Here is a 55365-nt window from a genome sequence, read left to right on the forward strand (position 1 = left end):
GCTGGGCCGGCTCCACCTCTACAAGCGCCGCCGCCATGACGTCGCCGCCAACTGGAAGCTGATCATGGACGCCTTCCTGGAGGCTTATCATGTCGCCCGCCTGCATCAGGCGACCATTGGCCCCTTCTTCGCCGACGGGGTGACGGTGTCGGACCGCATCGGCCCGCACTTCCGCAACGCCGTCGGCCGGATCGACTTCGTCCGCTCCGCCGACTTCGATGACTTCGCGGCACTGCGCCAGGTGGTCACCTACGCCTACAGCCTGCTGCCGGCGGCGGTGCTGATCGCCAGCCCCGACTACATCAACCTGATGGTGCTGATGCCCCAGGCGGTGGACCGCACGCTGGTGGAGGATTTCATGCTGATCCCCGAGCCGCCGGCCGATGCCGGGGCCGAGGATCACTGGCGGCGCTCCTTCGAGCTGCTCGATGGCGGGGTGTTCGCGGCGGAGGATTTCCGCGCCGCCACCTTGTGCCAGCAGGGCCTGTCGGCGGGTTCGCTGCGGCATGTGGTGCTGGGCGGCATGGAACAGGGCATCGCGGACTTTCACGCCACCGTGAACCGCTATCTGGAGGATTGACCGCCCCCCCGGCGGGTCCGGGGGTCGCCCAAATGTCACTTGCGCCGGCGCGGCAATCATGAGCTAAGGTCGCCGCCATCATTCGTGGAGGCTCCCATGCAGGTTGGCAAGGACTGGATCGTGACGCTGGACTACCGGGTCAGCGACGAGGAAGGCGCGGTGGTGGACGATGGTGCCCAGCCGCTGGTCTATCTCCATGGCGCCGAGGACGGGCTGTTCCCCAGGCTGCAGGCCGCCCTTGAGGGCAAGGCCGTCGGTGACGCCGTGCAGGTGGTGCTGGCGCCGGAGGATGCCTTCGGCCCCTATGACCAGGGTCTGGTGAAAGTGGAACGGCGCGGCGTGTTCGACGCCGATCTGGAACTCGGCGCCATGTTCGAGGCGACATCGGAAAGCGCGCCGGGGGTGTCGGTGGTCTATGCCGTGGTCGACATCGACGACGAGCGGGTGGTGCTGGATGCAAACCATCCGCTGGCCGGCCTGACGCTGACCTTCGACGCCACGGTGCGGGGCCTGCGCCCGGCCACCGCCGAGGAAATCGCTGGCGGTGACGCCCAGGCGGACTGACCGCCCGCGACCACCGAACACCGGTAACGGCCGCCGGCCCTGGCGCCGTCAGTTGACGGCGTCGCGCGGGCGGTAGCTCAGCGCCTCGGCGACATGCACCCGCCCCACCGTCTCGGCGCCGGCGAGGTCGGCCAGCGTGCGCGCCACCCGCAGCACCCGATGATAGCCGCGCGCCGACAGCCGCATCCGGCCGGCCGCCTCGGTGAGTAGCGCCCGCCCGGCGGCGTCCGGCGTCGCCACCGCCTCCAGCACCGCGCCATCGGCCTCGGCGTTGGTGCGCGCGTCGGTGCCGACGTAGCGCTCCCGCTGCAGCGCCCGCACGGCGCCGACGCGGGCGGCCACCTCGGCCGAGCCTTCCGCCGGTGGCGGCAGACTGAGGTCGGCGGCGCTGACCGCCGGCACCTCCACATGCAGGTCGATGCGGTCGAGCAGCGGGCCGGAGACCCGCGCCTGATAGTCGGCGGCACAGCGCGGCGCGCGTGAACAGGCCCGGCCGGGGTCGCCCAGGTGGCCGCAGCGGCACGGGTTCATGGCGGCGACCAGCTGGACCCGGGCCGGATAGCTGACATGGGCGTTGGCGCGGGCGACGACGATGCGCCCGGTCTCCAGCGGCTGGCGCAGCGAATCCAGCACAGGGCGCTGGAATTCCGGCAGCTCGTCGAGGAACAGCACGCCCAGATGCGCCAGGCTGACCTCGCCGGGGCGCGCCTTGAGCCCGCCGCCGGTCAGCGCCGCCATCGACGCCGAATGGTGCGGCGCCCGGAACGGCCGCGCGCGGATGATCCGGCCATCGGTGAGTTCGCCGGCGACCGAGGCCACCATCGACACCTCCAGCGCTTCCTCCGGCGCCAGTTCGGGCAGGATACCGGGCAGGCAGGCCGCCAGCAGCGACTTGCCGGAGCCCGGCGGGCCGCTCATCAGCAGGTTGTGGCCACCGGCGGCCGCCACCTCCAGCGCCCGCTTGGCGGTCTCCTGCCCCTTGACCTCGCGCAGGTCGGGCCCGGTGCGCACCGGCGCTGCTTCCGCCGGTACCGGAGCGGTCAGTTGCTGCTGACCCTTGAAGTGGTTGATCAGCGTCAGCAGGTCGGGTGCCGCCAGCACCTCGATGCGCCCGGCCCACGCCGCCTCGCTGCCCTGGGCGGCTGGGCAGACCAGCCCGAGGTCGTGCGCCGAGGCGGCCAGCGCCGCCAGCAGCACGCCGGGCACCGGCGCCACCCGGCCATCGAGCCCCAGCTCGCCCACCACCAGATAGCCGGCCAGCTGCTCGGCATCGACGATGCCCATGGCGGCGAGCAGCCCGAGCGCGATGGCGAGGTCGTAGTGCGAGCCTTCCTTGGGCAGGTCGGCCGGCGACAGGTTGACGATGATCCGCTTGGGCGGCAACGCCAGCCCGATCGCCGACAGCGCGGCGCGTACCCGCTCGCGGCTTTCGTTGACCGCCTTGTCCGGCAGGCCGACGACGGCGAAGGAGACGATGCCGGGCGCGATCTGCACCTGCACGTCCACCGGCCGGGCGTCCAGCCCGAGGAACGCCACCGTCGTGACATGTGCCACCATGCGCGCCTTGTCCCCCCAGCCGCCGCGTCGAGCGTTCGCGCCAGCATCGTTGAATGGGCGAACCGATACAATCTAGGGAAGAATGACGCGATACAGAAGGGGGGAATGGCGTGCGGGTGGCTTATTCCTTCTCGAACACCAGCCGGTAGGCCAGGCCCGCGACCAGCGCGCCGGCCAGCGGTGCCACCCAGAACAGCCAGAGCTGATCCAGCGCCCAGTCGCCGACCAGCACGGCAGGTCCGGTGCTGCGGGCCGGATTGACCGAGGTGTTGGTGACCGGGATCGAGATCAGGTGGATCAGCGTCAGCGCCAGCCCAATGGGGATCGGCGCGAAACCCGCCGGCGCCCGCCGGTCGGTGGCGCCCAGAATGACGATGAGGAACATGAAGGTCATCACCAGCTCGCTCACCAGGCCGGCTTGCAGCGAATAGCCGCCGGGCGAATGGTCGCCGTAACCGTTGGCGGCCAGCCCGTCGGCCAGCGAGAAGCCGGCCTTGCCGGAGGCGATGAGATAGAGGATGGCGGCGCCGGCGATGCCGCCGGCCACCTGGGCGACGATATAGGGGATGACCGAGGTCGCCGGGAACCGCCCGCCACTCCACAGGCCGACGGTGACCGCCGGGTTGAGGTGACACCCCGAGATCGGTCCGATGGCATAGGCCATGGTCAGAACCGTCAGGCCGAACGCCAGCGAGACGCCCAGCAGACCGATGCCGACGCCGGGAAACGCTGCCGCCAGCACGGCGCTGCCGCAGCCGCCCAGCACCAGCCAGAAAGTACCGATGAACTCAGCCGCCAGTGGTTTAGCCAGCATGTCGTGCTCCTTTCGCGCCGCATGAGACGACCGAGCATGGCATCATCTGACCGGAGCGCAACCCTGAAGCGGCCGGGCGTTTCCGCTTCCCATTCATGTTGCAGTTGCTAACATCGGGGTCTGTCCGGCAGCCGGGGGGCTCAATGTCCATTCTTACCGCGCTTCACCACGTCACCCGCTATCTCTACGACCGACCGGTGGCGCTGGGGCCTCAGCTGATCCGGCTGCGGCCGGCGCCGCACTGCCGCACCCGGGTGCCGAGTTACGCGCTGAAGGTGGTGCCGGAAAACCATTTCGTGAACTGGCAGCAGGACCCGCACGGCAACTGGCTGGCCCGCTTCGTGTTTCCGGAAAAGACCACCGAGTTCAGCATCGAGGTCGACCTGCTGGCCGACATGGCGGTGGTCAACCCGTTCGACTTTTTCATCGAGGAGTATGCCGAGGCCTTCCCCTTCGACTATGCGCCGGAGCTGAAGGCCGATCTTGCCCCCTATCTCGAACCGGCGACACCGCTGACGCCGAAACTGGAAGCCTATCTCGCCAGCCTGGAGCGCGCGGCGCCCAGCACCGTCAACTTCCTGGTCGCGCTGAACCAGCGGCTGCAGCAGGACATCCGCTACGTCATCCGCATGGAGCATGGCGTGCAGGCGCCGGAGGAGACGCTGAGCCTGGCTTCCGGCTCGTGCCGCGATTCCGCCTGGCTGCTGGTGGAGCTGCTGCGCCGGCTGGGGCTCGCCGCCCGCTTCGTCTCCGGCTACCTGATCCAGCTGAAGCCCGATCTCAAGGCGCTCGACGGCCCGGCCGGCACCGACCACGACTTCACCGACCTGCACGCCTGGACCGAGGTCTATCTGCCCGGCGCCGGCTGGATCGGGCTCGATCCCACCTCCGGCCTGATGTGCGGCGAGGGCCATCTGCCGCTGGCGGCGACGCCGCACTACCGTTCCGCCGCGCCGATCAGCGGCATGGTCGACAGTGCCCAGGTGGATTTCCATTTCGAGATGCGGGTCGCCCGCATCGCCGAGAAGCCGCGCGTCACCGCGCCGTTCTCCGACGAGGCGTGGGCGGCGCTCGACGCGCTGGGCCGTCAGGTCGACGCCGATCTGGTCCGTCATGACGTCAGACTGACCATGGGCGGCGAGCCGACGTTCGTCTCCATCGACGACTATCAGGCGCCGGAGTGGAATACCGCTGCCGTCGGCCCGACCAAGCGGGCGCTGGCGGACGATCTGATCCGCCGCCTGCGCGCCCGTTTCGCGCCGGGCGGCTTCCTGCATTACGGCCAGGGCAAGTGGTACCCGGGCGAATCCCTGCCACGCTGGACCTTCTCGCTGTACTGGCGGCGCGACGGCAAGCCGGTCTGGCGCAACCCCGAACTGGTGGCCCGCGAGGTGCCGGCGGCGCCCGCCGACGCGGCGGCGGCCGAGGCCTTCACCGCCGAGCTCGCCGACCGGCTGGGCGTCGGCGCCGGCCATGTGCTGCCGGCCTATGAAGACCCGGCCCACTGGATCCTCAAGGAAGGCGGGCTGCCGGAGAATGTCTCGCCCGACGATTCCCGCCTCGCCGACCCGGAGGAGCGGGCGCGGATGGCGCGGGTGTTCGGGCGCGGGCTGAGCACCCCGGCCGGTTTCGTGCTGCCGATCCAGCGGTGGAACGCGCAGGGCCGGGGGCGCTGGGTGAGCGAGAAATGGTCGTTCCGCCGTGGTCCGCTGCTGCTGGTGCCCAGCGACTCGCCGGTGGGCTACCGCTTGCCGTTGGGCGCGCTGCCGTGGCTGTCGCCCACCGCCTATCCCTATGTGGTCCCCGCCGACCCCAGCGAGACGCGGCCCGACCTGCCGGACCCCGATGCGCTCGCCCAGGCCTACCGCCGCACCCGCGCGGCCGGCGCCACCGGCCCGGCGGGCGCCGAGGCCGCCACCATCGTCGAGCAGCAGCTCGGCGGCGGGGCGGTGCGCACCGCCCTGGCGGTGGAGCCGCGCGACGGCAAGCTGTGCGTGTTCATGCCGCCGGTCGAGCGGCTGGAGGATTATCTCGACCTGCTGGCCGCGGTCGAGGAGACGGCCGCCGCGCTGGGCCTGCCGGTGCATATCGAGGGCTACCAGCCGCCGCACGACCCGCGCCTCAACGTCATCCGGGTGGCGCCGGACCCCGGCGTCATCGAGGTCAACATCCACCCGGCCCACAGCTGGGACGAGTGCGTCGCCATCACCACCTGGCTCTACGAGGAGGCCCGCCTGACCCGGCTGGGCACCGACAAGTTCATGATCGACGGCCGCCATTGCGGCACCGGCGGTGGCAATCATGTGGTGGTGGGCGGCGCCAGCCCGAACGACAGCCCGTTCCTGCGCCGGCCCGACCTGCTGAAGAGCCTGGTGCTCTACTGGCAGCGCCATCCCGCCCTGTCCTACCTGTTTTCCGGCCTGTTCATCGGCCCCACCAGCCAGGCGCCGCGCATCGACGAGGCCCGCCACGACAGCCTCTACGAGCTGGAGATCGCGCTGGCCCGCGTGCCGGCACCGGGCGAGGGCGCGCCGCCGCGCCCGTGGCTGGTCGACCGGCTGCTGCGCAACCTGCTGGTGGATGTCTCCGGCAACACCCACCGGGCGGAAATCTGCATCGACAAGCTGTTCTCGCCCGACGGGCCGACCGGCCGGCTGGGGCTGGTGGAGTTCCGCGGCTTCGAGATGCCGCCCGACGCCCGGATGAGTCTGGCCCAGCAGCTGCTGGTGCGCGCACTGATCGCCTGGTTCTGGCGGGAGCCGCGCAAGGGCGGCTTCACCCGTTGGGGCACCGCGCTCGCCGACCGCTTCATGCTGCCGCATTTCGTCTGGGAAGACCTGCTGGGCGTACTCGCCGACCTCGCCGGGGCCGGCTACCCGCTCGATCCCGAATGGTTCCGCGCCCAGTGGGAGTTCCGCTTCCCCTTCTATGGCCGGGTCGAGCACGGCGGCGTGGCGCTGGAGCTGCGCCAGGCGCTGGAGCCGTGGCATGTGCTGGGGGAGGAAGGCGCCATCGGCGGCACCGTGCGCTATGTCGACTCCTCGGTCGAGCGGTTGCAGGTCAAGGTCGCCGGCTTCAACCCGGATCGTCACCTCCTCACCTGCAACGGCCGGCGGGTGCCGCTCACCGCCACCGGGCGGACGGGCGACTATGTGGCGGGCGTGCGCTTCAAGGCCTGGCAGCCGGCCAGCGGCCTGCATCCGACCATCCCGGTGCATGCACCGCTGACGTGCGACATTGTCGATGGCTGGAGCCGCCGGTCGCTGGGCGGCTGCGTCTACCACGTCGCCCATCCCGGTGGCCGCAACTACGAGACCTTCCCGGTCAACGCCTATGAAGCCGAGGCACGCCGGCTCGCCCGCTTCCAGGACCACGGCCACACGCCGGGCTTCATCACCCTGCCGCCGGAGGAGCGCGTTAACGAATTTCCGTTAACCTTGGACCTCCGGCGACCAGTCGAGTAAGCAAAGTGTCATGAACGGGCCCATGGCGACGCGGCGGGACACGCGCAAGGTTAAGCAGCCGGGCGGCGAACAGCCGGATCTGGCGCCGCTGCTGGCGGCCTATCGCCCGCTGCCTGGTGTCGCCGACGAGATGATGGACGCGCAAGGCGCCATCCGCCCGCACTGGCGGCCGCTGCTGGAAGCGCTGGCGGCCATGGGTGGCGTCCAGGTGGCCGCCCGCTTCGAGCGCGCTGATCGCTACCTCAAGGAGTCCGGCGTCTATTACCGCGTCTATGACGAGGCGGGCGGTGGCGAGCGGCTGTGGCCGCTGAGCCATGTGCCGCTGGTCATCGAGCCCGGCGAGTGGGCGGCGCTGGAGCGCGGGCTGATCCAGCGCGCCGCGCTGCTGGAAACCGTGCTCGCCGACATCTACGGCGAGGGCCGGCTGGTGCGCGAGGGCGCGCTGCCGGCGGCGGTGGTGGCGGGCAGCCCTGAATATCTGCGGCCGCTGGTCGGCGTGCCGCCGCGCGGCGACGCCCACCTGTGGCTCTACGCCGCCGACATCGGTCGCGGGCCGGACGGCCGCTTCTGGGTGCTGTCGGACCGCACCCAGGCGCCGTCGGGCGCCGGCTACGTGCTGGAGAACCGGCTGGCGCTGGCGCGTGCGCTGCCGGATGTGGTGCGGGATTTCTCGGTCACCCGGCTGGCGCCGTTTTTCGATGCCATGCGCGGCGCGCTGACCGCCTTCAATCGCCGCGAGGATACCCGCGTCGGCCTGCTGACGCCGGGACCGCTCAACGAAACCTACTTCGAGCACGCCTACCTTGCCCGCTATCTCGGTTTCCTGCTGGTGGAGGCGGAGGATCTGGTGGTGCGCGACGACGAGGTGTTCGTGCGCACCGTCTCCGGCCTCAAGCGGGTGGACGTGCTGCTGCGCCGGCTGGATGCCGACTATGCCGACCCGCTGGAACTCAACGCCGCCTCGCGCATCGGCGTGCCGGGGCTGGTGCGGGCGGTGCGTGCCGGGCGCGTCGCCATCGCCAACGCGCTGGGCTCCGGCGTGCTGGAATCGCGGGCGATGCTGAGCTTCCTGCCGGCGTTGGCGCGCCGGGTGCTGGGCGATGAGCTGCTGCTGCCCAACGTCGCCACCTGGTGGTGTGGTCAGCCGCGCGAGCGGGCGCTGGTCGAGGAGCGCCTCGACGACATGGTGATCGCGTCGGCCTTCGGCACCCCGGTGCCGGGGCTGATCGACCGCGCCGCCATTCTCGGCCGCGATCTCGACGCCACCGCCCGGCGGCGGCTGGCCGCGGTGCTGGACCGTCGCGGCGTCGATCTGGTCGGTCAGGAATCGGCGGAACTCACCACCACGCCGGCGTGGATCAACGGCCGGCTGGAGCCGCGGCCGTTCATCCTGCGCTGCTTTGTCGCCCGCACGGCCGACGGCTGGAAGGTGATGCCCGGCGCCTTCTGCCGGGTCTCCGACCAGGCGGACGCCCACGCGGTCAGCATGCAGCACGGCGGCCGCTCGGCCGACGTCTGGGTGACCGCGCAGGCCCCGGCCCAGCCCGCGACGCTGCTGCCATCGCCCGACCAGGTGCCGATCCGCCGCAATGTCGGCATGCTGACCAGTCGGGCGGCGGACAATTTCTTCTGGCTTGGCCGCTATCTCGAACGCGCCGAGGCAACACTGCGGCTGGTGCGGGCACTGGCGGGCCGACTGACCGAAGAAGGCCGCCGCGACGGCGTGGTGATCGACCGGCTGGCCGACCTGCTGCGGGTGTGGGGCGCGGCCCCGCCGCCGGTCGCCGCCACCCCCGGCGAGGCGCCGGCGGGGCCGGCCGACTCGGCCATCGGCGCACTGACATCGGACGCCTGCGACAGCAGCGTGCCGGCCATCGTCGCCCAGGCGCTGCGCACCGCCTCGGTGATCCGCGACCGTCTGTTCCCCGACGCCTGGCGGGCGCTTGACGATCTGAAGGATCTGATGACCCGCTGGGCGGTGGTCACCAACGAGGTCGATGCCTATGAGGTGGCGACCCGGGCGCTGCGTATCCTGGCGGCGCTGTCCGGCTTCGCGCAGGAAAACATGAACCGCCTCAATACCTGGCGGTTCCTGGAGATCGGCCGCCGGCTGGAACGCGCGCTGGCGATCTGCCGCTTCACCCGCCGCTTCGCGCTCGACGACACCCGCGCCGATACGCTGGAGGCGCTGCTGGAGCTGATGGACTGTCAGACCACCTACCGCAGCCGCTATGTGCTGGGCGTCACGCTGGCGCCGGTGCTCGATCTGGCGCTGATCGACGAGACCAACCCGCGCTCGGTCGCCTTCCAGCTCGCCCGCATCGCCGAGCACCTCGCCGCCCTGCCGGGCGCCGCGCCCGGCGAGCCGATGGACCCCACCGCGCGCATCGCCCAACGGCTGCTCACCGACCTGCGCACCCTGGAGCCCTGCGATTTCGCCCTGCCGCAGGTGCTGGCCATCGAGCAGCAGCTGATGCGTCTGTCGGACGCGCTGTCGCGGCTCTATTTCACCCCGCGCCACATGGTCGCCGACCTCAGCGAGCAGCTGGCATGAAGTACGATCTCAAGCAGCGCACGCTTTATGACTATGGCGCCGGTGTCGCGCTGTCGCAGCACGTGCTGCGGCTACTGCCGGTGGATCGGCCGGGCCAGGTGGTGGAAGCCGCCAGCCTGCGCATCGCGCCGCCACCCGGTGAGCAGGCGGAAAGCCGCGACTTCTTCGGCAATGCGGTGCATGCCATCGGCTTCGATGCCCCGCATGACCGGCTCGATGTCGTCACCACCGCGCGCGTCGAGGTAACGCGGGCCGATCCGCCGATCGCCGACCTGACGCCGGCGTGGGAAGTGGTGCGGGCGTCCGCCGCCGCCTCGGCCGATCTCGGCCCTATGTCGCCGGTGCATGGGCTCTACCCCAGCCGCGCGGTGCCGCTGGTGCCGGCGATCACCGATTATGCGGCGACGAGCTTTCCACCGGGCCGGCCGGTGCTCGCCGGTGCCGTCGAACTGGCCCGGCGCATCAAGGCCGATTTCACCTACGAGCCAGGCGCCACCGACGTCAGCACGCCGCCGGCCGAGGCGTTCTCGCTGCGGCGTGGCGTCTGTCAGGACTTCGCCCATATTGTCATCGCCGGCCTGCGCGGGCTCGGCCTGCCGGTGCTCTACGTCAGCGGCTATCTGCGCACCCTGCCGCCGCCGGGCCGGCAGCGGCTGGAAGGCGCCGACGCCACCCACGCCTGGGTGTCGGTCTGGTGCGGGCCGGAGGTCGGCTGGATCGGCATCGATCCCACCAACGCGATTCCCGCCGGCACCGACCATGTCGAGCTGGCGATCGGCCGGGACTATGTCGATGTGGCGCCGATGCAGGGCGTCATCCTGGCCGCCGGCGCCCACCGGCTGACGGTCGCGGTGGACGTGGTGCCGGTGGCTGGCGCCGCCTGAACTGCCGTCCGGTCCGTCCCGGCGCGCAGATGACGTTCTTGAACGGCGGTCAGGCGCTCATCAAGGTCTAGAAATACCACTGCAGCTTCAGTTGCAGGAAGTCGTCGTCCCGCAGGATGCGCAGCGGGTCGTTGACGGCGACGCTGGTGAAGAAGCGGCCATCAAGACTGATGCGCCAGCTGCTGCCGAGCCGCCGGCTGGCCTCGACGTTGAAGGCCTTGGAGCTGTTTTCGAGATCGAACACCGCACCCATCAGCAGTTCGGTCGACGCGATGTCGTTGCCGGCGAAGCGCAGGCCGACGAACAGGTCGTTGTCGAACGGTGAGGTGCCGCTCTTGCCGCGCTCATCGTAGAGATATTCCGCCAGCAGGCCGAGATCGGCGCCACCCCTGGTGACGCCATAGAGCGTGTACTCGAAGCCGGCGGCAAACGCGGCGTAGTCGCGCACCGGGTTCCACTGGTGGATGCCCTCGAATTTCAGCAGCCAGGCCCCGAAGGTCGCCTGGAGGTCGATGCCGGTCTGGTCGATCAGCTGGTAATAGGGGATCAGCACCGGTGTGCCGGTGGCGGACAGGCCTGGCAGCAACAGTGGTTCGCGACCGGTGCCGGAGAAGTGCGACAGCCCGAGGTCGATCGGGCCGGCCTTCAGCGACCATCGCGCCGCCCAGTCGAGATGGTGGTCGTCGTGGCGCGACTCGTACCGGGTCTGCGCGCGGTCCACCAGCAGCATGCCGTTGGGCCGGTCGAGCCGCTTGGGGTAACGGCGCTCGCGGAAATAGGGCATCACATAGGCGCTGAAGGTGCCGAGCTTCGCGGTGGTCAGCGCGCCCGCCACCATCGGCTGGCCGAGATAATCCTCGCCGTCGATGTCTTCCAGCGCGTCGATCTGGTTGAGCACGTTGACCAGGTGCACGGCCTCCGTCACGCCCCAGAACTTGCGGTCGACGCCGGCGGTCAGTTCCAGCGGGCCGAACACGCCCACCCACTTGGCCTCGCGCACGTCGGCGTGGGTCCGGGCGTCGGTGGCGGTATCCAGGCGGCCGAAGCCGGTCAGGCGCAGCTGCTGGTCGCCGTTGGCCCACACGACGCCAAGGCTGGGCTCGGCGGCAACGGCGCCATAGAGCCGGCGCGACACGCCGTCGTCGGAGCGTTGCGTAAACCAGCGCCCCTCGCCCTCGACGAAGCCGGACAGCGTCACCCCGCCGCGCCGGGCGGCATCCGGGCGTGGCGGCGGATTGGCGAGGTCGACCGGCAGGCCGGGTGCGGCGGCCGACGCCATGAACACGTCGGCAAACGCATCGGCGCTGGCGTCACCCGCCGAGGCCATCACCACCGCCGGGGCGCCGGCGGCGGGAACGACACCGGCGACATGGCGGACCGAATCATCGGTCAGCGCCCGGGGGGTCAGGCGCGCCGGGGCAGGGCCACCGGCCGCCGGCGCCAGCGCGGCCAGCGCCTGGGCCAGGTCGTCGACACTGGGGGCGGCGCGCATCCGCACCCGGGCGATGGCCTGGGTCGCCGACGGCCTGGCGCGTGCCGGCAGCGCCTGATCAGCGGCCTGTGTCGCGGTAAGCGGGCCGTAGGCCACCGGCGTCACCGGCGTGCGCGCGATCACGCCGGCGGGGGTCGGACGCATGACGGAAGCCACGGCCGGCCGGGACGCCGCGACGGCGGCGGTCTGACCGGCCGGCAGGAAGTCGAACACCACGCGGGTCGGCAGGCTGCCCGCTGCCGGCAGCGTGAACTGCCGTGACAGGCGGGCGCCACCGTTGAACGACAGCGTGAGTTGGGTAGCCTCGGCGGACGTGTCGGTCACCGTGGCGGCCAGGGCGGGCAGTATGCGGCCGAGCTGGCCGAGCTGATGCCGGGCCCGCGGGCTGAGCGGCGCATCGACGTTGACACCCCAGGCGCCGTTGCCCAGTGGCGTCAACTGCACGGTGCGGTGGCCGGCAAGATCGAGCACCACGCGCTGGTAGGCGCCATGCTGGCCGGCCCGCACCTGCTGCACCTGGGATGTCGCCACCGCGGCGACGGCGGCAATCGAGGCAGCGGGGGTCGGCGCGGCGATGCCGACGGCGAGCGAGGGAGTGGCCATGAGGCCGGTCAGCAGACCGGCGGTCACGGCAAGGGTGCACACGCGCATGTTCGTTGGCCCTGAGTCGCGTTGCGGGAGCCCTATCATGGCCCGCGGTGTGTTGCCGGTCGGTAAAGCGGTATCATTCATCACGGTTAACCTTGCGCTGGCGGCCGGAACCGCCCATGGCTGGGCTTGACGAAAAGAGGACGGCGGTGACCCGGCAGTTACTCCTGGAAATCTGGCGGTGGACGCAGATCGCCATCGGCTGGCTGCTGATCCTGCTCGCCCCTCCCATTGGTGGCCTGCTGCCGGGACCGATGGGCTTTGTCGGCTTCGCTCTCGGGCTGGTGCTGGTACTGCGCAACTCGCGCTGGGCGCGGCGCAAGTTCGTGCAGGTCCAGCGGCGTTATCCCGTGGTTGGCGGCTGGATTCGCCGCAAGCTGCTGCGCCGACGCAACGGCAACGGTGACGGCAAGGCCGCCAAATCCTGACGCGAACAGTGACGAACACCTTGGCGGAAAGTCGTGCCAGACGACTTTCCGGTCGTGCCGGTCGATCCCTCAGGGCCGTGCCAGCGCGGTCTCGGAGAAGTCGCTGTCGCGCAGGCCGGCCTTGAACGTGAAGGTGGTCCAGGTCAGCCGGGTGGTCTTGCCGGTCTGATGGTTGACCATCATCATGTCATGCGAACGCCAGAACCTGCCCTGATACTGTTTCCAGGCGCCGGCGGTCATTGTCTTCAGCAGCTGGTTGCGCTGGTCGTAATAGTCGACCTTGAGCGCCCGCAGCTCACCCTTGTCCAGCCAGACCATCTGGCGGCTGTAACCGGAGTTGTCGTAGGCCGGCATCCGCTCGATGACGGTGCAGGTGAGCGTGCCGCACGGTTCGTCGCGCAGCCAGCGATAGGTGAACTTCTCGACCTCGGCGGCGGCGAAATCCTCGTAGGCGAACTCCGAGCCCATGAACGGCCCCGACTTGTTGGCCGATGCGATGCGTTTCACCCGCTTGAGCGCCGGCAGGTAGATCCACTGGTCGTCATTGCCCTTGATGTGATTGAACGTCAGCAGGGCGGTGTCCTTCACGTCCTTGGGGGTGTTGAACACGATCAGGCTCTTGTCGCCGTCCGTGTCGGCCCTGCGTTCCAGCGACCGGAAGCTGAGCTCGCGCACGGCGGTCTGGCCGGACTTCGACCCCAGCACCATGGTCAGCCCGGCCTGGGCGTCGATCCAGCCGCGATCGCGACGGTCTGCCTCGACGGCAACGGCGCGACCGCGGGCGACCGCATCCGCCGGCTGCGCCTGTGCCACGGCCAGCGGCGCGGCGAGACCGGCGAACAGCGCCAGCCCGGCGAACAGCGCCGGACGCGGACTGAGGGGGAACGGCGTTGAGCGCATGGCGATCCTCATGCTTTGACGTACGCGGGGCGTACCCGGGGCCTTACACGCAGGGGCGTACACAGGCAGACATGACGCAAGCAGATAACGCCGGGATGGTAACCGCACTGTTAATCCGGCAGCTGGTGCCGGCGCGCCCGCGACGGGGCGGTCAGTACATCAGGCGGATGAACGCCATGCGCACCAGGATGTCCACCAGGATGTCCACCACCACCAGGCCGAGAGCCTGGACGAAGGTGGCGCCCAGGGCCACCCGCAGGACATACAGTTTCACGCTGAACAGATAACAGATCAAGCCCCAGTAGAGGAGGCTGAACAGGCTTTCGCCCAGCACACCATAGCCGCCCAGCAGCAACAGCGGCATCGCCAGCAGCAGCTGGAACAGGCTGAACCAGTTGAGCACCATCAGTGTCGGCAGCGCGCTGCGCTGGCGGTGCAGCAGCCCGGCCAGGCCGATGAACAGCACGGCGTAGGTCAGCCACGCGGTGATGAAGATCGCCAGCGTCGTTGGCAGGTCGAGGGGCTTCTGGCCCGCCGCCGCGGCCAGCCGGCCCAGTCCCTGCACGCCCACCAAGTACGGGCCGGCGGCGAACGGCAGTGCCGCCCACGACTGCCAGAAGCCGTGTGGCGTGGCGTCGAAGCGGTTGAGGCCGGTGCGGTCGAACAGGCTCAGCCGGGCGACGCCGGCCATGGGCGACAGCACGGCCTGCATCAGGGTCATGCCGCCGGACCGCCGCCGGAGTCGCGGAAGTAGCGATCGAGCACATCGGTGTAGATGTCGGCCAGCACGTGGAGGTCCGCCACCGCCGCCTTCTCGTCGGCCTTGTGCATGCTCTCGCCGACGAGGCCGAACTCGATCACCGGGCACAGGCGGCGGATGAAGCGGGCGTCGGACGTACCGCCGGTGGTGGACAGCGTCGGGGTGAGCCCGGTGCGGGCGGTAATGGCGGCGGCGACGATGTCGGACAGCGGCCCGGGCGCGGTGAAGAAAGCCTCGCCGGAGATACGGATCGCGACGTCGGCGCCGGGCGCTTCCTCGGCGACCACGGCGCGCAGCCAGTCGCTCAGGCTGGCGCCGCTGTGCAGGTCGTTGAAACGGATGTTGAGCCGGGCGGTCGCGCGGGCCGGCACCATGTTTTCCGTGGGGTTGCCGACGTCGAGGTTGGTGACCTCCAGGTTGGAGGGGTCGAAATAGGTATTGCCGGAATCGACGGGATCGCGCTTCAGCCGCTCAAGGATGCGCACCAGCCGGGTGATCGGGTTGTCGAAGCGCTGCGGGTAGGCGACATGGCCCTGGATGCCGTTGACGGTGATGTGGGCGTTGAGGCTGCCGCGCCGGCCAACCTTGATCATGTCGCCAAGCTGGCGGGCGGAGGTCGGTTCGCCGACCAGGCAATGGTCGGGTCGTTCGCCATGGGCGGCCATCCAGTCGAGCACCGGATCGGTGCCGTGGCGGGCCACGCCCTCCTCGTCGCCGGTGATCAGCAGCGAGATCGAGCCCTTCAGACCGCTGGCGAGGTGGCGACGCAGCGCCACCAGGAAGGCGGCGATGGCGCCCTTCATGTCGGCGGCGCCCCGGCCGACGACGAAGCCCTGATCGACGACGCCGGCGAAGGGGTCGACCGACCAGCCATCGGCGGCGCCCGGCGGCACCACGTCGGTGTGGCCGGCGAAGCAGAAATGCGGGCCGCCGGCGCCAAGGCGCGCGTAGAGGTTGTCGACCCGCTCGGCGCCGTCGCCGAACGGCAGCCGGTGCACGGTGAAGCCGAGCGCGGTCAGCTCGCCCGCCACCACGTCGAGCGCGCCGGCGTCATGCGGGGTCACCGAGGGACAGCGGATCAACGCCAGCGTCAGGTCGACGGCATCGGGCGAGGCGACGGAAGGCGCAAGGCCGGGGGGGGCGGAGTCACGCATAAGCTGCCCACAGGTAGTGATCCGCAGGGCTCACGTCAAAGGCTGACAAGGCGATCGCGATCGGTAATAGTGGGCCCAGGCGAGATCAAAAGGTGAACAATGGCCAAGATTGACGTCAAGACAGTCCCGGTGCGGGAAGGTTCCGGCTATCCCGCGCCGTTCCATGAACTGGCGCACGGGCGGCGCAAGCAGGCGCTGGGGGACGCCGGGGGCTTGCGCGACTTCGGTGTCAACCTGGTGACGCTGCCGCCCGGTGCCTGGTCGAGCCAGCGCCACTGGCATGCGGCGGAGGACGAGTTCGTCTATGTGCTGGCCGGTACGCTGACGCTGGTGAGCGATGCCGGCGAGACACCGGTGGCGGCCGGCGAGTGCGCCGCCTTCCCCAAGGGCGTGGCGGACGGTCACCACTTCATCAACAAGGGTACGGTGCCGGCGGTCTATCTTGAGGTTGGCAGCCGCCGCGACGACGACGTCTGCCACTACCCCGACATCGACATGCACTTCGAGACGTCGGCCGGCTGGTACACCCGCAAGGACGGCACCCCCTACCCCCGGCGCTGAGGCATCCGGGGGGGGCGGTGTCGCGACTCAGTCGGGCAAGCCGGATCGCCACGCAGTCGCTGGACGTCTGTTTCGCGACTCAGTCGCGGGGCGCCTATTTCGCGACTCAGTCGCGGAGGAGCTCGTTGATCCCGGTCTTGGAGCGGGTCTGGGCGTCGACGCGCTTGACGATGACGGCGCAGTAGAGCCCCGGCCCCGGCGTGCCGTCGGGCAGCGGCTTGCCTGGCAGGGTGCCCGGCACCACCACCGAATAGGCCGGCACCCGGCCGACAAACACCTCGCCGGTGGCGCGGTCGATGATCTTGGTCGAGGCGCCGAGATAGACGCCCATCGACAGCACGGCGCCCTCCTCGACGATGACGCCTTCGGCGACTTCCGAACGGGCGCCGATGAAGCAGTTGTCCTCGATCACCACCGGGCCGGCCTGCAGCGGCTCAAGCACGCCGCCGATGCCGACGCCGCCGGAGAGATGGACGTTGCGGCCGATCTGGGCGCAGGAGCCCACCGTCGCCCAGGTATCGACCATGGTGCCCTCGCCGACATGGGCGCCGAGGTTGACGAAGCTCGGCATCAGTACCGCGCCTGGCGCGATGAAGGCGCCCCGGCGGACAATGCTGCCCGGCACGGCGCGGAAGCCGGCGGCGCGGAAATCATCCTCGCCCCAGCCAGCGAACTTCGAGGGCACCTTGTCCCACCACGGCGTGTGGCCGCCGGGACCGCCAGAGATCAGGTCCATGTCGTTCAGGCGGAACGACAGCAGCACCGCCTTCTTCAGCCACTGGTTGACCGTCCAGACGCCATCGATCTTCTCCGCCACCCGGCGCCGGCCACCGTCGAGGTCGGCGAGCGCTGCGTCCACGGCGTCGCGCACGCTGCCACGGGTGTCGGCGGTGATGCTGGCCCGGTCTTCCCAGGCGGTGTTGATGATGCTCTCGATGTCGCTCACGCGCGCTCTCCCGTCACTGATTCGGTGTGTCTGTACTGTCGATGGGCTCAGGCCGGCATCATCACCTGGTCGAGCCAGGCGGCGACGTCGTCGGTCTCATGGTCGATATGGCCGGCTCCGGCATCGACCGCGCCCTTCTCCGAGCCGTTGTTGACCCACACGGTGGTCATGCCCAGCGCCTTGGCGGGCCTGAGGTTGCGCGCCATGTCCTCGAAGAACAGGGCGCGGCGGGCGTCGATGTCGAAGCGGCTCAGCAACTGGTCGTAGGGCGCGCGTTCCGGCTTGGGCACGAAGTCGGCGCTCAGGATGTCGTGCAGGCCGTCGAAATGATGGGCGATGCCCAGCCGCTCCAGTACCCGTCGCGCGTAGGGGCCATCGGCGTTGGTGAAGATGATCTTGCGCCCTGGCAGCCGGGCAAGGGCGGCGTCGAGGCGGGCGTCGGCGTCCAGCACCGTGAGGTCGATGTCGTGGACATAATCAAGGAAATCATGGGGATCGACCTGATGGTTGGCCATCAGGCCGCACAGCGTGGTGCCATGCTCCATGAAGTAGCGTTTCTGCACCGCGCGGGCATCCGTCGCCGACAGCCCGAGCAGGCGCGCCACATATTCGCCCATCCGCACGTCGATCTGGCCGAACAGGTTGGCGCGGGGGTGATAGAGGGTGTTGTCGAGGTCGAACACCCAGGCATCGATCTTTGACGCGTCGATCATCAGCGCCTCATAGAGCCTGGCCGGCCGAGATGGAAGCCTTGCCGGCGCCCTGTGCGTCGATCGGGGGACTCCGGTCCCGCCGCGCCGCCCCGCCGGCCGTGAACGCCCCCGTCACGACCGGCGCCTGCCGGGCGCTCTCGGACGGCGGGCCGTGCGAAAAATGACGTTGGCAACCGGGACCTTAGCAACCTGTTAAGCGGCGCCGGGCTAAGCAGTTGGCCCATGACGCAGCCGCTCTTCTCTCTTGCGGTGGAAACCGATGCCGCCGCCCGGCAGGACCGACAGGATGTCAGCCTGTCGGCGCTGGTCGGCCATGAGTTCGGCCCGTCGTGGGTGGTGGACGCCACGGGCAACGTCATCAGCAACAATGAGGCCGCGCACATCCTGATCCAGAACGCCGGCATCCGCCAGCGGCTGGAGAAGCTGATCCTGCAGGTGCAAATCCGTCACGAACCGGGACAGATCGATCTCGTCGTCGACGGCCGGCCGCGGCGCTATTTCACCGTCCGCGCCCGCCCGCTGGGGGGCGCAAGCGACATCGGCCATGTCTGGTGCGATGCCCACGAGACCAGTCTCAAGGATCACATGGTGGACGCGCTGCGCGAATCGCGGGCGATGTTCAAGAGCCTGGTCGAGGCCGCCGGCGACTTCTCGTGGGCGACCGATTCCGAAGGGCGTATCGTTTACACCAGTGCGGAAGGCGCGCTGGGCATGGAGCCGTGGGACATCAACGGCAAGCGGGCGAGCGAACTGGGCGCCGAGGCAGGCAAGTGCTTCACCACCCGGGTGCCGTTGCGGCCGACCGACGTGTGGGTCAATGCCCGCAACGGCGCGCCGGTGTGCCTGTCGGTCGTGGCGGTGCCTATTTTCAACGACGGTGTCTGGTCCGGCGCCCGCGGCATTGCCCGCGACGTCACCGCCGATCGTCTGGCGCAACGCCGGCTGGAGGCGGCGCGTCGACGCGAACAACTGTATCAACGGGTGCTCGACGGCATCCGCGCCGAGGTTGACCCGACGCAGATGCTGGAGAACGCGGTCAAGGTGATCAGCGAGGCGTTCGGCGCCGATCGCTGCGTCATCCATCGCGCCAACGTGCCGGCGGACACCTCGCCGGCGACGGACGCGCATGTGCTGAGTTCGCCGTGCCGCTTCCGTGGCGTGGTCAATGGCGAGCTGGTGATCGAGCGGCGCGGCACGCCCTGGCGCACCGACGACGAGGACATGCTGGGCCGCGTGGCCGATCACATCGCCGTCGCCATCGCCCAGGCCGAACAGATGGAGACGCTGGAGCGCATCTCCCGCACCGACGGCCTGACTGGGCTGGCCAACCGGCGTGCCTTCGAGGACGAGATGCGCCTTCGCCTGGCCCGGCTGGACGTCAGCCCGATGTCTGCCGGAACCTTGCTGATTGTCGATCTCGATCACTTCAAGCGGCTGAACGACAGTCGGGGCCACGACGCCGGCGACGCCGCGCTGCGTGCCTTTGCCGGGCTGCTGCGCGCCAAGACGCGGGGCGAGGATGTGGTTGCCCGGTTCGGTGGCGACGAGTTCGCGGTCTGGCTCAACGGTGCCGGCAGTGACGGCGGCGAGCGTCTGGCCCGCGCGCTGGTGGAGGGGATGAAGACGGTGCGCACGGCGGTCGGCGCCGATCGACTCTCGCTGTCGATCGGCGTTGCCAGCTGGCACCGGCAGGATGATCTGGATGCTCTGATGAAGCGTGCTGACCAGGCGCTCTATCGGGTCAAACGTCGGGGTCGGAACGGCTACGCCGTTGCCGGAGGGGATGAGTGAGGGGACGAAACGCGCGGGCGGATGATCGCCTGCCATCGGGGTTCAACTACCAGCAGGCGATGCGGACTCTCGAGGGCGGCGATACGGCGGGCAAGACGGCGCTGGCGCGCAACAGCCAGACGCCGCCGGAGATACTGTATTATCTGGCCGAGACCGGCACATGGGAGGTACGCGTGGCAGCGGCAGCCAATCCGAAGACACCCTCGCAGGCCGACCTGCGACTGGCCGGCGATACCGACGAGAATGTGCGGGCGGAACTGGCGCGCAAGCTCGGCCGGCTGTTGCCGGACGTCAGCGACGCCGAGCGCACCCAGCTGCGGGAACAGGCGATTGTCATCATCGAGGCGCTGGCCCAGGATCAGGCGCCGCGCGTGCGTGCCCTGATCGCCGAGGCCATCAAGTCCGACCCGCGCATTCCCCACGATACCGTGCTGCGGCTGGCGCGCGATCCCGATCTGCTGGTTTGCGGGCCGGTGCTGGAATATTCGCCGCTGCTCAACGACACCGATCTCAAGGAGATCATCGCCGCCTGCCAGGTAACCGGCGCGCTCGCCTGCATCGCGCGGCGCGCCAGTGTCTCCGAGGATGTGTCGGACGCGCTTGCCCGCACCGGCGACATCGCCGCCGTCTCGGCGCTGTTGTCCAACCCGAACGCCCAGATCCGCGAGGACACGCTGGACGCCATTCTGGATGGCGCGCCCACTGTCGAGGCCTGGCATGAGCCGCTGACGCTGCGCGCCAACCTGTCGATCCGCGCCATGCGCCGGATCGCCGGCTTCGTCGCCGCGGCGCTGGTGGACCGCATGGTGGAACGCCAGGCGCTGGGCGAGGAGGTGGCGCGGGAACTGCTGCTGGCGGTGCGCGAGCGCATCGACGGTGCCACCGTTGATGCGCAGGATCTGCGCAGCGCCGAGCAGGAGGCCGCGCTGGTGGTCGCCCGCGGCCGCTTCGACGACGGCTGGGTGCTGGATTGCATCGCCGAGGGCCGGCGCACCGTGGTGGTGGTGGCGCTGGGGCTGGCCTCGCGCATCGGTGTCACGGCGGCGCGCAAGATCATCGAGTCGCGCTCCGGGCGGGCGATCACCGCCCTGTGCTGGCGCGCCCGGCTATCGGCGCGGGTGGCCTATGACGTGCAGCAGAAGGTCGGCTTCGTGCCGGCGCCGCAGCTGATGACCCCCAGGGGGGGTACCGACTATCCGCTCGGCACCGACGAGATGGCGTGGTTGCTCGACACCTTCGCTGGCGACTGAGCGGCCTTGTCCTTCAGGGTGCGACGCTTCTGGCCCCCGCCGCGCGCCAGGACCGTCCGGTCTAGCCGCGCCGCACCAGGGTGCCGGCGCCCCGCCGGGTGAAGATTTCCAGCAGCATGGCGTGCGGCACCCGTCCGTCGAGAATGACGGCGGCGTCAACGCCCTTTTTCAGCGCCTCGATGCAGGTCTCGATCTTCGGGATCATGCCGCCCTGAATGGTGCCGTCGGCGATCAGGCCCTCGATGCGGGCCGGGTTGAGGTCGGTCAGCAGGTTCTTGTCCTTGTCCAGCACGCCGGCGACGTCGGTGAGCAGGAACAGGCGGGCGGCCTTCAGCGCCCCGGCGATGGCGCCGGCCATGGTGTCGGCGTTGATGTTATAGGTGTCCCCCTTTTCATCGACGCCGATCGGCGCGATCACCGGAATGACGTCGGACTGGCGCAGCAGGTCGAGCACCTTGGTGTCGATGTGGTCGGGCTCGCCGACGAAGCCGAGATCCACCACGCTTTCGATGTTGGAGTCCGGATCCTTCTTGGTGCGGGTGAGTTTCTTCACCGTCACCAGATGGGCATCCTTGCCCGACAGGCCGACCGCCGTGCCGCCGGCGCGATTGATGTAATGGGCGACGTCCTTGTTGATCGATCCGGCCAGCACCATCTCGGCGACCGCCGCCGTCTCGGCGTCGGTGACGCGCAGGCCGTCGATGAAGTTGGAGCTGATGCCCAGCCGGTTCAGCATCTTGCCGATCTGCGGCCCGCCGCCGTGCACCACCACCGGATTGATGCCCACCTTCTTCAGCAGCACGATGTCCTGGGCGAAGCTTTCCGCCAGCGATTCCTCGCCCATGGCGTGGCCGCCATATTTCACCACGAAGGTCTTGCCGGCGTATTTGCGCAGATAGGGCAGTGCCTCGATCAGGGTCTCGGCTTTTTCAAGATCCACCGGGCTCGGGGCGTGATCGGCAAGGGCGTTCATCGGGCGGTCTCCTTCAACCGGTCTGCGCCATAGCGTCTGTTCGCCGGCGATGGAAGCCTGCTTGCGCGGTCGGGGTTCACAGCAGGCCGACAATGGCGGCGCGCAGCTCGGCGATGCCGCGGCCCTTCTCCGAACTGGTGACGATGATCTCCGGGTGGCAGGCGCCGTGGCGGCGTGCGTCGGCCCGCACCCGCGCCAGCACCTCGGCGGCCTCGCGGGCGTTGAGCTTGTCGAGCTTGGTCAGCACCAGCTGGTAGGAGACCGCCGCCTCGTCGAGCATGGTCATGATCGGCTCGTCGGGCGGCTTGATGCCGTGGCGGGAATCGATGAGCACGAACACCCGCTTGAGCGCCGCCCGGCCGCGCAGATAGGTGCGGATCAGGTTTTGCCAGGCGGCGACCACCGGCTTGGGCGCCTCGGCATAGCCATAGCCCGGCATGTCGACCAGCCGCAGCGCCGGCGCCGCCGGATCGCCGACGTCGAAGAAGTTGAGTTCCTGCGTCCGCCCCGGCGTGTTGGAGGTGCGGGCCAGACCGTTGCGGTTGGTCAGCGCGTTGATCAGGCTCGACTTGCCGACGTTGGAGCGCCCGGCGAAGGCGATCTCGGCACAGATCGGGTCAGGCAGGAACTTCAGCGCCGGCGCCGACTTGAGGAACGTGATGGGGCCGGCGAACAACCGGCGGCCGGCCTCCATCAGCGCCGGATCCGGCGCCGTGTCGGCCGTCATGCCGTCATCCGTGCCTGCCTGCTCGCTCATGCTCTCAGGCCTTGCCCGGTTCGTTGGCGTGGCGCTTCAGCAGCACCCACTGCTGCAGGATCGACAGCACGTTGTTCACCGTCCAGTACACCACCAGGCCCGCCGCGAAGGGGGCGAGAATGAAGGTGAAGATGATCGGCATGAAAGCGAACACCTTCTGTTGCACCGGGTCCACCGGCGCCGGGTTCAGCCGCTGCTGCAACCACATGGTGACGCCCATGATGATCGGCAGGATGCCGATGGCAAGGAAGCTCGGCGGCGTGAACGGCAGCAGGCCGAACAGGTTGACCGGGGTCAGCGGGTCCGGTGCCGACAGATCGCGGATCCAGCCGAAAAACGGCTGGTGACGCATTTCGATGGTGACGAACAGCACCTTGTAGAGCGCGAAGAACACCGGAATCTGCAGCAGGATCGGCAGGCAGCCACCCAGCGGATTGACCTTCTCCTTCTGGTACATCTCCATGATCGCGCGCTGCTGCTGCTGCTTGTCGTCGGCGTAGCGCTCCTGCAGTTCCTTCATCTTGGGCTGCAGCAGCTTCAGCTTGTTCATGCTGGCGTAGCTCTTGTTGGCCAGCGGGAACATGATCGCCTTCACGATGACGGTCAGGCCGATGATGGCGAGACCGAAGTTGCCCATCAACTTGTACAGCCAGTCGAGCACGAAGAAGATCGGCCGGGTGAGGAAATAGAACCAGCCCCAGTCGATGGCGCGGTCGAACAGCGCGATGCCGTACTGCTTCTCGTAGCGGTCGATCAGCGCCACTTCCTTGGCGCCGGCGAACAGCCGCACGGTGTCGCTGTGGCGCGCCCCGGCGCCGATGGTCAGCGGCGTCTGCAGGAAGTCGGCCTGGTAGCGGCCGTCGGGGGCGCGGAAGGTCGCCTTGAACTGCGCCTTCTGGTCGGGCACCAGCGCGGTCAGCCAGTAGTGGTCGGTCATGCCGAGCCAGCCGCCGGTGGAGTCGTAGTTCACCGGGCCGTCCTCGACCAGATCGGCGTACTTCTCTTCCTCCAGCGTGCCGTTGAACACGCCCAGCGGTCCTTCATGCAGCACGGCGAACGTCTGATGCTTGGGGATCGAGCCGCGCGACAGCCGGCCATAGCCCGCCAGCGCCACCGGGCCGGTGCTCCGGTTCTCCACCGTACGGGTGACGGTGAACATGTAATCCTTGTCGATCGCGAAGGTCAGGCTGAACACCAGGCCCTGGCCGTTGTCCCAGCGCAGCGTCACCGGTTTCTCGGGCGTCAGCGTGGCGGCATCGGCGGACCACACGGTGTTGCGATCGGGCACGGCGAGCCCGGTGCCGGCGGCGCTCCAGCCCAGCTCGGCGAAGTAGGTCTCGGCGGTGCCGGCCGGCGACAGCAGCACGATATTCGCCGAGTCCTTTTCCACGGCCTCGCGGTAACGGGTCAGCATCAGGTCGTCGAGGCGGGCGCCTTTGAGCGCGATCGAGCCCTTGAGCTTCGGCGTGTCGATGGCCACGCGCGGGCTCTCGGTCAGCACCACCGCGCGCGGCCGCACCCGGTCCGCCGGTTCGGTCGCGCCCGGCACGCTGTCGGCCGTGGCGGACTCCGTGGTGGCCGCCGGCGCCGTCGCGACCGGCGCGGCCGGCTTCGGCTGCGGGAACACATAGTCCCAGCCAACGAGAATCAGCACCGACAACACCATGGCCAGGATCAGGTTCTTGTTGTTACCCACGACGGCTTCCTTGCTTTGCGAATGACGGCTTCAGGCGCCCGGACGGGGCGGTACCGGGTCATAGCCATGTCCACCCCAGGGGTGGCAGCGCGACAGGCGGCGGATCGCCAGCCAGCCGCCGCGCCACGGCCCGTGCAGGCGGACGGCCTGAATGGCATAGTCCGAACATGATGGCTGATAGCGACAGGTCGGCGGCAGCACAGCGGAGAAACTCCACTGCCACAGACGGAAAAAGCCGATCATCAGGCGCGCGAACATGGCCGCCTTCCTGTCAGGTGCGATGGAGTTTGCCAAGCCCGCGCTTGAGATCGGCGAGCAGATCGGTCCAGTCGCGGTCGAGTCCGCCGCCCCGGCCGATGAATACATAGTCGATTCCTGGCCGTGCCTCGGGCGCCAGCGCCTCGCGGGCGAGCGCGCGCAAGCGGCGCTTCAGCCGGTTGCGGACCACGGCGTTGCCGACCCGCTTGGTGACGGTGAAGCCGACGCGACTGCTGTCGCGGTCGTCGAGGCGCGGGTGGGCAAGCAAAACGAAACCGGGCGTCGACCACCGACGCCCGCTGTTCGCGGCCAGATAATCCCGGCGCTTGAGCAGTTTTTCCAGCCTCAAGGCAAGCCCCCCTTGCCTGCACGGGGGCACGCCTTCAGGCGGAGAGGACCGCCCGACCCTTGGCGCGGCGCGCGGCCAGAACCTTGCGGCCGCCCTTGGTCGCCATGCGGGCGCGGAAACCATGGCGGCGCTTGCGCACCAGGCGGCTCGGTTGGAAAGTGCGTTTCATGTCACGTCCTCGGGGACAAAAGTCTGCTACTCGCGAATGAGCGCCGGGCTATAGCGGCGGTGGTCGCCAGAGTCAACCACACCCGCCCCGCCCGGCCGCGCTCTCGCTCGCGCGCGCCGACTCAAGCCGCCGGCCCGGCGTTTCACGACCCGGCGGCGGTGTCCGGACCGCTGCCGCGTACCACTGGTCGTGCCTTTGCCCGGGTTCGACGCATGATCCTGCCGCCGGCATTGCCGGTCGCGTCCGAAGGTGGAGAATGTACCGGCTGTCCGGTCGTTGTCGCGCTCGATGACAGGCGATGATGCGGTCCGGGCCTGTGCGTGTCGCGTGAACCTCGCGTCAGGGCTGGTTCATTCCGGAGCCGGCTCCTGCATTCCCATGAGAGGAGCAACGGACCATGACCACATCGATTCCCGTCCGCCCGCTGGCCGTTCCGGCGGCTCTTGTCGCCCTCGTCGTGTTCGCGGCGCCCGCGTTCGCCGGGGCGCCCGCCGGCACGCCCGATGACCGCGGGGCGGCCGCCACGTCCCCGGCGACGGCCGGCACCCAGGCCGGCGCGGCCACCGATGACGCGGCTCGCGCCAACGCCGTGGCGCCTGCGGCCGGCGCGACCGAGCCAAAAATGGCAACGGATGACGACATGGCCAAGCGCGAGGCCAAGAAGGCCATGAAGAAGAACAAGGAAATGAAGGGCGGCGAGCCGAAGGAGCCCCGGCCCTACTGAGGCCCAGGCCCTACTGAGGCCCAGGCCCTACTGAGGCGAAGCCTGGTCGCCGGCCTGATGGTGGGGGTGGCGTTACCGCGTCACCCCCGCGCATCGTGCGGGCAGGGCGTTCGCCGGCGGCCTATGCCGCCTGCAGCAGCGAGAACATTTCGTCCTTCAGGCCCAGCCGCATCACCTTGAGGTGTTCCAGCGCCTGGTCGTCCATTGGCTCGACCTCGATTTCGGCGCGGTGAATCTTGCGATTGACCTCCCGGTAGGTCTCCATCAGCTTCTGGAAATGGGGGTTCCCCACCTTCAGCGCATGAATCCTGTCGGCGAATTCTGGAAATTCCTCATGCAGTTCGTGCGGTGTGTTGGCCATGAATCCTCCTGTGGGCCTGATACTGGCCCTGATTCTAGCCCGTCGCCGCCAGCCCGCCTTGAGGGGGATCAACCCGGCCACCTGTTGCTCCCGTCCGCGTCGTCGCGCAGGATGCGGCCATGACAGCCGACCCTGCCGCCGACCCTGCCGCCGCCACCGGCTCTTCCGTCACGGATGCCGATGTCTTCACCGACGTGCCCGGCCTGCGGCTGGGGCATGCCCACGATGCCGCCGTGCGCACCGGCGTCACCGTCATCCTGCCGGACGATCCGGCGGTGATGGGGGTGGACGTCCGCGGTGGCGGCCCCGGCACGCGGGAGACCGACGCGCTGGCACCGGGCAATCTGGTGGAACGCTTCCATGGCCTGGTGCTGGCCGGTGGCTCGGTGTTCGGGCTGGGCGCCGCCGACGCGGTGGTCGCCTGGCTGTCGGCGCGCGGCGTCGGTCTGGCGCTCGGACCGCGCGCCATCCCGGTGGTGCCGGGCGCCATTCTGTTCGACCTCGCCAACGGTGGCGACAAGGCCTGGGGCGATGCCCCGCCCTACGGCCGGCTCGGCATCGCGGCGGCCGAGGCGGCGTGGGCTGCGGGTAGCGCCTGCCCGCACGGCGCGGTGGGTGCGGGCTTCGGCGCCCGGGCCGGCTCGCGCCCCGGCGGCATTGGCAGCGCCAGTGACGTCATGACAGGCCCGGCGGCCGCGACTGCATGGCGGGTCGGCGCACTGGTGGCGGTCAACAGCTTTGGCGAGGTCTGCGACGGCGCGCCGCCCGAGCGCGGCCCGGTGCCGCTGCCCAAGGTGGCGCAGATGGGCACCAACACCAGCATCGGCGTCGTGGCGACCGACGCGCCGCTGACCAAGGCTCAGGCCGGCAAACTGGCGCTGATGGCCCACGACGGGCTGGCGCGCGCCATCCGGCCGATCCACACCCCCTTCGATGGCGATACGCTGTTCGCGCTGTCGACCGCGCCGGAGGGCGCGACGCCGGTGTCACCGCTGGACCTGGCGGTGCTTGGCACGCTGGCGGCCGACAGTGTGGCCCGCGCCGTGCGGCGGGCGGTGGCGGCGGTCTGAGGGTCTTTCCGGCTAGCGCGCCAATTCGCCTTGCAGGCGCTGATTGGCCTCGGTGTGGGCCGCCTGGGCATCGGCAATGCGCCGCAGCAGCCGGCCGGCGTCGCCGAGTATGGCGTTCGTGTCGGTCCCGCCGGCGGCCAGCACGGCAAGATCGCCGGCGCAGCGGTTGACGCTGGCGCGGGTGTCGTCGAACTTCGCCGCCGCTTCCGACAGCCGGGTCAGCTCGATCTGCGCCCTGGCCCACGCCTCGCTGGCGGCCGGCGCGCCGCGCGCGGCGGTCACTGCCGCCTCGGTGGTCGCCTGCTGGCTCGCCCAGCGTTTGGCCGCGACCTCGAAGTCCCGCCGTTCCTCGGCCAGGCGGGCGCGGATGGCGGCCAGATCGGGGGTTGCCGGCGTGGCGACCGGCGCCGGACGGGCCGCCGGTGCGCCGGCCTCCGCCATCGCCACCGGCGCGTCGCCGGCGTCCGCCCGCTTCTCGGCGGGTGTCTTGAGGCTGGGCCATTCGCCGCCTGAGGCGGCGCAGGCGGCCAGCGGCATCAGGACGAGCGGGAAGGCGAGGCGGAGAACGGAGCGTATCATCATGGCGCGGCACCCTATCGCCTGTCGGCGCGCGAGGGAAGCATGGCGGCGGGCGAGAGGCGCGCAAACCGCGCCTTGTCGAGGGTGTGCGATTTCGCTTGAGAATGCGCTTGCATGTGCCCCCGGCAATGGCTAGTGTCCGCGCCCGTTGCAAGACCATGCGCGCCCGTAGCTCAGCTGGATAGAGCATCAGACTACGAATCTGAGGGTCGGACGTTCGAATCGTTCCGGGCGCGCCATTCTTCTCTTGCCGAATCCCCCCGACAATCATGGACGAAATCCGAAGCACGTCGTCGTGTTGTCATCACGGCCGGGCTTGCGTGGTCCCGCCGCCAGCCCTTGAAGCCGCGACCGGTGATGCCACATCATGTCGGCGGCCGCTGTGTGGCCGCGCGATGTTTCGAGGATGGCGATGAACTATCTCAAGACCGGGATGCTGCTGGCGGCGCTGACGGCGCTGTTCATGGCGGTGGGCTACATGGTGGCCGGCCCCAACGGCGCGCTGATCGCCTTCCTGGTGGCGGCCGGCATGAACCTGTTCGCCTACTGGAACGCCGACAAGATGGTGCTGCGCATGTATGGCGCGCGCGAGGTCGATGCGCAGTCGGCGCCGGAGTTCCATGGTCTGGTGCGTCAGCTGGCGGCGGAAGCCGGCCTGCCGATGCCGCGGGTCTATATCATCGATACCGACCAGCCCAACGCCTTCGCCACCGGCCGCGACCCCGACCATGCGGCGGTGGCGGCGACGCGCGGCATCATGCGGATGCTCAGCCGCGAGGAGCTGGCCGGCGTGATGGCGCACGAGCTGGCCCACATCAAGAATCGCGACACCCTGATCATGACGGTGACGGCGACCATTGCCGGCGCCATCTCGATGCTGGCCAATTTCGCCATGTTCTTCGGCGGCAGCCGCGACGGCGAGCGGCCCAACCCGATCGCCATGATCGCCCTGATGATTCTGGCGCCGATGGCGGCCGCCCTGGTGCAGATGGCGATCTCGCGCACCCGCGAATACGCCGCCGACCGCGCCGGCGCGCAGATCTCCGGCCGTCCGATGGCGCTGGCCTCGGCGCTGGCGAAGATCCACAACGCCGCCCACGCCATCCCCAACCCGGCCGCCGAACACAATCCGGCGACGGCGCACCTGTTCATCATCAACCCGCTGTCGGGGGCGCGGATGGACAATCTCTTCTCGACCCATCCGGCGACCGAGAATCGCATCGCCGCGCTGGAGCAGATCGCTGGCGAGATGGGCGGCGGCGGCCGGCCGCCGTCCGCCTTCGATCCGCATGGCGGCGCGCCCGCCCGGCCGGACCGGCCGCGCGGGCCGTGGGGCTGAGCGGCCCGGCACCGAGAAAAGCATCGCCGGTGCAACTGACGCCATGACAGCGCCCGCGCTTGGCGGTAAAGCCCGGCGATGACCGATCGTCCCCGCCAACCCGCCCGTTCCCCCCGCCCCGCCCCGTCCGGCGACAAGTCCGGGGGTCGTTCCGGCGGTCGTCCCCGCCCCGGCCGGCCCGAAGGCGCTGTCGCCGGCCTGGCGGCGCGCCGCGGCGCCTTCAAGCTGCTCGCCGCCGTGTTGTGGCAGTATCGCCCGCTGGATATGGCGATCGAACGCGCGCTCGACGGCGTGCGCGACCCGGCGGACCGGGCGCTGGCGCGGGCCATCGCCAGCCATACGCTGCGCCGCCTGCCCGATCTTGATGCCGCCATCGATGCCTGTACCGCCAAGCCACTGCCGCACGACGCGCGGGCGCGTCTGGTGCTGCGGCTGGCGCTGACCCAGGCCTGGGTGCTCGGCACCCCGGCCCATGCGGTGGTCTCCACCGCCCTGCCGCTGGTGGAGGCCGGGCCGCGCCGGCTGGTCCATGGCGTGCTGTCGCGGCTGCTGAAGAGCCCTGCCTCACCGTTGCCGCTGCCGCCCACCCTGCCCGAACCGTTCGCCGAGCGCTGGGCCGAGGCCTTCGGGCCGGCCGCCGCCGAGGCCATTGCCGCCACGCTGGCGCACGAGGCGCCGCTCGACCTGACGCTGAAGGACGCCGCCGGCACCGCGGACGCGGCGGCCCGGCTGGGTGGCACCAGCCTGCTGCCCGGCCATGTGCGGCTGACCAGTCCCGGTGCCGTGGAGGCGCTGCCCGGTTTCGCCGAGGGTGACTGGTGGGTGCAGGATCTGGCGGCGCAACTGCCGGCCCGGCTGCTGGCGGCGCGGCCCGGCGACACGGTGGCCGATCTGTGCGCCGCGCCCGGCGGCAAGACGCTGCAGCTGGCGACGGCCGGCGCGCGGGTGACGGCGGTGGACGTCAGCGAAAGTCGTCTGGCGCGACTTTCCGACAATCTCGCCCGCACCGGGCTTGCCGCCGAGGTGGTGTGCGCCGATGCGCTGGCCTGGCGGCCGGCGGCACCGCTCGACGCGGTGCTGCTCGACGCGCCATGCAGCGCCACCGGCACGCTGCGTCGTCACCCGGATGTCTTCTACCTCAAGGCCGCCCGCGATCTGGCGCCGCTGCTCGACCTGCAGGCCCGCCTGCTCGACCACGCGCTGGACCATCTGAAGCCCGGCGGCCGGCTGGTCTATGCCGTCTGTTCGCTGGAGCCCGAGGAGGGCGAGGCGCAAATCGCCGCGCTGCTGCAACGCCGCCCGGACGTCCGCCTCGACCCGGTCGCGCCGGCCGAGCTGGCGGGGCTCGACCTGCCGGTGGCGCCCGAGGGCTGGCTGCGCACCCTGCCCGGTCAGCTGGCCGAGGCTGGTGGTCTGGACGGCTTCTTTATCGCCCGTCTCGTCAGAGGCTCCGCCTGACCGGTGGCTCTGTCGGCGGCCGTTGTTCCCCGAATCCGAACCTGCTAAGACCCGCTCTCATGTCGCAACAACCCGTCCGCATCGCGCCGTCCATCCTGTCCGCCGACTTCGCCCGGCTGGGTGAGGAAGTGCGCGCCATTGATGCTGCCGGCGCCGACTACATCCATGTCGACGTGATGGACGGCCATTTCGTGCCCAACATCACCATCGGTCCGGCGGTGGTGAAGGCGCTGCGGCCGCACACCACCAAGCCGTTCGATGTCCACCTGATGATCTCGCCGGTGGATCTTTATCTCGACGCCTTCGCCGAGGCGGGTGCCGACATCATCACCGTCCACCCCGAAGCCGGCCCGCACCTGCACCGCACCATCCAGCGCATCAAGGCGCTGGGCAAGAAGGCCGGCGTGTCGCTCAATCCGGCAACGCCGGTGGAGGTGCTGGACTATATCCTGCCCGACATCGACCTGGTGCTGGTGATGTCGGTCAACCCAGGCTTCGGCGGTCAGTCGTTCATCACCAGCCAGCTGGAGAAGATCGCCAAGATCCGCCGGCGCATCGACCTGCTGGGCAAGCCGATCGACCTTGAGGTCGATGGCGGCATCGCGCTGGCGACCGCCGGGGACGCCTATGCCGCCGGCGCCGACGTGCTGGTGGCCGGCACTGCCACCTTCCAGGGCGGCCCGGACCGCTACGCCGCCAACATCGCCGCCATCCGCGCCGAGGCGCAGGCCGGCGGCCCGGCCTCGGGAGGGTCTCTGGCGTGAGCGGCGAGCCCGACAGCGCGGACACCATCGTCCCCGGCCACCGGCTGGTGCGCTTCGGCGAGGATCGTGGCCTGTCGCTGGCGGAAAAGATCGCCCAGCGCCTGCGCCGGCTGCAGTATCGCTCGTTCCTGCACGGCCTGCGGCTGCGTGGCCGCTTTCCGCTCAAGCTGCTGGCGGCGCCGCCCGATCTGTGGCCGGGCGACCCGGCGGTCGGCAAGGCGCTGATCGACGGCAAGCTGGATTACATGGGCATCGCCATCAACACCCATGGCGTGCGCTTCTCGGCCATCCACGCGCCGGCCGCCTGGCTGGAATGGTTGCACAGCTTCCGCTGGCTGCGCGACCTGGCGGCGGAAGTCGAGCACAAGCGCGGCGCCGGCGTGGTCGAGCCGCTGATCCAGCGCTGGCTGGAGGAATATTCCAAGTTCGACGAGCTGGCCTGGCGGGCCGACATTCTCGGCGAACGGCTGATGCAGTGGATGACCCACGCGCCCTACATCCTGTCGTCCACCGATCACGTCTATCGTTCGTCGGTGCTGAACGCGCTGGCGCGTCAGGGCCGTCATCTGGTGCAGACGGCGGAAAAGACGCCCGAGGGGCTGGCGCGCATCCGGGCCACCGCCGGCCTGCTGATCAACGGCCTGTTGCTGCCCAACGGTGAGGTGCGGGCGCACAAGGGCGCGGCGGCGCTCGACCGGGCGCTGGAGCTGTTCATCCTCGCCGACGGCGGTGTCGGTTCGCGCTGCCCGGAAGAGCAGCTCGACGTGCTGAAGCTGCTGCTGACGGTGCGCCAGGTGATTCGCGAGCGCAACGTCGAGGAGCCGGCGGGCGTCACCCGCGCCATCGACCGGCTGACGCCGGCGCTGCGTGGCGTGCTGCTGGGCGACGGCCACCTGACCGCGGTGCACGGCGGCGGCCTCGGCGATGCCCATGTCATCGACCAGGCGCTGAAACTCTCCGGCGTCACCGCCAAGCCGCTGAAAAACGGCGTCTACAGCGGTTTCCAGCGGCTGGAGGGCGGGCGCAGCATCGTCGTGCTCGATGCCGGACCGCCGCCGCCGGGCCGGGTCAGCCAGACGGCGCACGCCGGCACGCTGGCCTTCGAGTTTTCCGACGGGCTCAACCGCCTTGTCGTCAACTGCGGCGGCGGTCGCGACACCGCGCTGGCGCTGATCCCCGACCTGCAGCAGGTGCTGCGGGCGACGGCGGCGCATTCGACGCTGGTGATCGACGACACCAACTCCACCCGCATCCGCGACGATGGCACGCTGGGCAAGGGTGTCTCGGAAGTGGCGGCGGTGCGCCAGGAGAGCGAGGACGGCGTGCTGGTGGACGCCCAGCACGACGGTTACGTCCGTCGCTTCGGCCTCACCCACCGGCGCCGGCTGTATCTGTCGGCCGACGGCATGGACCTGCGCGGCGAGGACAGCCTGCACCCCACCAAGCGGCGCAACTTCGGCCTGCGCGCCGCCGATGGCATTCATTTCGACATCCGCTTCCACCTCGGCCCCGGCATCGAGGCGACCGCCACCGCCGGCAACCAGGGGGCGCTGCTCAAGCTGCCGGGTGGCGCGCTGTGGCAGTTCAAGGCGCGCGGGGCGACGCTGTCGGTGGCGCCGTCGCTGTGGATCGACGCCGAGGGCCGCCGTCGCAAGGGCGAGCAGCTGGTGCTGTCGGCCGAGACCGGCGACGATGGCGCGGTGGTCAACTGGTCGTTCAAGCGCTCCGGCAAGGCCTGAGCCCTGCCAGCCGATCAGACTTTGATCGGCCAGGCCGCCTCAACGGTTGAAACCGTGGCCGCTCTGGCGTAAGCGCGGGCGCGCTATTCATCGCAGAGAGCCGATATGACCTCCATCACCGATCGCCCGGTGCGCGTGACCCGCGCGCTGCTGTCCGTTTCCGACAAGACCGGCCTGGTGCCGTTCGCCCAGGCGCTGAGCGCCCGCGGTGTCGAGCTGCTGTCCACCGGTGGCACGGCCAAGGCGCTGCGCGACGCCGGCCTGGCGGTGAAGGACGTCTCGGAGCACACCGGCTTCCCGGAAATGATGGACGGCCGGGTCAAGACCCTGCACCCCACCATCCACGGCGGCCTGCTGGCGCTGCGCGACAACCCCGAGCATGCGGCGGCGATGCAGGCGCACGCCATCCCGCCGATCGATCTGGTGGTGGTCAACCTCTATCCGTTCGAGGCGACGGTGGCCAAGGGCGCCGACGTCGAGACCTGCATCGAGAACATCGACATCGGCGGCCCGTCGATGGTGCGCTCGGCGGCGAAGAACCACGGCTATGTCGCGATCGTCACCGATCCGGCCGACTATGACGCGGTGCTGGCCGACCTTGCCGCCAACGAGGGCGCCACCAGCTTCCCGCTGCGCCGCAGGCTTGCCGCCAAGGCTTATGCCCGCACCGCCCAGTACGACGCGGCGATTGCCGCCTGGTTCGCCTTCGCCGTCGAGGGCCAGACCTTCCCGGAAACGCTGAACCTGTCGGCGACCAAGGCCGCCGAACTGCGCTACGGCGAGAACCCGCATCAGGCCGCCGCCGTCTACAAGGCGCAGGGCACCGCCGGCGGACTGGTCGGTGCCCGCCAGGTGCAGGGCAAGGAGCTGTCGTTCAACAACCTCAACGACACCGACGCCGCGCTGGAACTGATCGCCGAGTTCGGCGCCGAGACGCCGGCCATCGCCATCATCAAGCACGCCAACCCGTGCGGCGTCGCCACCGGCGCCTCGCTGGAGGACGCCTATCGCCGGGCGCTGGTGTGCGATTCGGTGTCGGCCTTCGGTGGCATCATCGCCGCCAACCGGCCGCTCGACGGCCAGACCGCCCGCGCCATCACCGAGATCTTCACGGAAGTGGTGGTCGCCCCCGACGCCGATGATGAGGCGATCGCCGTGTTCGCGGCGAAGAAGAACCTGCGCCTGCTGCTCACCGGCGCGCTGCCCGATCCGGCCCGGCCGGGGCTGACCATCCGCTCCATCGGTGGCGGTTATCTGGTGCAGAGCCGCGACAACGGCGTCACCACGCCGGCCGATCTCAAGGTGGTCACCAGGCGTCAGCCCAGCCCGCAGGAGCTGGCCGACATGCTGTTCGCCTTCAAGGTGGCCAAGCATGTGAAGTCCAACGCCATCGTCTACGCCAGGAACGGCGCCACCGTCGGCGTCGGCGCCGGCCAGATGAGCCGGGTCGACTCCGCGCGCATCGCCGCCTGGAAGGCGCGCGAGGCGGCCGAGAAGGCCGGCGAGCTGCTGCCGCTGACCCAGGGCTCGGTGGTTGCCTCCGACGCCTTCTTCCCGTTCGCCGACGGTCTGCTGGCGGCGGCGGAAGCCGGTGCCACGGCGGTGATCCAGCCCGGTGGCTCGATGCGCGACGAGGAAGTGATCGCCGCGGCCGACGACAAGGGCCTCGCCATGGTGTTCACCGGCAAGCGCCACTTCCGTCACTGACGATATGGCGCGCGGCGTTCGCCGTCAGTCGCGGCGCGCGTAGCCCGGCAGGTTCCAGCCGAACAGCATGGCGCCGGCGCGCACGCCGAACCCCGAGAACGCCGCGATCCACGCGGCGACTTCCGCCGTGATGCCGAAGGCGATCAGTGCCACATAGCCGACCGCCGCCACCAGGGCGGCGGTGACATAGATTTCCCGGCGCAGCAGGATCGACGGCTCGCCGGCCAGCACGTCGCGGATGACACCGCCGAAGGTGGCGGTGATCACCCCCATCACGGCGGCCACCGGCGCCGAGACGCCGAAGGCCAGTGCCTTGTTGACACCCAGCACGGCGTAGGCGCCCAGCCCCACCGCGTCGAGCCACAGCAGCGCCTGGTAGCGCCACGAACGGAACACCCCGCCCAGCAGCCACACCGCCACCGCGACGCCCAGACAGGTGCTGAGATAGGCTGGCGCGTCGAGCCAGAACACCGGCGCGTCGATCAGCAGGTCGCGCAGGGTGCCGCCGCCGACGCCGGTGATGCCGGCAAAGAAGGCGAAGGTCACCAGATCGTGGTTGTTGCGCGCCGCCGCCAGCGCGCCGGTGGCGGCGAACACGCCGACCCCGGCATAATTGAGGGCGGCGACCCAGTCGGGCGGCAGGAAGAGCATGGCGGGGGCTCCCGTCGTTGGTACGCGTCAGTGACAGCCCGCGCGCCGCCGACGCACCGGGGGTGCGGCTATTCGGCCGGTTCCCCCAGCGCCTGCCAGCGGGCGCGGATGATCTCCGTCGTATCCCGACTGCCGTCGGGACTCCAGCCCGGAGGGCCGGCGACACAGCCCCAGCGTTCGCGCCAGGACCGGGCATGGGCGAGATCCCGGGCGATGCCGATCCACTCATGGAAGGCGGCGACGAACGGATTGAAGGTGCCGAGGTTGCGCACGATGCCATAGCGGCACGGTTCGTCGGCGCGTTCGGGCACGAAGCTGCCGAACAGCCGGTCCCAGACGATGAACACGCCGGCATAGTTGGCATCAAGATAGCGCGGGTTGGTGGCGTGGTGCACCCGGTGGTGGCTAGGCGTGTTCATCACCGCCTCGAACCAGCGCGGCAGCCGGTCCACCATCTCGGTATGAATCCAGAACTGGTAGATCAGGTTGAGGCCGCCGCAGAACAGGATCATCGCCGGCGGGAAGCCGGCCAGGAACAGCGGCAGGCGGAACACGAAGGCGAGGCTGATCGGCCCGGTCCAGGTCTGGCGCAGCGCCGTCGAGAGATTGTAGTGCTGGCTGGAGTGGTGGATGACGTGGCTGGCCCAGAACCAGCGCACCCGGTGGGCGGTGCGGTGGAACCAGTAATAGGCAAAGTCGTCGAGCACGAAGCACAGGCCCCAGGCCCACCACGACCAGCCGATGTCGAACAGCCGGAAGCGGTACAGCCAGACGCCCAGCGCCAGGACGGCGCCGCCGAAGATCAGGCCCGAGACGGTGCTGCCGAAGCCCAGCGCCAGCGAGGTGAAGGTGTCACGCGGCTCGTAGGCGCCGCGGCCGGTCGCGCGCACCAGCAGCATTTCCAGCACGATCAGGCCGACAAAGGCCGGGATCGCCAGGGTTACGGGGTCCGGCAGGTCAGGCATGGCACTCCCCAGAGCCGTTTTGGCGTGTTTTTGCTTGGTGTGTTCTTGTTTGGCGGGTCGTGGCGCGCGGGCGTCATGGCAGCGCCCCCAGCCGGTCCGTCAACGCCGCCGCGTCCGCCGCCGTCAGCGCCAGATGGACGCGCGGCAGGGTGATGTCGTCGAGCCGCAGGGTCAGGCCGTCGGTGGCGGTCTCGACGGCCGGTGGCCGGGGCAGCACACGGGCCACCAGCCGGTCGCCCAGCGCCACCACCAGCCCCAGCCGGCCATCGGCGCCGAACACCAGCGCCGCCTTGCCATCGCGCGCCAGCACCCCGGCGGTCTGCCCGTCGCCCATAGCCGGGGTGAAGCTCAGCTGATGCCGGCGCACCGCCGCGCCGGCGGCGGCCAGCGACTCGATGGTGGCGACACGCCCGAGCCCGAGCACGCGACACAGCAGCGCCAGGAGCACGATGGCGATGAACGACCCGGCGAGAATGGCAAGCTGGCCGAGCATCGCGGGCGCGTCCTCAGCCGATGTCGAGGACGATCTTGCCGCGCACGTGGCCGGCCTGGCTCAGTCGCTGGGCCTCGGCCGCCTGTTCCAGCGGCATGAAATGCAGGTCGCCCACCGGGATGGTGCCCTCGGCGACCAGTGCCGCCACCCGGGCGATCTGCGCGCCGTTGGGGCTGGAGAACAGCCGGACGCCGGTGATGGCGCGGGCGGCACAGGCCTCGGGGTCGGGCGCGTTGTTCAGGGCGACGATGGTGCCGCCGCGCCGGACCATCGGATAGGCCGCCGCCAGCGCCTCGCCGCCCACCCCGTCGAGCATCACGTCGACGCCCTCGGGCGCCAGCGCCAGCGTCGCGGCGGTGACGTCGGCGGCGCGGTAGTCGATGACGTCATGGGCGCCGAGCTGGCGGACATAGTCGGCGTTGGCGGGGCCGCACACCGCGATCACCCGGGCGCCGAGATGGCGGGCCAGCGGCACGGCGATCGAGCCGACACCACCGCTGGCGGCGTTGATGAACACGCTCTGTCCTGGCTGCACGCGGGCGGTTTCCACCAGCGCCTGCCAGGCGGTCAGCCCGACCAGCGGCAGCGCCGCGGCCTGGCGGTCGTCGAGGCCGGCCGGCGTCAGCGCCACGGCGTCCGCCGGCATGGTGACATATTCGGCATAGCAGCCCCACTGCACGGTTGGCTTGCGGCAATAGGCCATCACTCTGGCGCCGGGGGCGAAGCCGGTGACGTCGGCGCCCAAGCCGGCCACCTCGCCGGCGGCGTCCCAGCCGGGGATGATCGGGAAGGCGTAGGGGAACACGGCCTTGAACTGGCCTTCACGCAGTTTCCAGTCGATCGGGTTGACGCCGGCGGCGCGCACCCGGATCAGCACTTCACCGGGTTGCGGTTCGGGTGCTGGCAGGTCGCCGACCTTCAGCAGGTCGGCGCCGCCGAAGCGGGCATAATAGACCGCCTTCATGCCGCCTCCCGTGCCAGTGCTGCGAGCACGTCGGCCATCGGCGAGACATCGTAGCCGGCGGCGGCGGCCTGGCTGATCAGCGTCTGCGGCGCCTCGCCGGCGCTGGCGCGCGCCAGCGCCCACAGCGTCGTCGAGCGGGCGCCGGAGCGGCAGAAGGCCAGCACCGGGCCGCGCGCGGCGGCGATCAGGGCGCGCGTCTCGTCGACCATGGCGCGGGTGAACTGGCCGGGCCGCACCGGAATGGCGGCATAGTCGAGTCCGGCGGCGCGGGCGGCGGACTCCATGCTGGCACCGGCCGGCTGGCCGGGTTCCTCGCCCTCGGGGCGGTTGTTGATGACCAGCGTGAACCCGGCCTCGGCGGCCTGGCGCATGTCCTCGGGCCTGAGCTGGCCATCGACGGAAAAGTCGGGTGTCAGCGCGCGGAACATCGCAAGTCTCCAACTGTTGGGCCGGTACACGCTATTCTTATATGAAGGAATGAGGCTGCTGTAACCAGAGAACACACAACGATGCCGGGATCGGTCCTTGCCGGCCGGTCCGGCGCCGCGGACGCCGCCGCAGAAGGGGAGTGCGGGCATGATGAACCTGCCCAACACGCTGACCATGGCGCGCCTGGTGCTGGCGCCCGTACTGGGCTGGCTCGTCGCCAGCGGCGAAGGCGTGCTGGCGGCGGCGCTGTTCGCGGTGGTGGCGGTTACCGACGCGCTGGATGGCTGGTTGGCCCGCCGGCTCGGTCAGGTGTCGGCGCTGGGTCAGCTGCTGGACCCGCTGGCGGACAAGGCGCTGGTCAACGCGACTTTTCTTGCCGGCGCCAGCACCGGTGTGCTGCCATGGTGGCTGGCCCTGCTGGTGCTGGCCCGCGACGGGCTCATCCTCGCGGGTGCCGCGCTCACCCGCACCTTCCGGCTTGGCCATTCGCTGCTGCCCCTGGCCATCGGCAAGGTATCGACGGCGGTTCAGATGACGGCGATGACGGTGCTGCTGGCAACGGGAGCGTTCGGCCGGGTCGAGCCGGCGATCATGCGGCCGCTGATCGCCGCCGTGGCGGCTGTCACCGTCGTTTCCGGGATATCTTACGCCTATGCCTGGCTGCGTCATGTTTTTGAGCGTCGCGCCATGGCACGGCGGGACTTCACGCCGTCGCGCTCAGGTCGTGAAGAAACGTCCTGACCGCCGGGCCGATGTCCGGGCGTTCCAGCGCGAAGGCGATGTTGGCCATCACGTGACCGGCCTTGTCGCCGCAGTCGAAGCGCTTGCCCTCGAAGTGATAGCCGTGGAAGGGGTGAACGCCGATCACCCGCGCCAGCGCGTCGGTGAGCTGGATCTCGCCACCGGCGCCGGCCTGCTGCGAACCCAGCACGTCCATCACCACCGGCTGCAGGATATAGCGGCCGATCACCGCCAGCCGCGACGGCGCCTTCTCCGGCGCCGGCTTTTCCACCAGGCCGCGCACCTCGGTCAGTCGGCCATGCGTCGCGCCGGGGTCGATGACGCCATAGCGGTTGGTGTGTTCGGCCGGAACCTCGGTCACCGCGACGATGTTGCCGCCGACCTCGTTGTAGGCCTCGATCATCTGCTTCAGGCACGGCGTGTCGGCCTGGATGAGGTCGTCGGCCAGCAGCACCGCGAACGGTTCGTTGCGCACCAGCTGGCGGGCGCACCACACCGCGTGGCCCAGCCCCAGCGGTTCCTGCTGGCGGGTGTAGGCGATGGCGCCCGGCTTGCCGGGGATCCCCCGCAGCTCGGCCAGCTGGTCCTGCTTGGCGCGGGCCGCCAGCGTCTGTTCCAGTTCGGCGGCATAGTCGAAATGATCCTCGATCGCCGTCTTGCCGCGGCCGGTGACGAAGATCACTTCCTCGATGCCGGCGGCGCGGGCTTCCTCGACCGCGTACTGGATCAGCGGCTTGTCGACGATGGGCAGCATTTCCTTGGGCATCGCCTTGGTGGCGGGCAGGAAGCGCGAGCCCAGGCCACCCACGGGGAAAACGGCGGTGCGTACGGGTTTCATCGCGATTCATCTCCGGCAATCATGACAAGGATAACCGGCAGTAGGCGGGAAATGTGACGATCCCGCGGCCGCCGCCGTCATTCCTTCCGGCCCGCCGGCCGCGGGCCCGCGTTTCAGAACTGCTTGAGCAGTCGCATGTAGTAGGCGCGTTCTGCCTCGGGTACCCGGGGGTCGGCGACCTTGTCCTCCAGCGTCTTGCGGATGGAATCCACCAGACGCCGTTCCCGGTCGTCGGGGAGCCTGAACTCCGGCCCCAGCGCGCCGCCACTCATCCGCCCCAGCGGATCGGTCATGCCGGCGGCAGCGCCGCCGCGGCCCTGACCGGCCTCGGTCTCGAGTTCGGCGGTTGCCTGACCCAGCGCCCGCAGCGCCCGCGCCTGTGCCGCCATCGCCGATGGCGCGCGACCGTCGCCCAGCGCCGCCGCGGCGTCATTCATGCCGGCCCGTGCCTGGGCGAGCGATGCCGCGGCGCGGCTGCCGGCCTGGCGCGAACGCGCCTCAAGCGCCGCCACGGCCTTGCCCAGCGCCTGCTGGCGCGCGGCCAGCCGGCGCAAGGCGGACGGCCCTTCAAGCCCACCCGTCACGGTGTCGCCAAACAGGGTCTGCTGCCGGCCTTCCAGCGCCCGCGCCTCCCCGGCGGCCCGATGCAGCGCGGCACCGTCGGTCGTGCCGCCTCCACCGGCGCGCAGGGCCTCGATCAGTCCGCGCAGGCTGGCGAGGCTCTGGCGGGCGCCGGCGGTATCGCCGGCCGCCAGTCGCTCGCGCAGGTCGGCCAGCATGTCGCCAAGCGCGCTGGCGTCGATCACCTGCCCCCCGCTGGCGCCGGTCGCGTCGGGTGTCGGGCTGCCGGCCGCCAGCTGGCCGAGATGCCGGGCGAGCGCGCCGGTCAGCGCGTCCATCATCGCCGCCAGTTCGCTGTCGGTGGCGCCTTCCAGACGTCCGGCGATGTCATCAAGCTGGCGCCGCAGGTCGTCCAGCGAGCGGGCCTGCCCGCCGTCCTCGACGTCCACCGCCACGTCCCACAGCAGCCGGGCGACCGACCAGCCACGCGGGTCGTCCTTGTCGTAGATCAGCCGCCAGCGCGCCGCCCGCAGCCCGGCATAGACCGTGAAGTCGTCGGCGAACTGCCCTTGTTCGCTGGACAGGAAGGCCAGTCGCCCGGCGGCGACGGCACGGGTGGCGGGGCGACGCAGCAGGTCGCGGCGCACGGCGATGATGTGTTGGGCAAACGGCCGGCCGAACTGCCGCTCGGGCAGGGTCAGCCGGTGCGCCTCGCTGCGGCCGCTGTTGCCGGCGGCATCCCGGGCCACCAGCCGCAGCTGCACGTTCAGGCCGGCCCAGGGGTCGGGCGTGAGGTCGAGAAACAGCGTGCCTTCGCCATTCCCGCCGGGGGACGAGGGCACGGGCAGGCGGCGTGTTTCCCGGTCGCGGCCGACATCGACGGCAAGCGTGGTGGCGCCGAAGTCGTCGGCAATGCGGTAGCGCAGCCGCAGCGCGCCGGTGGCGGTGATCACGGGCGGCGCCAGCAGCGCGACACGCGGTGGTGTGTCCGGTGTCCGCCGCACCCCCAGCGCCGCGATGGTGCGCCAGCCGGATTTGACCCGGTAGCTGCCGTCGCTGCCCGGGACGACCATCGCCGTCAGCGCAGCGCCGCGTGCCGTCAGTACCGCCGTCACCTCACCGTCGGGCCCGATCAGCCGTACGGTGCCGGGGCGGGCATCAAGGCCGTTCACGGCCAGCGTCAGCCGGCTTCCGACAGGCAGCGCGAGTTCGGTTCGGGTGCCGCCAGCCAGGCGATGTACCGCTGGTCCACGTCCGGTGTAGGCCGGCGGAGTCACGGTGATGTCGAGGGCGATGCCGGCCAGGCTCGACCAGTAGGGCGAGAAGCTGGCGTCAAGACGCATGGCGCGCTGGTCGGCCGCTACCAGCCAGCCCAGCGCCAGCAGCAGCACCGCCAGCGGCCCGAGTCCGAAACGGTCACCCGTCAGGCAATCGAGCCGGGGCCAGGGCAGCCGGGTGCGGTGTGCCGCCGCCAGCGCATCGGTGCGGGCGTGGTGCCACAGCCAGGCGCTGTCGGGGGTCCCGGGGCCGGCCGGCCGGTCCATCAGCAGGCGCAACTGACCACGGGCAAGGCGGCCGCGCGCCTCAAGCAGCGCCAGCGCGCGGGATTGCGACGGCCAGCCGATGGTCCGGGCCAGCCGCCAGCCGATCCAGAGCCAGCCACCGGCAAGGCCCAGCAACACCGTCCAGCGTATCAGGCCGGGAAGTGCCTGCCACACGCCCAGCAGGCCGAGGGCGGTGAACAGGGCCGTTGCCAGCAGGCCCTGCCGCAGCAGCGGCCAGCCGGCCTCCAGCCAGACGACGGCGCGTGCCACCGCCGCCCGCCGGTCGAGCGGCGGCGGCAGGGTCAGTCGTTCAGCAGCGGCGAACGTTTGCGGCCTGGCCATGCCTCAAGCATTGAGCCACGGCGGCAATCTGTCGAGTCCGATCAGGTCGTCGTAGCTGGGGCGCGGCCGCACCACGGCGAAGCTGTCGCCGTTGACCATCACTTCCGGCACCAGCAGGCGGGTGTTGTAGGTCGAGGCCATCACCGCGCCATAGGCGCCGGCGGAGTGCAGCACCATCAGGTCGCCGGGCTTCACTTCCGGCAGCGTGCGGTCGGTGGCGAAGGTGTCGCCGGTCTCGCACACCGGGCCGACGATGGTCGCGGTCATCGCCGGCGTGGCGGCGGCGGGCTCGACCACCGGCACGATATCGTGGTGGGCCTCATAGAGCGACGGGCGGATGAGGTCGTTCATCGCCGCGTCGAGGATGACGAACGGCTTGCTGGCGCCCTGCTTCACGTAGAGCACCCGCGCGACCAGGATGCCGGCGTTGCCGACGATCAGCCGGCCGGGTTCGAGAATCAGGCTGACGCCGAGATTGTGGGTCAGCCGCTGCACCATCTCGCCATAGGCGACCGGCAGCGGCGGCGCGTCGGCGTCCTCATGGTAGGGGATGCCCAGCCCACCGCCGAGATCGGCGCGGTCGATACGGTGGCCGTCGGCGCGCAGCGCATGGATCAGCTCGCCGACCCGGGTGAAGGCGGCCTCGAATGGCTCCAGCTGGGTCAGCTGGCTGCCGATGTGCACGTCGACGCCCACCACCTCGATGCCCGGCAGCCGGGCGGCCAGGCCATAGGCCTCGCGCGCCCGCTTCCACGGGATGCCGAACTTGTTTTCGGCCTTGCCGGTGGAAATCTTGGCGTGAGTCCTGGCGTCGACGTCCGGGTTGACGCGAAAGGCGATCGGCGCGGTCTTGCCGAGGCTGGCGGCGACGGCGCTGAGCGCCTCCAGCTCGGGCTCGGATTCGACGTTGAACTGGTGGATGCCCACCTTCAGTGCTTCCGCCATTTCCGCCGGCGTCTTGCCGACGCCGGAGAACACGATGCGGTGGGCAGGGATGCCGGCGCGCAGCGCCCGGGTCAGCTCGCCCAGCGACACCACGTCGGCGCCGGCGCCCCGGCGGGCCAGCGTGGTGATGACCGCCTGGTTGGAGTTGGCCTTCAGCGCGAAGCACACCAGCGCCTGCTGGCCGCCGAACGCCTGCGAAAAGACGTCGAAGTGGCGTTCGATGGTGGCGGTGGAATAGCAGTAGAACGGTGTGCCGACCGCCGCCGCGATGTCGGGGATGGCGACGCCTTCAGCGTGCAGCACGCCATCGCGGTAGTCGAAGTGGCGCATGATCAGGCCTTTGGTTGAGCTGCGGGCGGTTGGTTGGCGGGGGTGTCAGCAGGCGGCGCCTGCGTTTCCCAGATCGGCTTGGGCGGGGTGACGCCGGCCGGCGGCTCCAGCGGGCCGTGCTTGCCGCAGGCGGCCAGCGCCAGGACGGCGCCCGCCAGCAGGCCGAACCGGATCATCGCGCCGCTCACAGCCCCAGCTCCTGGCGGGCGGCGGCGATGGCGGCGCGCACCTGCGACGGCGCGGTGCCGCCATGGCTGGTGCGGCTGGCGACCGAGGCTTCCACCGTCAGCACCGAATAGATGTCGTCGGTGATGCGGGCATCCACCGCCTTGAGATCGTCGAGCGCCAGTTCGTGCAGCATCAGGCCCTTCTCCTCCGCCAGCTTCACCGCGCGGCCGGTGATGTGGTGGGCCTCGCGGAAGGGCACCCCACCCGCGCGTACCAGCCAGTCGGCAAGGTCGGTCGCGGTGGAGAACCCGCTGGCGGCCGCCGCCCGCATCGGCGCGGTGTTGAAGACCAGCGTCTCGACCATGCCGGTCATGGCCGCGAGACACAGGCCCAGGGTGTCGACGGCGTGGAACACCGGTTCCTTGTCGTCCTGCATGTCCTTGGAATAGGCCAGCGGCAGCCCCTTCATCACCACGGCCAGCGACTGGAAGGCGCCGAGCAGTCGGCCGACCTTGGCGCGCACCAGCTCGGCGGCGTCCGGGTTGCGCTTTTGCGGCATGATCGACGAACCGGTGGAGAAGGCGTCGGGCAGGCTGACGAACTTGTAGGGCTGGCTGGCCCAGATGATGATCTCTTCCGCCAGCCGCGACAGGTGCAGGCCGGTGAGCGCGGCCGCCGAGAGGAACTCCAGCGCGAAGTCGCGGTCGGACACCGAGTCGAGCGAATTGGCGGTCGGCCGGTCGAAGCCCAGCGCGGCGGCGGTCATCGCCCGGTCGATCGGGAAGCTGGTGCCCGCCAGGGCGGCCGCCCCCAGCGGGCATTCGTTGGCCCGGCGGCGGGCGTCGGCGAAGCGGCCGCGATCGCGCGCCGCCATGGCGACATAGGCCATCAGATGGTGCCCCAGCGTCACCGGCTGGGCGACCTGCAGATGGGTGAAGCCGGGCATCACCGTCTCGGCGTGTTCGTCGGCGCGGGCCAGCAGCGCCCGCTGGAAGGCGACCAGGCCGGCATCGATCTGGTCGATGGCGTCGCGCACCCACAGCTTGAAGTCGGTCGCCACCTGGTCGTTGCGCGAACGGGCGGTGTGCAGCCGCTTGGCCGGCTCGCCGATCAGCTCGGCCAGCCGGGATTCCACATGCATGTGGATGTCCTCCAGCGCCGGGTTCCACGCCATCTGGCCGGCCTCGATCTCGGCGGCCACGGTGTCGAGCCCCTGCTGGATCGCGGCGTTGTCGGCCGCGCTGAGCACGCCGGCCTTGGCCAGCATGGCGGCATGCGCCCGCGAACCCGCGATGTCCTGCTTCCACAACCGCTTGTCGAAACCGATGGAAGCGTTAATTTCGGTCATGATCGCCGACGGGCCGGCGCCGAATCGACCACCCCACAACTGGTTCGCCGCCTTGCTGTCCGTCATGGTCCCTCCGACCGATCCGCAGGAGAAAAAAGATGTTCGCGTATTCACTCGTCCGGCGCGCCGGACGCTACGGCGCATACGGCCTGGGGCTTCTCGCCGCAAGCGCCTTTGGACCGGTCGGCGCGGCCGAACCGGCCGCGCCGACGCTCGCCATCAAGGCCGGTCGCCTGGTGGATGTGGTCAACGGCCGGGTGCTCACCGACCAGCTGATCGTTGTCAGCGGCGACACCATTGTCAGCGTCGGCCCGGCTGGCGGCGCGACGGTGCCGGCGGGCGCCACCATCATCGACCTGTCGGCCTCGACGGTAATGCCGGGCTTCATCGACACCCACACCCACATCACCGCCAATCCCTACAGCGGTTCCTATGAGGGGCTGGCGGATTCGGTGCCGCGCGGCGCGGTGCGCGGCGCCGGCAACGCCCGCACCATGCTGCTGGCCGGCTTCACCACCGTGCGCGATGTCGGCTCGGCCGGATACGCCGACGTTGCCATCCGCGACGCCATCGAGGCCGGCGAGATCATCGGCCCGCGGGTGCGCGCCTCCGGCCCGGCGCTGGGCATCACCGGCGGCCATTGCGACAACAACCTGCTGCCGCCGGAGTATGACGACATTGCCGAGGGCGTCGCCGACGGCGAGGTGGCGGTGCGCAAGATGGTCCGCCGCAACGTCAAGTACGGTGTCGACCACATCAAGTTCTGTGGCACCGGCGGCGTTTTTTCCAAGGGCACCCAGCTCGGCGCGCAGCAGTTCACCGAAGCCGAGATGAAGGCGATGATCGACGAGGCGCACATGCACGGCCGCAAGGTGACCGTGCATGCCCACGGCGCGTCCGGCATCAAGGCCGCGCTGCGCAGCGGCGTCGACGCGGTGGAGCATGTCAGCCTGCTCGACGACGAGGGCATCGCGCTGGCCAGGAAGACCGGCGCCTTCTTCTCGATGGACATCTACAATACCGAGTTCACCCAGGCCTATGGCGCCGCCAACGGCACGCTGGAGGAGTTCCTCAAGAAGGATCGGGACATCGCGCAGGTCCAGCGCGACAATTTCCGCAAGGCGCTGAAGGCGGGCGTCAAGATGACCTACGGCACCGACGCCGGCGTCTATCCGCACAAGGATGTGGCGAAGCAGTTCCGCTACATGGTCGAGTATGGCATGACGCCGATGCAGGCGATCCAGGCGGCGACCATCAACGGCGCCACCTCGCTGGGGGTCGAGAAGCAGTGGGGCGCGCTGGCGCCCGGGCTGAAGGCGGACATCGTCGCCGTCAAGGCCGATCCGCTGACCGACATCTCCAGGCTGGAAGGCATCGACTTCGTGATGAAGGGTGGTGTCGTCTATCGCCAGGACGGCACGGTGATCGCGCGATGAGCCCTCTGCCGACGGGGCCCGGGGTGGCGACGATGTGGCGGCGGCTGGCGGCGGTGCTGCTGGCCGTGCCGCTGCTGGCGGGAGCGGTCAGCCTCGCCGGCGGGGCCGCGGCGGCGGCCGACTATGGCCGTTATGCGGTCGGTGATCTCAAGCGGCTGGACTTTGCCGCCGCCGGCACGCCGGCGCCGGCGGTGCCGTTCGAGGCCAAGGCTGGCAAGGCGGTGAGTCTGGCCGACTTCCGCGGCCGGGTGGTGGTGCTCAACCTGTGGGCCACCTGGTGTGCGCCGTGCGTCAAGGAGATGCCGTCGCTCGACCGGCTGGCGGCCAGTGTCGACCCGCGCGCGGTGGCGGTGGTCACCGTCTCGCAGGACATGGCGGGCTGGCGGGCGGTCGATCCCTTCTGGGCAAGACGTGGCCTGAAGACGCTCACCCCCTACATCGACAAGCCCAACAAGCTGGCACTGGCGCTGAAGGCGAAGGGTCTGCCGGTGACGGTGATCTACGACGCCCGGGGCCGCGAGGTCGCGCGCCTGACCTACGGCGCCGAGTGGGACAGCAAGGCGGTAAAGACGCTGCTCGCCGCCGTGACGGCGGCGGGTTAGGCCGGCCAGGTCGCCTCGAACTTCTCGATCACCCACGCTTCCTGCTCGGCGGCGACCGACCATTCGGCGAGCCATGGCTGTGCCACCATGGCCTCGACATAGGCCTGGGCCGCCGGCGTCAGCGCCACGTCGTAGGTGACGAAGCGGGTCACCACCGGCGCGTACATGCAGTCGGCGGCCGAGAAGGCACCGAACAGGAACGGGCCGCCAGCGCCGAAGCGGGCGCGGCAGTCGGCCCACAGCGCCTGTACCCGGTCGATGTCGGCCAGGGCTGCCGCCGGTACCGGGTAACCGGGGAAGCGTTTGCGGATGTTCATGCCCAGATGCTGGCGCAGCGCCTGGAAGCCCGCGTGCATCTCGGCCGAGACCGAGCGGGCGATGGCACGCGCCGTGGCGTCTTCCGGCCACAGGCCCGCCGCGGGCGCCAGTTCGGCGAGATATTCGATGATCGCCAGCGAATCCCAGATTTTCAGCGTGCCGACTTCCAGCAGCGGCACCTTGCGGTTGGGCGAGGTGGCGGCCAGCCAGGCGGTGGTTTCGTCGGTATAGAGGTTGAGCACGGTCTCGCTGAACGGTAGCCCGGTGGCTTTCAGCGCCAGCCACGGCCGCAGCGACCATGACGAATAATTCCTGTTGCCGATGACGAGGTGCAGATCCGACATGAAACTCTCCTTGGCGACGGCCGGGGGCGACCGGCGGGCCGGACGCATGCGTTGTGCAGGCTATAGCCGAGGCTGGCCGGGCTTGGCCATCCGTCCTGGCCAACCGGCCCTTGCTCCGGCGCGCGCCGCTGTCTAACCGGAGCAAGGGCGTCTCCGCGTCAATCCGGGCGTCAACGCCATGCACGCAACCGAAGGCACCAGTCATGCAGCTCTTCTATTCCGCCACCAGCCCCTATGTCCGCAAGGTGGTGGTCGCCGCGATGTTGCGCGGTCTCGACGACCGGCTTGAGCGCGTCACCGTCAACGCCCACGCCTCGCCGCCGGCGCTGCTGGCGGCCAATCCGCTGTCCAAGGTGCCGGCGCTGATCACCGACGACGGGCGGTCTCTGGTGGACAGCCCAGTGATCTGCGCCTTTCTCGACAGCCTCGGCGAGGCGCCGCCGCTGACGCCGGCCGGTCCCGACCGCTGGCGGGTCGAGCGGCTGCATGCGCTGGCCGACGGCATCACCGATGCCGCCGTGCTGGGTCGGATGGAAGCGATGCGGCCCGAGGAGGCAGCACGCGGCGAACATCGCGCCCGGCTGTGGTCGGCGGTCGTCCGCACCCTCGATCTGCTGGAGGGGGAGGCGGCCATGCTCGACGAGGCGACGACGCCGGCACAGTGGACCATCGGCACCGTCGCCCTGGCCTGCGCGCTGGGTTATCTCGATTTCCGCTATGGCGACCGGGACTGGCGAGCTGGTCGGCCCGGACTGGCGGCATGGGACGAGGCGGTGCGCCGGCACCCGGTGTTTGTGGCGACCGAACCGGCCTAGTCGAACGCGCCGGTCTTGACGCCCGCGCCCTGGCGGCGACGGTGCCACCGCCAGGGGAAGGCAGGCAGGCTGCGAGCAGGCTCAGCGGGTCGGCACCGGCTTGTCGCCGCTATAGTCGTAGAAGCCGCGACCGGACTTCTTGCCGTACCAGCCGGCCTCGACATACTTCACCAGCAGCGGCGCCGGGCGGTACTTGGGATCGCCGAAGCCTTCCTGCATCACCCGCATGACGGCGAGCAGGGTGTCGAGGCCGACGAAGTCCGCCAGCGTCAGCGGGCCCATCGGGTGATTGGCGCCAAGCTTCATGCCCATGTCGATGTCCTCGATCGAGCCCAGCCCCTCGCCCAGCGCGAAGATCGCCTCGTTGAGCATCGGACAGAGGATGCGGTTGACGATGAAGGTCGGTGAGTCGCCGGCGGCGACCACGGTCTTGCCCATGCGGCGGGCGGCCTCGGTGACAGCCGCCGCGGTATCCGCCGAGGTCGCCAGGCCGGTGATGATCTCGACCAGCTTCATCACCGGCACCGGGTTGAAGAAGTGCATGCCGATGAAGCGGTCCGGCCGGTCGGTGGCGGCGGCGAGCCGGGTGATGGAGATCGACGAGGTGTTGGAGGCGATCATCGCCTCGGGCTTCAGCACCGCGCCCAGCTTGGCGAAGATGTCGCGCTTGATGGCCTCGTTCTCGGTTGCCGCCTCGATCACCAGGTCGGCGTCGCGGAAGTCGGCGAAATCGGTGGTGAGCGTGATGCGCGCCAGCGCCGCCTGCATGTCGGCCTCGGTGATGGCGCCCTTGGCGAGCTGGCGGCCGAGATTGGCCTCGATGGTCGCCCGCGCCTTCTCGCAGCGTTCGATCGCCACGTCGGCCAGCACCACGTTGAAGCCGGCCACCGCCGACACATGCGCGATGCCGTTGCCCATCAGGCCCGCGCCGATAACACCGATTGTCTGAACAGCCATCTCTCAACTCCCACAAGATGAATCACGAAAACCAAGATGCCCGGCCTCTTTCAAGCCGCCGGGCGCGCTTGTCCAGCCCTGCTTTTGCCAGCCCCGGCGTCCGTGCCGACTTCCCGCCGGCGACGCCGTGACGTCAGATTTCCACCTGGCTGCCCAGCTCCACCACGCGGTTGGTCGGCAGCTTGAAGAATTCCATGGCGTTGGTGGCGTTGCGCAGCATCCAGGCGAACACCTTTTCCCGCCACAACGCCATGCCCGGCTTCTCCGAGGCGATCAGTGTCTGGCGCGCCAGGAAGAAGCTGGTCTCCATCATCTTGAAGGTGAGACCCTGCGGTTCGGCCAGCGCCAGCGCCTTGGGAATGTCCGGATCCTGCATGAAGCCGTAGCGGACGATGATGCGATAGAAGCCCTCGCCCAGCGCCTCGACGGTGATGCGGCTGGTCGCGGGCACATAGGGCACGTTGTCGATGTTCATGGTCAGGAACACCACCCGCTCGTGCAGGATCTTGTTGTGCTTCATGTTGTGCAGCAGCGCATGCGGCACGCCGGTGGCCGTCGAGGTCAGGAACACGGCGGTCCCCGGCACCCGGGTCGCGGTGGTGGAGGCCGACTTGATGAAGACCTCGATAGGCATCGCCGATTCAAGCAGTTTCTTCTGCATCAGCTGGCGGCCGCGGCTCCAGGTGGTGAGCAGGGTGAAGATCACAAGGCCGATCACCAGCGGCACCCAGCCGCCGTCGGGCACCTTGGTCAGGTTGGCCGAGAAATAGGCGACATCGACGGCCAGGAACACGCCGAGCAGGCCGAAGCCGACCCAGCGGTTCCACCGCCACAGCGAGAAGACGACGACGCCCAGCAGGATCGTGTCGATGGTCATGGCGCCGGTGACGGCGATGCCGTAGGCGGCGGCGAGATTGCTTGAACTCTTGAACGTCAGCACCAGGGCGATGACGCAGACCATCAGGCCCCAGTTGATGAAGGGGATGTAGATCTGGCCCTGGGCGGAGGCGGAGGTGAACTTGATCGACAGGCGTGGCAGGAAGCCGAGCTGGATCGCCTGCTGGGTCACCGAGAAGGCGCCGGTGATGACCGCCTGGCTGGCGATCACGGTTGCCATGGTGGCCAGCATCACCAGCGGTATCAGCGCCCACTCCGGCGCCAGCAGGAAGAACGGGCTCTGGATCGCCGAGGGATCCGCCAGCAGCATCGCGCCCTGGCCGAGATAGTTCAGCATCAGGGCAGGCATGACATAGACCAGCCAGGACACCCGGATCGGTCGCCGGCCGAAATGGCCCATGTCGGCATAAAGCGCTTCGGCGCCGGTAACGGCCAGCACCACGGAGCCCAGCGCCAGGAAGGCCTTGACCCCGTCGACAATGAAAAACTGCACCGCGTACCACGGGTTCAGTGCCAGCAGCACTTCCGGCACCCGGGCGATGTTGATCAGCCCCAGCACTGCCAGGACCGCGAAATACAGCAGCATGATCGGCCCGAACAGCGCGCCGACGCGGGCGGTGCCGCGGCTCTGGATGACGAACAGGCCGACCAGGATGATCAGCGCCAGCGGCACCACGAAGGTCGACAGTGCCGGGTTGATGACCGACAGGCCCTCGACCGCCGAAAGAACCGAGATCGCCGGCGTGATCATGCTGTCGCCATAGAACAGCGCGGTGGCGAAGACGCCCAGCAGCACGATGCCGGATGTCCACTTGGCGCCCGAGACCTTGTTGGAGATCAGCGCCAGCAGGGCCAGCGAGCCGCCTTCGCCCTTGTTGTCGGCGCGCATGGTGAAGGCGACATACTTCACCGTCACCACGAGGATCATCGACCAGAACACCAGCGACAGCACGCCGAAGATGTGAATCTGGTCGATCGCCAGCGGGTGGTGGCCGGCGAACGACTCGCGCATGGCGTAGAGCGGGCTGGTACCGATGTCACCGTAGACGACGCCCATGGCGCCGATCATCAGTTTCCACAGCGGGCCGCGGCCGTGTGCGTGTTGCGATGGACCAGACATGGACTGTGCGCGCGCTCCGAGGAGGGGAGAGGGAGTGGTTCCGCTCAATGGCCGGTCGCCGGGTCACGCCCGCTGGCCAGCCTGATGAGGGTACTGCCATCCGGCCAGCGCCGGGGCGGTTGGGGGCCGACGCTCGCCGTCGGGGATGCGAACCCTTGTTGCAGTGCAAACAACTGGTCGCGGCCGTAGCACAGGTGATCGCGGGCGACAAGCCGACCTGCCGGCCCGCCCCGCCGGCGGCATCAGGCGACGACCGGTGCCGCCGGCGGGGACCGGCGGAAAACCGGACGAATGGCGAACTGGGAGATCACCCGGCGCACGCCCGGCAGAGCGGACAGCACGTCCCGGTGGATGCGCTCGTAACGATCATCGGCGGGCACCATTACCTTGAGCAGATAGTCCGACTCGGCTGCGATCAGGTAGCACTCGGTGACTTCCGGATGACGTGCCAGCGCCCGTTCGAAGCGATCGAGCGTTTCCTGCCGCTGGTCGGCCAGCGTTACCGCCACGAACACCGTCGAGGGCCGACCCTGCGCTTCTGCGGACAGCAGCGCCGTGTAGCCGGCGATGATGCCGGCCTGTTCCAGCAGTTTGACCCGCCGATGGGTGGCGGAGGCGGACAGGCCGATGCGCTCGCCCAGTTCGGCGCTGGTCAGGCGCCCGTCCCGCTGAAGATGCTCCAGAATGGCGGTGTCGAAGGTGTCAAGGTTCATAAAATATTCAACTGCCTGGCGACCGGAAAGGAGATTTTTGTGCATTTTCGTTCAAGAGGCGGAAGAACACAAAATAATTGTCCGTTGATTGCGATATAATCCCGTCCACAGGCCATGGAGGAGAGGCATATGCGCATCGGGGTACCCAGAGAGATCAAGGTTCATGAGTATCGCGTCGGGCTGACGCCGCCATCCGTCGCGGAACTTGCCGCCGCTGGCCACGAGGTGTTTGTCGAGACCGGTGCCGGTGCCGGCATTGATTTTGACGACCAGGAATATGTCGCCGCTGGCGCCCGCATTCTGGAAACGCCGCAGGCGGTGTTCCAGCGGGCGGAGATGATCGTCAAGGTCAAGGAGCCGCAGCTGCACGAATGTGCCTGGCTGACGCCGGCCCACACACTGTTCACCTATCTGCATCTGGCCGCCGACAAGCCTCAGGCGGAGGCGTTGATGGCATCGGGCGCCACCTGCATCGCTTACGAGACCGTCACCGATGCCCATGGCCGGCTGCCGCTGCTGCGGCCGATGTCGGAGGTCGCCGGGCGCATGTCGGCCCAGGTCGGCGCGCATTATCTGGAGAAGGAGCAGGGTGGCCGCGGCGTGCTGCTGGGTGGCGTCCCCGGCGTGGCGCCCGCGCGTGTTGCCATCCTCGGTGCCGGTGTCGCCGGTTTCAACGCCGCCGTCATCGCGGCGGGCATGCGCGCGGACGTGACGATCTACGATATCTCGCTCGACCGTCTGGCCGAGCTGGACGCCTATTTCAGCGGCACTGTCGCCACCGCCTATGCCAGCCGCGCCGCTATCGCCGCCGCGGTGGCCCGGGCCCATGTCGTCATCGGCGCGGTGCTGGTGCCAGGGGCGGCGGCGCCCAAGCTGGTCACCCGCGATATGCTGAAAACCATGAAACGCGGTTCGGTACTGGTCGACATCGCCATTGATCAGGGCGGCTGCTTTGAAACCTCGCGGGCGACGACACATGCCAACCCGGTCTATGTCGAGGAGGGCGTCATCCACTATTGCGTCGCCAACATGCCGGGGGCGGTGGCTCGCACCTCCACCTTCGCGCTGAACTCGGCGACGCTGCCGTTCGCGCTGCAACTGGCCAACAAGGGGCCGGTCGAGGCGATGCGCGCCAATCGTCATCTTGCCAACGGTCTCAACGTCGCTGGCGGCTTCATCACCTACGAGGCGGTGGCGCGCGATCTCGACCTGCCGTTCCGGCGGCCATCGTGGCTTGACTGAGCAGCGTCCGCCGGACCGATTCGCTGTCCCGGCTGCGCGCCGGACGACGGGCGGGGGGGCAGGAGCGCGTCCCGACCCCCCGCCGAGCAGCCGCGGACGGCTGTCTGGAGAGACAAAAGTCTGATTCAGTACGATTTGTGGATTTATTAACTCCTGATTGCACATAGTATTGTTCGGGGATGCGGGTCCGGGGCTATAAGTTCGAAATCGATCCGCTATCAAGCTGTGCGTCGGGAGGACATGTCGGTGACCGACTTGTCAGCAAGCCAGGGAAAGGCGCGTGTCCTTGTCATCGACGACGAGGAGGAGATCGCGGCCCACATTCCCCAAGTAAATCGCTGATTTTGCTGTCAGGATCTCAATATTTCCGATATAAATCATGGTGTTGATGGCCGTGAGGGGCGCGTTTGATGGATCACCCAGAGGGTGCGGGTTCGAAGCGGGCAGATCGGGTCGAGTTCGACCGCCGGGTGCATGTGGAGTTCCGAGGTGCGCAGCTCAGTTCCGACGGCGGCCTGCTGGTGATGCGCGAGCTGGATGACGCGCTCGGGCTGTCCGATCTGGCGGCAAAAGCATTGCGCGACACCCGGCGCGGCAAGAACACGGTCCACCGGCTTGACGGGTTGTTCCGGCAATCGGTGTTCGGGCGACTGGCCGGATACGAGGATGTGAACGACGCCGACCGCCTGGCCCTCGATCCGGTGATGCGCCAGGTCGTGGGTGGAAGGGCTGTCGATGCGCAAGCGGCCTCGGCCTCGCAGATGGGACGGTTCGAGACCGAGACACTGGCACAGCCCGAGAACCGTGCCGCGCTGGCCGACCTGAATGGCCAATGGATCGACCGGTTCCATGACCGTAACGGGCTGAAGTACATCGTTCTGGACATGGACAGTTCGGTCAGCCCCACCCATGGCGATCAGGAGGGCGCGGCCTGGAACGGGCATTTCGACTGCACCTGCTATCACCCGAACTTTTTGTTCAACCAGTTCGGCATGCTGGAGCGCTGCGCCTTGCGCCATGGCAACGTCCACAGCGCCGATGGCTGGCGGGACGTTCTCGACCCCGTCATCGCCCGCTACGCGGAGCGCGACCTTTGCGGCCGGTTCTTCCGGGCTGACGCCGCCTACGCGATCCCCGCGATCTATGAGCGGCTGGAAGAAGCCCGATTCTTCTACGCCATCCGGCTGCCTGCGAACAACGTCCTGCGCGAGAAGATCGCGCATCGGCTGACGCGCCCTGTCGGGCGACCTTCGCTGACCAAGGTCAAGCGCTTCTACGAAGACTTCGAGTATCAGGCGGCATCCTGGGACAAGGAACGCCGGGTGATCGCCAAGATCGAATGGCATCCGGGCGAACTGTTCCCGCGTGTCGGCTTCATCGTCACCAACCTGCCGATGGAGCCCGACTGGGTGGTGCGGTTCTATAACCAGCGCGGCACCGCCGAGCAGCACATCAAGGAAGGTAAATATGCCTTCCACTGGACGCGGCTGTCATGCCGGAAGTTCCGCGACAATGAGGTGCGACTGCAACTGCATGCGCTGGCCTACAACCTGGCCATCTTCTTGCGCTGCATCGAGTTGCCCGAGACGATGGCCGACT

52 protein-coding genes and 1 tRNA gene (1 of these 53 only partly in view) are annotated in these 55365 nt (G+C 69.6%); 23 read left to right on the forward strand and 30 right to left on the reverse strand.

Annotated elements, in window-relative coordinates:
• Positions 1-580, forward strand: the 3' portion of a protein-coding gene (locus tag ABU113_RS08820) for an aromatic ring-hydroxylating oxygenase subunit alpha (protein ID WP_454559141.1). 572 nt of this gene lie to the left of the window's left edge; 580 of the gene's 1152 nt are visible here — the last part of the coding sequence; its start codon lies beyond the left edge, outside the window; the stop codon is at positions 578-580.
• Positions 581-676: 96 nt separating this feature from the next.
• Positions 677-1144, forward strand: coding sequence for an FKBP-type peptidyl-prolyl cis-trans isomerase (locus ABU113_RS08825; RefSeq protein ID WP_454559142.1), 468 nt, complete (start codon positions 677-679; stop codon positions 1142-1144).
• A 48-nt stretch (positions 1145-1192) separates the two neighbouring features.
• Here ABU113_RS08825 and ABU113_RS08830 read toward each other — a convergent pair whose 3' ends face one another.
• Together ABU113_RS08830 and aqpZ are read right to left on the reverse strand one after the other, a co-directional pair.
• Positions 1193-2701: a YifB family Mg chelatase-like AAA ATPase gene (locus ABU113_RS08830; protein ID WP_454559143.1), complete on the reverse strand. Its 1509-nt coding sequence runs from the start codon at positions 2699-2701 to the stop codon at positions 1193-1195.
• 121 nt (positions 2702-2822) lie between these two features.
• Positions 2823-3515 carry an aquaporin Z gene (aqpZ, locus tag ABU113_RS08835; protein WP_454559144.1) on the reverse strand — a complete coding sequence of 231 codons (693 nt, stop codon included), beginning with the start codon at positions 3513-3515 and terminating at the stop codon, positions 2823-2825.
• 143 nt (positions 3516-3658) lie between these two features.
• Between aqpZ and ABU113_RS08840 the strand changes: the two genes are divergently transcribed.
• The 3 genes from ABU113_RS08840 to ABU113_RS08850 are packed head-to-tail and all read left to right on the forward strand — an operon-like array spanning position 3659 to position 10417.
• On the forward strand, positions 3659-6979 hold the full coding sequence (locus tag ABU113_RS08840) for a transglutaminase family protein (protein ID WP_454559145.1): 3321 nt from the start codon (positions 3659-3661) through the stop codon (positions 6977-6979).
• A gap of 22 nt (positions 6980-7001) precedes the next feature.
• Complete coding sequence (locus ABU113_RS08845; RefSeq protein ID WP_454559146.1) at positions 7002-9533, forward strand: circularly permuted type 2 ATP-grasp protein; 2532 nt, start codon at positions 7002-7004, stop codon at positions 9531-9533.
• Positions 9530-10417 (forward strand): transglutaminase family protein, encoded by an 888-nt coding sequence (locus tag ABU113_RS08850; protein WP_454559147.1) that lies wholly within the window; start codon positions 9530-9532, stop codon positions 10415-10417. The genes ABU113_RS08845 and ABU113_RS08850 overlap by 4 nt, the downstream gene beginning before the upstream one ends.
• 67 nt (positions 10418-10484) lie before the next feature.
• Here ABU113_RS08850 and ABU113_RS08855 read toward each other — a convergent pair whose 3' ends face one another.
• Positions 10485-12560, reverse strand: coding sequence for a hypothetical protein (locus tag ABU113_RS08855; RefSeq protein WP_454559148.1), 2076 nt, complete (start codon positions 12558-12560; stop codon positions 10485-10487).
• A 146-nt stretch (positions 12561-12706) separates the two neighbouring features.
• On the opposite strand from ABU113_RS08855, the gene ABU113_RS08860 reads away from it, so the two are divergent.
• Entirely contained in the window at positions 12707-12985 is a 279-nt protein-coding gene (locus tag ABU113_RS08860) for a hypothetical protein (protein ID WP_454559149.1), read from the forward strand.
• Between the two features lie 69 nt (positions 12986-13054).
• On the opposite strand, the gene ABU113_RS08865 is transcribed toward ABU113_RS08860, so the two are convergent.
• From ABU113_RS08865 to dapE, 3 genes are all read right to left on the reverse strand, one after another.
• A complete protein-coding gene (locus ABU113_RS08865; RefSeq protein WP_454559150.1) occupies positions 13055-13885 on the reverse strand; it encodes an outer membrane lipoprotein-sorting protein in 831 nt (276 codons plus the stop codon).
• 151 nt (positions 13886-14036) lie between these two features.
• Complete coding sequence (locus tag ABU113_RS08870; RefSeq protein WP_454559151.1) at positions 14037-14606, reverse strand: hypothetical protein; 570 nt, start codon at positions 14604-14606, stop codon at positions 14037-14039.
• Positions 14603-15799: a succinyl-diaminopimelate desuccinylase gene (gene dapE, locus ABU113_RS08875; protein WP_454559152.1), complete on the reverse strand. Its 1197-nt coding sequence runs from the start codon at positions 15797-15799 to the stop codon at positions 14603-14605. The genes ABU113_RS08870 and dapE overlap by 4 nt, the downstream gene beginning before the upstream one ends.
• A gap of 99 nt (positions 15800-15898) precedes the next feature.
• On the opposite strand from dapE, the gene ABU113_RS08880 reads away from it, so the two are divergent.
• Positions 15899-16360, forward strand: a complete 462-nt coding sequence (locus ABU113_RS08880) for a cupin domain-containing protein (RefSeq protein ID WP_454559153.1) — start codon at positions 15899-15901, stop codon at positions 16358-16360.
• A 106-nt stretch (positions 16361-16466) separates the two neighbouring features.
• Here the strand turns inward: ABU113_RS08880 and dapD are convergent, their stop codons facing one another.
• Both dapD and ABU113_RS08890 read right to left on the reverse strand, forming a co-directional pair.
• On the reverse strand, positions 16467-17306 hold the full coding sequence (gene dapD / locus ABU113_RS08885; RefSeq protein WP_454559154.1) for a 2,3,4,5-tetrahydropyridine-2,6-dicarboxylate N-succinyltransferase: 840 nt from the start codon (positions 17304-17306) through the stop codon (positions 16467-16469).
• A gap of 47 nt (positions 17307-17353) precedes the next feature.
• Entirely contained in the window at positions 17354-18022 is a 669-nt protein-coding gene (locus ABU113_RS08890) for a pyrimidine 5'-nucleotidase (protein WP_454559192.1), read from the reverse strand.
• A 219-nt stretch (positions 18023-18241) separates the two neighbouring features.
• On the opposite strand from ABU113_RS08890, the gene ABU113_RS08895 reads away from it, so the two are divergent.
• Together ABU113_RS08895 and ABU113_RS08900 are read left to right on the forward strand one after the other, a co-directional pair.
• On the forward strand, positions 18242-19810 hold the full coding sequence (locus tag ABU113_RS08895; protein WP_454559155.1) for a diguanylate cyclase: 1569 nt from the start codon (positions 18242-18244) through the stop codon (positions 19808-19810).
• The gene (locus tag ABU113_RS08900) at positions 19807-21060 is read left to right on the forward strand and encodes a DUF2336 domain-containing protein (RefSeq protein WP_454559156.1); all 1254 of its coding nucleotides are present in this window, start codon (positions 19807-19809) and stop codon (positions 21058-21060) included. The genes ABU113_RS08895 and ABU113_RS08900 overlap by 4 nt, the downstream gene beginning before the upstream one ends.
• Positions 21061-21121: 61 nt before the next feature.
• On the opposite strand, the gene argB is transcribed toward ABU113_RS08900, so the two are convergent.
• The 6 genes from argB to rpmH all read right to left on the reverse strand — a co-directional run bounded on the left by argB (position 21122) and on the right by rpmH (position 25262).
• Positions 21122-22033 (reverse strand): acetylglutamate kinase, encoded by a 912-nt coding sequence (gene argB / locus ABU113_RS08905; protein WP_454559157.1) that lies wholly within the window; start codon positions 22031-22033, stop codon positions 21122-21124.
• 76 nt (positions 22034-22109) lie between these two features.
• On the reverse strand, positions 22110-22790 hold the full coding sequence (gene yihA, locus ABU113_RS08910) for a ribosome biogenesis GTP-binding protein YihA/YsxC (RefSeq protein ID WP_454559158.1): 681 nt from the start codon (positions 22788-22790) through the stop codon (positions 22110-22112).
• Between the two features lie 4 nt (positions 22791-22794).
• Entirely contained in the window at positions 22795-24486 is a 1692-nt protein-coding gene (gene yidC / locus ABU113_RS08915) for a membrane protein insertase YidC (protein ID WP_454559159.1), read from the reverse strand.
• Positions 24487-24516: 30 nt separating this feature from the next.
• Entirely contained in the window at positions 24517-24744 is a 228-nt protein-coding gene (gene yidD / locus ABU113_RS08920; RefSeq protein WP_454559160.1) for a membrane protein insertion efficiency factor YidD, read from the reverse strand.
• Positions 24745-24757: 13 nt separating this feature from the next.
• On the reverse strand, positions 24758-25093 hold the full coding sequence (gene rnpA / locus ABU113_RS08925; protein WP_454559161.1) for a ribonuclease P protein component: 336 nt from the start codon (positions 25091-25093) through the stop codon (positions 24758-24760).
• A gap of 34 nt (positions 25094-25127) precedes the next feature.
• Complete coding sequence (gene rpmH / locus ABU113_RS08930; RefSeq protein WP_454559162.1) at positions 25128-25262, reverse strand: 50S ribosomal protein L34; 135 nt, start codon at positions 25260-25262, stop codon at positions 25128-25130.
• A gap of 397 nt (positions 25263-25659) precedes the next feature.
• Between rpmH and ABU113_RS08935 the strand changes: the two genes are divergently transcribed.
• Positions 25660-25986: a hypothetical protein gene (locus tag ABU113_RS08935; protein WP_454559163.1), complete on the forward strand. Its 327-nt coding sequence runs from the start codon at positions 25660-25662 to the stop codon at positions 25984-25986.
• A 121-nt stretch (positions 25987-26107) separates the two neighbouring features.
• Here the strand turns inward: ABU113_RS08935 and ABU113_RS08940 are convergent, their stop codons facing one another.
• Positions 26108-26347, reverse strand: coding sequence for a YdcH family protein (locus ABU113_RS08940; RefSeq protein ID WP_454559164.1), 240 nt, complete (start codon positions 26345-26347; stop codon positions 26108-26110).
• 119 nt (positions 26348-26466) lie between these two features.
• Between ABU113_RS08940 and ABU113_RS08945 the strand changes: the two genes are divergently transcribed.
• A complete protein-coding gene (locus ABU113_RS08945) occupies positions 26467-27417 on the forward strand; it encodes a P1 family peptidase (RefSeq protein WP_454559165.1) in 951 nt (316 codons plus the stop codon).
• Positions 27418-27429: 12 nt separating this feature from the next.
• Here the strand turns inward: ABU113_RS08945 and ABU113_RS08950 are convergent, their stop codons facing one another.
• The gene (locus tag ABU113_RS08950) at positions 27430-27999 is read right to left on the reverse strand and encodes a hypothetical protein (protein ID WP_454559166.1); all 570 of its coding nucleotides are present in this window, start codon (positions 27997-27999) and stop codon (positions 27430-27432) included.
• 159 nt (positions 28000-28158) lie between these two features.
• Between ABU113_RS08950 and ABU113_RS08955 the strand changes: the two genes are divergently transcribed.
• The 6 genes from ABU113_RS08955 to purH all read left to right on the forward strand — a co-directional run bounded on the left by ABU113_RS08955 (position 28159) and on the right by purH (position 35003).
• Positions 28159-28235 (forward strand) — tRNA-Arg (locus tag ABU113_RS08955).
• Between the two features lie 173 nt (positions 28236-28408).
• The gene (htpX, locus tag ABU113_RS08960) at positions 28409-29335 is read left to right on the forward strand and encodes a zinc metalloprotease HtpX (RefSeq protein WP_454559193.1); all 927 of its coding nucleotides are present in this window, start codon (positions 28409-28411) and stop codon (positions 29333-29335) included.
• A gap of 78 nt (positions 29336-29413) precedes the next feature.
• Positions 29414-30793: an RsmB/NOP family class I SAM-dependent RNA methyltransferase gene (locus ABU113_RS08965; protein ID WP_454559167.1), complete on the forward strand. Its 1380-nt coding sequence runs from the start codon at positions 29414-29416 to the stop codon at positions 30791-30793.
• Positions 30794-30852: 59 nt separating this feature from the next.
• The gene (rpe, locus tag ABU113_RS08970; protein ID WP_454559168.1) at positions 30853-31557 is read left to right on the forward strand and encodes a ribulose-phosphate 3-epimerase; all 705 of its coding nucleotides are present in this window, start codon (positions 30853-30855) and stop codon (positions 31555-31557) included.
• The gene (locus ABU113_RS08975; RefSeq protein ID WP_454559169.1) at positions 31554-33296 is read left to right on the forward strand and encodes a heparinase II/III family protein; all 1743 of its coding nucleotides are present in this window, start codon (positions 31554-31556) and stop codon (positions 33294-33296) included. Before rpe ends, ABU113_RS08975 begins: the two co-directional genes overlap by 4 nt.
• A 105-nt stretch (positions 33297-33401) precedes the next feature.
• Complete coding sequence (purH, locus tag ABU113_RS08980) at positions 33402-35003, forward strand: bifunctional phosphoribosylaminoimidazolecarboxamide formyltransferase/IMP cyclohydrolase (RefSeq protein WP_454559170.1); 1602 nt, start codon at positions 33402-33404, stop codon at positions 35001-35003.
• Positions 35004-35027: 24 nt separating this feature from the next.
• Here the strand turns inward: purH and ABU113_RS08985 are convergent, their stop codons facing one another.
• From ABU113_RS08985 to ABU113_RS09005, 5 genes are all read right to left on the reverse strand, one after another.
• Positions 35028-35654 carry a trimeric intracellular cation channel family protein gene (locus ABU113_RS08985; protein WP_454559171.1) on the reverse strand — a complete coding sequence of 209 codons (627 nt, stop codon included), beginning with the start codon at positions 35652-35654 and terminating at the stop codon, positions 35028-35030.
• Positions 35655-35722: 68 nt separating this feature from the next.
• Positions 35723-36619, reverse strand: coding sequence for a sterol desaturase family protein (locus ABU113_RS08990; protein ID WP_454559172.1), 897 nt, complete (start codon positions 36617-36619; stop codon positions 35723-35725).
• Positions 36620-36692: 73 nt separating this feature from the next.
• Positions 36693-37112, reverse strand: a complete 420-nt coding sequence (locus tag ABU113_RS08995; RefSeq protein ID WP_454559173.1) for a hypothetical protein — start codon at positions 37110-37112, stop codon at positions 36693-36695.
• Between the two features lie 13 nt (positions 37113-37125).
• On the reverse strand, positions 37126-38076 hold the full coding sequence (locus tag ABU113_RS09000) for an NADP-dependent oxidoreductase (protein ID WP_454559174.1): 951 nt from the start codon (positions 38074-38076) through the stop codon (positions 37126-37128).
• On the reverse strand, positions 38073-38504 hold the full coding sequence (locus tag ABU113_RS09005; RefSeq protein WP_454559175.1) for a TIGR01244 family sulfur transferase: 432 nt from the start codon (positions 38502-38504) through the stop codon (positions 38073-38075). The genes ABU113_RS09000 and ABU113_RS09005 overlap by 4 nt, the downstream gene beginning before the upstream one ends.
• 148 nt (positions 38505-38652) lie before the next feature.
• On the opposite strand from ABU113_RS09005, the gene ABU113_RS09010 reads away from it, so the two are divergent.
• Positions 38653-39246 (forward strand): CDP-alcohol phosphatidyltransferase family protein, encoded by a 594-nt coding sequence (locus ABU113_RS09010; protein ID WP_454559176.1) that lies wholly within the window; start codon positions 38653-38655, stop codon positions 39244-39246.
• Here ABU113_RS09010 and galU read toward each other — a convergent pair.
• From galU to argH, 5 genes are all read right to left on the reverse strand, one after another.
• Positions 39209-40084, reverse strand: a complete 876-nt coding sequence (gene galU, locus ABU113_RS09015; RefSeq protein ID WP_454559177.1) for a UTP--glucose-1-phosphate uridylyltransferase GalU — start codon at positions 40082-40084, stop codon at positions 39209-39211. The two genes, ABU113_RS09010 and galU, sit on opposite strands and share 38 nt — an antisense overlap.
• Before the next feature lie 113 nt (positions 40085-40197).
• On the reverse strand, positions 40198-42531 hold the full coding sequence (locus ABU113_RS09020; RefSeq protein WP_454559178.1) for a DUF4175 family protein: 2334 nt from the start codon (positions 42529-42531) through the stop codon (positions 40198-40200).
• 3 nt (positions 42532-42534) lie between these two features.
• Entirely contained in the window at positions 42535-43806 is a 1272-nt protein-coding gene (lysA, locus tag ABU113_RS09025; protein ID WP_454559179.1) for a diaminopimelate decarboxylase, read from the reverse strand.
• A 2-nt stretch (positions 43807-43808) separates the two neighbouring features.
• Positions 43809-43994, reverse strand: coding sequence for a hypothetical protein (locus tag ABU113_RS09030; RefSeq protein WP_454559180.1), 186 nt, complete (start codon positions 43992-43994; stop codon positions 43809-43811).
• On the reverse strand, positions 43991-45361 hold the full coding sequence (gene argH / locus ABU113_RS09035; RefSeq protein WP_454559194.1) for an argininosuccinate lyase: 1371 nt from the start codon (positions 45359-45361) through the stop codon (positions 43991-43993). Before argH ends, ABU113_RS09030 begins: the two co-directional genes overlap by 4 nt.
• Positions 45362-45420: 59 nt before the next feature.
• Here argH and ABU113_RS09040 point away from each other — a divergent pair, with 59 nt between their 5' ends.
• The gene (locus ABU113_RS09040; protein WP_454559181.1) at positions 45421-46758 is read left to right on the forward strand and encodes a Xaa-Pro dipeptidase; all 1338 of its coding nucleotides are present in this window, start codon (positions 45421-45423) and stop codon (positions 46756-46758) included.
• A complete protein-coding gene (locus ABU113_RS09045) occupies positions 46755-47360 on the forward strand; it encodes a TlpA family protein disulfide reductase (RefSeq protein WP_454559182.1) in 606 nt (201 codons plus the stop codon). Before ABU113_RS09040 ends, ABU113_RS09045 begins: the two co-directional genes overlap by 4 nt.
• Here the strand turns inward: ABU113_RS09045 and ABU113_RS09050 are convergent.
• Positions 47357-48022, reverse strand: coding sequence for a glutathione S-transferase family protein (locus ABU113_RS09050; RefSeq protein WP_454559183.1), 666 nt, complete (start codon positions 48020-48022; stop codon positions 47357-47359). The two genes, ABU113_RS09045 and ABU113_RS09050, sit on opposite strands and share 4 nt — an antisense overlap.
• A gap of 203 nt (positions 48023-48225) precedes the next feature.
• Here ABU113_RS09050 and ABU113_RS09055 point away from each other — a divergent pair, with 203 nt between their 5' ends.
• The gene (locus ABU113_RS09055) at positions 48226-48837 is read left to right on the forward strand and encodes a glutathione S-transferase N-terminal domain-containing protein (protein WP_454559184.1); all 612 of its coding nucleotides are present in this window, start codon (positions 48226-48228) and stop codon (positions 48835-48837) included.
• Positions 48838-48918: 81 nt separating this feature from the next.
• Here the strand turns inward: ABU113_RS09055 and ABU113_RS09060 are convergent, their stop codons facing one another.
• The 3 genes from ABU113_RS09060 to ABU113_RS09070 form a co-directional block, all read right to left on the reverse strand.
• Positions 48919-49794, reverse strand: coding sequence for a 3-hydroxybutyryl-CoA dehydrogenase (locus tag ABU113_RS09060; RefSeq protein WP_454559185.1), 876 nt, complete (start codon positions 49792-49794; stop codon positions 48919-48921).
• 133 nt (positions 49795-49927) lie between these two features.
• Entirely contained in the window at positions 49928-51811 is a 1884-nt protein-coding gene (locus tag ABU113_RS09065) for a potassium transporter Kup (protein ID WP_454559186.1), read from the reverse strand.
• Positions 51812-52053: 242 nt separating this feature from the next.
• Positions 52054-52524, reverse strand: coding sequence for an Lrp/AsnC family transcriptional regulator (locus tag ABU113_RS09070; RefSeq protein ID WP_454559187.1), 471 nt, complete (start codon positions 52522-52524; stop codon positions 52054-52056).
• Between the two features lie 129 nt (positions 52525-52653).
• On the opposite strand from ABU113_RS09070, the gene ald reads away from it, so the two are divergent.
• Complete coding sequence (ald, locus tag ABU113_RS09075; protein ID WP_454559188.1) at positions 52654-53766, forward strand: alanine dehydrogenase; 1113 nt, start codon at positions 52654-52656, stop codon at positions 53764-53766.
• Positions 53767-54176: 410 nt separating this feature from the next.
• Positions 54177-55365, forward strand: a 1189-nt coding sequence (locus ABU113_RS09080) for an IS1380-like element ISKpn23 family transposase (protein ID WP_454559189.1), incomplete at its 3' end; no start/stop codon positions are given.

It is taken from the genome of Parapedomonas caeni, assembly GCF_041060555.1.
Classification (GTDB): domain Bacteria; phylum Pseudomonadota; class Alphaproteobacteria; order Sphingomonadales; family Sphingomonadaceae; genus CAUJIW01.

Bases quoted from the DNA above. Each gene is read 5' to 3' on its own strand.
- ABU113_RS09055 (WP_454559184.1), top strand. From the start codon at position 48,226: ATGCAGCTCTTCTATTCCGCCACCAGCCCCTATGTCCGCAAGGTGGTG.
- rpe (WP_454559168.1), top strand. From the start codon at position 30,853: ATGTCGCAACAACCCGTCCGCATCGCGCCGTCCATCCTGTCCGCCGAC.
- ABU113_RS08945 (WP_454559165.1), top strand. From the start codon at position 26,467: ATGACAGCCGACCCTGCCGCCGACCCTGCCGCCGCCACCGGCTCTTCC.
- ABU113_RS09070 (WP_454559187.1), bottom strand. From the start codon at position 52,524: ATGAACCTTGACACCTTCGACACCGCCATTCTGGAGCATCTTCAGCGG.
- ABU113_RS08855 (WP_454559148.1), bottom strand. From the start codon at position 12,560: ATGCGCGTGTGCACCCTTGCCGTGACCGCCGGTCTGCTGACCGGCCTC.
- yidD (WP_454559160.1), bottom strand. From the start codon at position 24,744: ATGTTCGCGCGCCTGATGATCGGCTTTTTCCGTCTGTGGCAGTGGAGT.
- ABU113_RS09065 (WP_454559186.1), bottom strand. From the start codon at position 51,811: ATGTCTGGTCCATCGCAACACGCACACGGCCGCGGCCCGCTGTGGAAA.
- dapE (WP_454559152.1), bottom strand. From the start codon at position 15,799: ATGCGTGACTCCGCCCCCCCCGGCCTTGCGCCTTCCGTCGCCTCGCCC.
- ABU113_RS08830 (WP_454559143.1), bottom strand. From the start codon at position 2,701: ATGGTGGCACATGTCACGACGGTGGCGTTCCTCGGGCTGGACGCCCGG.
- lysA (WP_454559179.1), bottom strand. From the start codon at position 43,806: ATGCGCCACTTCGACTACCGCGATGGCGTGCTGCACGCTGAAGGCGTC.
- ABU113_RS09060 (WP_454559185.1), bottom strand. From the start codon at position 49,794: ATGGCTGTTCAGACAATCGGTGTTATCGGCGCGGGCCTGATGGGCAAC.
- ABU113_RS09000 (WP_454559174.1), bottom strand. From the start codon at position 38,076: ATGAAGGCGGTCTATTATGCCCGCTTCGGCGGCGCCGACCTGCTGAAG.
- ABU113_RS08880 (WP_454559153.1), top strand. From the start codon at position 15,899: ATGGCCAAGATTGACGTCAAGACAGTCCCGGTGCGGGAAGGTTCCGGC.
- ABU113_RS08850 (WP_454559147.1), top strand. From the start codon at position 9,530: ATGAAGTACGATCTCAAGCAGCGCACGCTTTATGACTATGGCGCCGGT.
- aqpZ (WP_454559144.1), bottom strand. From the start codon at position 3,515: ATGCTGGCTAAACCACTGGCGGCTGAGTTCATCGGTACTTTCTGGCTG.
- ABU113_RS08965 (WP_454559167.1), top strand. From the start codon at position 29,414: ATGACCGATCGTCCCCGCCAACCCGCCCGTTCCCCCCGCCCCGCCCCG.
- ABU113_RS08825 (WP_454559142.1), top strand. From the start codon at position 677: ATGCAGGTTGGCAAGGACTGGATCGTGACGCTGGACTACCGGGTCAGC.
- ABU113_RS09010 (WP_454559176.1), top strand. From the start codon at position 38,653: ATGATGAACCTGCCCAACACGCTGACCATGGCGCGCCTGGTGCTGGCG.
- ABU113_RS08985 (WP_454559171.1), bottom strand. From the start codon at position 35,654: ATGCTCTTCCTGCCGCCCGACTGGGTCGCCGCCCTCAATTATGCCGGG.
- purH (WP_454559170.1), top strand. From the start codon at position 33,402: ATGACCTCCATCACCGATCGCCCGGTGCGCGTGACCCGCGCGCTGCTG.
- ABU113_RS09050 (WP_454559183.1), bottom strand. From the start codon at position 48,022: ATGTCGGATCTGCACCTCGTCATCGGCAACAGGAATTATTCGTCATGG.
- ABU113_RS08940 (WP_454559164.1), bottom strand. From the start codon at position 26,347: ATGGCCAACACACCGCACGAACTGCATGAGGAATTTCCAGAATTCGCC.
- ABU113_RS08845 (WP_454559146.1), top strand. From the start codon at position 7,002: ATGGCGACGCGGCGGGACACGCGCAAGGTTAAGCAGCCGGGCGGCGAA.
- ald (WP_454559188.1), top strand. From the start codon at position 52,654: ATGCGCATCGGGGTACCCAGAGAGATCAAGGTTCATGAGTATCGCGTC.
- ABU113_RS08865 (WP_454559150.1), bottom strand. From the start codon at position 13,885: ATGCGCTCAACGCCGTTCCCCCTCAGTCCGCGTCCGGCGCTGTTCGCC.
- ABU113_RS09005 (WP_454559175.1), bottom strand. From the start codon at position 38,504: ATGTTCCGCGCGCTGACACCCGACTTTTCCGTCGATGGCCAGCTCAGG.
- ABU113_RS08990 (WP_454559172.1), bottom strand. From the start codon at position 36,619: ATGCCTGACCTGCCGGACCCCGTAACCCTGGCGATCCCGGCCTTTGTC.
- rpmH (WP_454559162.1), bottom strand. From the start codon at position 25,262: ATGAAACGCACTTTCCAACCGAGCCGCCTGGTGCGCAAGCGCCGCCAT.
- argB (WP_454559157.1), bottom strand. From the start codon at position 22,033: ATGAACGCCCTTGCCGATCACGCCCCGAGCCCGGTGGATCTTGAAAAA.
- ABU113_RS09040 (WP_454559181.1), top strand. From the start codon at position 45,421: ATGTTCGCGTATTCACTCGTCCGGCGCGCCGGACGCTACGGCGCATAC.
- ABU113_RS08995 (WP_454559173.1), bottom strand. From the start codon at position 37,112: ATGCTCGGCCAGCTTGCCATTCTCGCCGGGTCGTTCATCGCCATCGTG.
- ABU113_RS08935 (WP_454559163.1), top strand. From the start codon at position 25,660: ATGACCACATCGATTCCCGTCCGCCCGCTGGCCGTTCCGGCGGCTCTT.
- ABU113_RS09020 (WP_454559178.1), bottom strand. From the start codon at position 42,531: ATGGCCAGGCCGCAAACGTTCGCCGCTGCTGAACGACTGACCCTGCCG.
- ABU113_RS08870 (WP_454559151.1), bottom strand. From the start codon at position 14,606: ATGACCCTGATGCAGGCCGTGCTGTCGCCCATGGCCGGCGTCGCCCGG.
- ABU113_RS08895 (WP_454559155.1), top strand. From the start codon at position 18,242: ATGACGCAGCCGCTCTTCTCTCTTGCGGTGGAAACCGATGCCGCCGCC.
- yihA (WP_454559158.1), bottom strand. From the start codon at position 22,790: ATGAGCGAGCAGGCAGGCACGGATGACGGCATGACGGCCGACACGGCG.
- galU (WP_454559177.1), bottom strand. From the start codon at position 40,084: ATGAAACCCGTACGCACCGCCGTTTTCCCCGTGGGTGGCCTGGGCTCG.
- htpX (WP_454559193.1), top strand. From the start codon at position 28,409: ATGAACTATCTCAAGACCGGGATGCTGCTGGCGGCGCTGACGGCGCTG.
- ABU113_RS09045 (WP_454559182.1), top strand. From the start codon at position 46,755: ATGAGCCCTCTGCCGACGGGGCCCGGGGTGGCGACGATGTGGCGGCGG.
- ABU113_RS08840 (WP_454559145.1), top strand. From the start codon at position 3,659: ATGTCCATTCTTACCGCGCTTCACCACGTCACCCGCTATCTCTACGAC.
- ABU113_RS08950 (WP_454559166.1), bottom strand. From the start codon at position 27,999: ATGATGATACGCTCCGTTCTCCGCCTCGCCTTCCCGCTCGTCCTGATG.